Annotated in this window: 52 protein-coding genes (1 of these 52 only partly in view); 35 read left to right on the top strand and 17 right to left on the bottom strand. The window is 39.0% G+C overall.

What is annotated here, in order from left to right:
• Together dnaJ and GNP81_RS12320 are read left to right on the top strand one after the other, a co-directional pair.
• Positions 1–1,143: a molecular chaperone DnaJ gene (dnaJ, locus tag GNP81_RS12325; RefSeq protein ID WP_155673385.1), complete on the top strand. Its 1,143-nt coding sequence runs from the start codon at positions 1–3 to the stop codon at positions 1,141–1,143.
• 169 nt (positions 1,144–1,312) lie between these two features.
• Positions 1,313–2,407: a DUF3541 domain-containing protein gene (locus tag GNP81_RS12320; protein ID WP_155673352.1), complete on the top strand. Its 1,095-nt coding sequence runs from the start codon at positions 1,313–1,315 to the stop codon at positions 2,405–2,407.
• An 81-nt stretch (positions 2,408–2,488) separates the two neighbouring features.
• Here GNP81_RS12320 and GNP81_RS12315 read toward each other — a convergent pair whose 3' ends face one another.
• The 5 genes from GNP81_RS12315 to GNP81_RS12295 form a co-directional block, all read right to left on the bottom strand.
• The gene (locus tag GNP81_RS12315; protein ID WP_005420626.1) at positions 2,489–2,743 is read right to left on the bottom strand and encodes a YfhL family 4Fe-4S dicluster ferredoxin; all 255 of its coding nucleotides are present in this window, start codon (positions 2,741–2,743) and stop codon (positions 2,489–2,491) included.
• 3 nt (positions 2,744–2,746) lie between these two features.
• Entirely contained in the window at positions 2,747–4,135 is a 1,389-nt protein-coding gene (gene trhP / locus GNP81_RS12310; protein ID WP_005420624.1) for a prephenate-dependent tRNA uridine(34) hydroxylase TrhP, read from the bottom strand.
• 230 nt (positions 4,136–4,365) lie between these two features.
• Entirely contained in the window at positions 4,366–5,379 is a 1,014-nt protein-coding gene (locus GNP81_RS12305; RefSeq protein ID WP_155669833.1) for a LacI family DNA-binding transcriptional regulator, read from the bottom strand.
• Between the two features lie 241 nt (positions 5,380–5,620).
• Positions 5,621–6,637 (bottom strand): nuclear transport factor 2 family protein, encoded by a 1,017-nt coding sequence (locus GNP81_RS12300; protein ID WP_102426425.1) that lies wholly within the window; start codon positions 6,635–6,637, stop codon positions 5,621–5,623.
• 127 nt (positions 6,638–6,764) lie between these two features.
• Positions 6,765–8,060: an MFS transporter gene (locus GNP81_RS12295; RefSeq protein ID WP_155673351.1), complete on the bottom strand. Its 1,296-nt coding sequence runs from the start codon at positions 8,058–8,060 to the stop codon at positions 6,765–6,767.
• A gap of 346 nt (positions 8,061–8,406) precedes the next feature.
• Between GNP81_RS12295 and GNP81_RS12290 the strand changes: the two genes are divergently transcribed.
• Positions 8,407–9,948 (top strand): sodium:solute symporter family protein, encoded by a 1,542-nt coding sequence (locus tag GNP81_RS12290; protein WP_155673350.1) that lies wholly within the window; start codon positions 8,407–8,409, stop codon positions 9,946–9,948.
• A 94-nt stretch (positions 9,949–10,042) separates the two neighbouring features.
• Here the strand turns inward: GNP81_RS12290 and rdgC are convergent, their stop codons facing one another.
• The gene (rdgC, locus tag GNP81_RS12285; RefSeq protein WP_196587327.1) at positions 10,043–10,954 is read right to left on the bottom strand and encodes a recombination-associated protein RdgC; all 912 of its coding nucleotides are present in this window, start codon (positions 10,952–10,954) and stop codon (positions 10,043–10,045) included.
• Positions 10,955–11,168: 214 nt separating this feature from the next.
• Here rdgC and phoB point away from each other — a divergent pair, with 214 nt between their 5' ends.
• From phoB to GNP81_RS12245, 8 genes are all read left to right on the top strand, one after another.
• Positions 11,169–11,861: a phosphate regulon transcriptional regulator PhoB gene (phoB, locus tag GNP81_RS12280; protein ID WP_005420619.1), complete on the top strand. Its 693-nt coding sequence runs from the start codon at positions 11,169–11,171 to the stop codon at positions 11,859–11,861.
• Between the two features lie 25 nt (positions 11,862–11,886).
• Complete coding sequence (gene phoR, locus GNP81_RS12275) at positions 11,887–13,182, top strand: phosphate regulon sensor histidine kinase PhoR (RefSeq protein ID WP_063668452.1); 1,296 nt, start codon at positions 11,887–11,889, stop codon at positions 13,180–13,182.
• Positions 13,183–13,247: 65 nt separating this feature from the next.
• Positions 13,248–14,186, top strand: coding sequence for a PstS family phosphate ABC transporter substrate-binding protein (locus tag GNP81_RS12270; protein WP_196587321.1), 939 nt, complete (start codon positions 13,248–13,250; stop codon positions 14,184–14,186).
• Positions 14,187–14,294: 108 nt separating this feature from the next.
• On the top strand, positions 14,295–16,502 hold the full coding sequence (locus tag GNP81_RS12265) for an ABC transporter permease subunit (RefSeq protein ID WP_155669823.1): 2,208 nt from the start codon (positions 14,295–14,297) through the stop codon (positions 16,500–16,502).
• A gap of 10 nt (positions 16,503–16,512) precedes the next feature.
• Positions 16,513–18,048 (top strand): phosphate ABC transporter permease PstA, encoded by a 1,536-nt coding sequence (pstA, locus tag GNP81_RS12260; protein ID WP_155673348.1) that lies wholly within the window; start codon positions 16,513–16,515, stop codon positions 18,046–18,048.
• A gap of 4 nt (positions 18,049–18,052) precedes the next feature.
• Positions 18,053–18,871 (top strand): phosphate ABC transporter ATP-binding protein PstB, encoded by an 819-nt coding sequence (gene pstB / locus GNP81_RS12255; protein WP_005420610.1) that lies wholly within the window; start codon positions 18,053–18,055, stop codon positions 18,869–18,871.
• Positions 18,872–18,910: 39 nt separating this feature from the next.
• The gene (gene phoU / locus GNP81_RS12250) at positions 18,911–19,609 is read left to right on the top strand and encodes a phosphate signaling complex protein PhoU (RefSeq protein ID WP_011262448.1); all 699 of its coding nucleotides are present in this window, start codon (positions 18,911–18,913) and stop codon (positions 19,607–19,609) included.
• A gap of 187 nt (positions 19,610–19,796) precedes the next feature.
• On the top strand, positions 19,797–20,357 hold the full coding sequence (locus tag GNP81_RS12245) for a VC2662 family protein (RefSeq protein WP_005420608.1): 561 nt from the start codon (positions 19,797–19,799) through the stop codon (positions 20,355–20,357).
• A gap of 247 nt (positions 20,358–20,604) precedes the next feature.
• Here GNP81_RS12245 and GNP81_RS12240 read toward each other — a convergent pair whose 3' ends face one another.
• The 5 genes from GNP81_RS12240 to GNP81_RS12220 all read right to left on the bottom strand — a co-directional run bounded on the left by GNP81_RS12240 (position 20,605) and on the right by GNP81_RS12220 (position 25,706).
• Positions 20,605–21,099 carry a hypothetical protein gene (locus GNP81_RS12240; RefSeq protein ID WP_196587320.1) on the bottom strand — a complete coding sequence of 165 codons (495 nt, stop codon included), beginning with the start codon at positions 21,097–21,099 and terminating at the stop codon, positions 20,605–20,607.
• Positions 21,100–21,331: 232 nt separating this feature from the next.
• Positions 21,332–21,973, bottom strand: a complete 642-nt coding sequence (locus GNP81_RS12235) for a hypothetical protein (protein WP_155673346.1) — start codon at positions 21,971–21,973, stop codon at positions 21,332–21,334.
• Positions 21,974–22,054: 81 nt separating this feature from the next.
• Entirely contained in the window at positions 22,055–23,374 is a 1,320-nt protein-coding gene (locus GNP81_RS12230; protein WP_155673345.1) for a hypothetical protein, read from the bottom strand.
• 185 nt (positions 23,375–23,559) lie between these two features.
• Entirely contained in the window at positions 23,560–24,483 is a 924-nt protein-coding gene (locus tag GNP81_RS12225) for a LysR family transcriptional regulator (protein ID WP_155669814.1), read from the bottom strand.
• 293 nt (positions 24,484–24,776) lie between these two features.
• Complete coding sequence (locus GNP81_RS12220) at positions 24,777–25,706, bottom strand: LysR family transcriptional regulator (RefSeq protein ID WP_155673344.1); 930 nt, start codon at positions 25,704–25,706, stop codon at positions 24,777–24,779.
• Positions 25,707–25,839: 133 nt separating this feature from the next.
• Here GNP81_RS12220 and GNP81_RS12215 point away from each other — a divergent pair, with 133 nt between their 5' ends.
• The gene (locus GNP81_RS12215; RefSeq protein ID WP_155673343.1) at positions 25,840–26,475 is read left to right on the top strand and encodes an AcfA family outer membrane beta-barrel protein; all 636 of its coding nucleotides are present in this window, start codon (positions 25,840–25,842) and stop codon (positions 26,473–26,475) included.
• Positions 26,476–26,531: 56 nt separating this feature from the next.
• Complete coding sequence (locus GNP81_RS12210) at positions 26,532–26,894, top strand: YgiW/YdeI family stress tolerance OB fold protein (RefSeq protein ID WP_011262443.1); 363 nt, start codon at positions 26,532–26,534, stop codon at positions 26,892–26,894.
• Positions 26,895–26,950: 56 nt separating this feature from the next.
• On the opposite strand, the gene GNP81_RS12205 is transcribed toward GNP81_RS12210, so the two are convergent.
• The gene (locus GNP81_RS12205) at positions 26,951–27,694 is read right to left on the bottom strand and encodes a copper homeostasis protein CutC (protein ID WP_155669808.1); all 744 of its coding nucleotides are present in this window, start codon (positions 27,692–27,694) and stop codon (positions 26,951–26,953) included.
• 282 nt (positions 27,695–27,976) lie between these two features.
• A complete protein-coding gene (locus tag GNP81_RS12200) occupies positions 27,977–28,585 on the bottom strand; it encodes a peroxiredoxin C (RefSeq protein ID WP_005420579.1) in 609 nt (202 codons plus the stop codon).
• Positions 28,586–28,730: 145 nt separating this feature from the next.
• Here GNP81_RS12200 and GNP81_RS12195 point away from each other — a divergent pair, with 145 nt between their 5' ends.
• From GNP81_RS12195 to aceA, 3 genes are all read left to right on the top strand, one after another.
• On the top strand, positions 28,731–29,630 hold the full coding sequence (locus GNP81_RS12195) for a hydrogen peroxide-inducible genes activator (RefSeq protein ID WP_155653033.1): 900 nt from the start codon (positions 28,731–28,733) through the stop codon (positions 29,628–29,630).
• 574 nt (positions 29,631–30,204) lie between these two features.
• Positions 30,205–31,809, top strand: a complete 1,605-nt coding sequence (gene aceB, locus GNP81_RS12190) for a malate synthase A (protein ID WP_155673342.1) — start codon at positions 30,205–30,207, stop codon at positions 31,807–31,809.
• Positions 31,810–31,823: 14 nt separating this feature from the next.
• On the top strand, positions 31,824–33,152 hold the full coding sequence (aceA, locus tag GNP81_RS12185) for an isocitrate lyase (protein WP_155669804.1): 1,329 nt from the start codon (positions 31,824–31,826) through the stop codon (positions 33,150–33,152).
• A gap of 80 nt (positions 33,153–33,232) precedes the next feature.
• Here the strand turns inward: aceA and GNP81_RS12180 are convergent, their stop codons facing one another.
• Positions 33,233–33,676, bottom strand: a complete 444-nt coding sequence (locus tag GNP81_RS12180) for a CBS domain-containing protein (RefSeq protein WP_005420573.1) — start codon at positions 33,674–33,676, stop codon at positions 33,233–33,235.
• Positions 33,677–33,908: 232 nt separating this feature from the next.
• Between GNP81_RS12180 and queA the strand changes: the two genes are divergently transcribed.
• The 5 genes from queA (at position 33,909) to secF (ending at position 39,604) form a co-directional block, all read left to right on the top strand.
• Positions 33,909–34,961: a tRNA preQ1(34) S-adenosylmethionine ribosyltransferase-isomerase QueA gene (gene queA / locus GNP81_RS12175; RefSeq protein WP_012534037.1), complete on the top strand. Its 1,053-nt coding sequence runs from the start codon at positions 33,909–33,911 to the stop codon at positions 34,959–34,961.
• A 212-nt stretch (positions 34,962–35,173) separates the two neighbouring features.
• Positions 35,174–36,301, top strand: coding sequence for a tRNA guanosine(34) transglycosylase Tgt (gene tgt / locus GNP81_RS12170; protein WP_005420569.1), 1,128 nt, complete (start codon positions 35,174–35,176; stop codon positions 36,299–36,301).
• A gap of 94 nt (positions 36,302–36,395) precedes the next feature.
• The gene (gene yajC, locus GNP81_RS12165) at positions 36,396–36,731 is read left to right on the top strand and encodes a preprotein translocase subunit YajC (RefSeq protein ID WP_005420568.1); all 336 of its coding nucleotides are present in this window, start codon (positions 36,396–36,398) and stop codon (positions 36,729–36,731) included.
• A 53-nt stretch (positions 36,732–36,784) separates the two neighbouring features.
• Positions 36,785–38,641, top strand: coding sequence for a protein translocase subunit SecD (gene secD, locus GNP81_RS12160; protein ID WP_146866382.1), 1,857 nt, complete (start codon positions 36,785–36,787; stop codon positions 38,639–38,641).
• Positions 38,642–38,653: 12 nt separating this feature from the next.
• The gene (gene secF, locus GNP81_RS12155; protein WP_005420566.1) at positions 38,654–39,604 is read left to right on the top strand and encodes a protein translocase subunit SecF; all 951 of its coding nucleotides are present in this window, start codon (positions 38,654–38,656) and stop codon (positions 39,602–39,604) included.
• A gap of 67 nt (positions 39,605–39,671) precedes the next feature.
• Here secF and GNP81_RS12150 read toward each other — a convergent pair whose 3' ends face one another.
• The 3 genes from GNP81_RS12150 to map form a co-directional block, all read right to left on the bottom strand.
• On the bottom strand, positions 39,672–40,052 hold the full coding sequence (locus GNP81_RS12150; RefSeq protein WP_005420564.1) for a DUF3461 family protein: 381 nt from the start codon (positions 40,050–40,052) through the stop codon (positions 39,672–39,674).
• Positions 40,053–40,191: 139 nt separating this feature from the next.
• Positions 40,192–42,813: a bifunctional uridylyltransferase/uridylyl-removing protein GlnD gene (gene glnD, locus GNP81_RS12145; protein WP_155669797.1), complete on the bottom strand. Its 2,622-nt coding sequence runs from the start codon at positions 42,811–42,813 to the stop codon at positions 40,192–40,194.
• Positions 42,814–42,872: 59 nt separating this feature from the next.
• Complete coding sequence (gene map / locus GNP81_RS12140; RefSeq protein ID WP_005420560.1) at positions 42,873–43,700, bottom strand: type I methionyl aminopeptidase; 828 nt, start codon at positions 43,698–43,700, stop codon at positions 42,873–42,875.
• A gap of 359 nt (positions 43,701–44,059) precedes the next feature.
• Between map and rpsB the strand changes: the two genes are divergently transcribed.
• The 14 genes from rpsB to lpxB form a co-directional block, all read left to right on the top strand.
• Complete coding sequence (rpsB, locus tag GNP81_RS12135) at positions 44,060–44,788, top strand: 30S ribosomal protein S2 (RefSeq protein WP_005420558.1); 729 nt, start codon at positions 44,060–44,062, stop codon at positions 44,786–44,788.
• A gap of 133 nt (positions 44,789–44,921) precedes the next feature.
• Positions 44,922–45,767, top strand: coding sequence for a translation elongation factor Ts (gene tsf, locus GNP81_RS12130; RefSeq protein ID WP_005420557.1), 846 nt, complete (start codon positions 44,922–44,924; stop codon positions 45,765–45,767).
• Positions 45,768–45,919: 152 nt separating this feature from the next.
• A complete protein-coding gene (gene pyrH, locus GNP81_RS12125) occupies positions 45,920–46,651 on the top strand; it encodes a UMP kinase (RefSeq protein ID WP_005420555.1) in 732 nt (243 codons plus the stop codon).
• Positions 46,652–46,686: 35 nt separating this feature from the next.
• Positions 46,687–47,244 (top strand): ribosome recycling factor, encoded by a 558-nt coding sequence (frr, locus tag GNP81_RS12120; RefSeq protein WP_146866388.1) that lies wholly within the window; start codon positions 46,687–46,689, stop codon positions 47,242–47,244.
• A gap of 133 nt (positions 47,245–47,377) precedes the next feature.
• Positions 47,378–48,139, top strand: coding sequence for an isoprenyl transferase (locus tag GNP81_RS12115; RefSeq protein WP_373863493.1), 762 nt, complete (start codon positions 47,378–47,380; stop codon positions 48,137–48,139).
• A gap of 3 nt (positions 48,140–48,142) precedes the next feature.
• The gene (locus GNP81_RS12110; protein ID WP_005420549.1) at positions 48,143–48,982 is read left to right on the top strand and encodes a phosphatidate cytidylyltransferase; all 840 of its coding nucleotides are present in this window, start codon (positions 48,143–48,145) and stop codon (positions 48,980–48,982) included.
• 106 nt (positions 48,983–49,088) lie between these two features.
• Complete coding sequence (ispC, locus tag GNP81_RS12105; protein WP_155669794.1) at positions 49,089–50,291, top strand: 1-deoxy-D-xylulose-5-phosphate reductoisomerase; 1,203 nt, start codon at positions 49,089–49,091, stop codon at positions 50,289–50,291.
• A gap of 2 nt (positions 50,292–50,293) precedes the next feature.
• Positions 50,294–51,652 carry a sigma E protease regulator RseP gene (rseP, locus tag GNP81_RS12100; RefSeq protein ID WP_155673341.1) on the top strand — a complete coding sequence of 453 codons (1,359 nt, stop codon included), beginning with the start codon at positions 50,294–50,296 and terminating at the stop codon, positions 51,650–51,652.
• A gap of 29 nt (positions 51,653–51,681) precedes the next feature.
• Positions 51,682–54,111 (top strand): outer membrane protein assembly factor BamA, encoded by a 2,430-nt coding sequence (gene bamA, locus GNP81_RS12095; protein ID WP_155669790.1) that lies wholly within the window; start codon positions 51,682–51,684, stop codon positions 54,109–54,111.
• A 74-nt stretch (positions 54,112–54,185) separates the two neighbouring features.
• Positions 54,186–54,701, top strand: coding sequence for an OmpH family outer membrane protein (locus tag GNP81_RS12090; protein ID WP_011262427.1), 516 nt, complete (start codon positions 54,186–54,188; stop codon positions 54,699–54,701).
• Positions 54,702–54,709: 8 nt separating this feature from the next.
• Positions 54,710–55,729, top strand: a complete 1,020-nt coding sequence (lpxD, locus tag GNP81_RS12085; RefSeq protein WP_155673340.1) for a UDP-3-O-(3-hydroxymyristoyl)glucosamine N-acyltransferase — start codon at positions 54,710–54,712, stop codon at positions 55,727–55,729.
• 127 nt (positions 55,730–55,856) lie between these two features.
• Positions 55,857–56,309 (top strand): 3-hydroxyacyl-ACP dehydratase FabZ, encoded by a 453-nt coding sequence (gene fabZ, locus GNP81_RS12080; protein WP_005420541.1) that lies wholly within the window; start codon positions 55,857–55,859, stop codon positions 56,307–56,309.
• A 2-nt stretch (positions 56,310–56,311) separates the two neighbouring features.
• A complete protein-coding gene (gene lpxA, locus GNP81_RS12075; RefSeq protein WP_005420540.1) occupies positions 56,312–57,100 on the top strand; it encodes an acyl-ACP--UDP-N-acetylglucosamine O-acyltransferase in 789 nt (262 codons plus the stop codon).
• Positions 57,101–57,168: 68 nt separating this feature from the next.
• A protein-coding gene (lpxB, locus tag GNP81_RS12070; RefSeq protein ID WP_155673339.1) for a lipid-A-disaccharide synthase crosses the window boundary here: on the top strand, positions 57,169–57,671 show its 5' portion. The gene runs 649 nt beyond the window's last position; the window shows 503 of its 1,152 coding nt (coding positions 1–503); its start codon is at positions 57,169–57,171; its stop codon lies off the right edge, out of view.

The raw sequence follows: 57,671 nt of genomic DNA, 5'->3' as shown, positions 1-57,671 counted from the left end.
ATGTCTAAACGTGATTTTTATGAAGTGTTGGGCGTAAGCCGTGATGCTTCAGAGCGTGATATTAAGAAAGCCTATAAGCGCTTAGCAATGAAGTTCCATCCTGACCGCAATCAGGGTGACGATACAGCTGCTGAGAAGTTTAAAGAAGTTAAAGTTGCATATGAAATCTTAACTGATGCTCAAAAACGTTCAGCTTATGATCAATATGGCCATGCAGCCTTTGAACAAGGTGGTATGGGCGGCGGCGGCTTTGGTGGCGGCGGTGCAGATTTTGGTGATATCTTCGGTGATGTATTTGGTGATATCTTCGGTGGTGGTCGCCGTGGTGGTCAGCAACGTGCACAGCGTGGTTCTGATTTACGTTACAACATGGAACTGACTTTAGAAGAAGCGGTTCGTGGTTGTGATAAAGAAATTGAAGTACCGACTTTAGTCTCTTGTGATCCATGTGAAGGTACAGGTGCTAAGAAAGGCACATCATCAACAACAACATGTAGTACTTGTCACGGTCAAGGCCAAGTTCAGATGCGTCAAGGCTTCTTTGCTGTACAGCAAGCATGTCCAACGTGTCACGGTAAAGGTAAGATCATTAAAGACCCATGTAATTCATGTCATGGTGAAGGTCGAGTACACAAAACGAAAACACTTAACGTTAAGATCCCATCTGGCGTTGATACCGGTGATCGTATTCGTCTATCTGGCGAAGGTGAAGCGGGAGAGCACGGCGCTCCAGCAGGTGATCTATACGTACAAGTTCACGTAAAAGAGCACAATATCTTTGAACGTGATGGCAACAACTTATACTGTGAAGTACCTGTAAGCTTTACGATGGCTGCATTAGGTGGTGAAGTTGAAGTTCCTACTCTTGATGGTCGCGTAAGCTTAAAAGTGCCACTAGAAACGCAAACAGGACGTATGTTCCGTATGCGTGGTAAGGGCGTTAAAGGCGTTCGTACACACAGTGCTGGTGATTTAATTGTTAAACTTATTGTTGAAACGCCAGTTAAGTTAACTAAACGCCAAAAAGAATTACTGCAAGAGTTCCAAGAATCTTTTGATGGTAAAGATGCGAAAAAGCATAATCCAAAATCAGAAGGCTTCTTATCTGGAGTGAAAAACTTCTTTGATGATTTAACTAAATAATTTAGTTAAATACTAAAAAGAGCAATGATGCTTAGTCAGTATCATTGCTCTTTTTTATACCTGCTATTAATTAACGTCTCAATTATTTGACACCCAATTGATTATTTTTGTTCTCTTTAGCTTAATATCTAACCAGTAAGTTATGGTGGAATTGAATAAAGAGGGATATATGACGTTATTCAAAAGAACGATTTATTTATGTATGTTGGTGCTGTTGAGTTCAACATTTGTAAATGCTGAAATAATGGAAGGTGGTAAGACTGTTCCTAGTTTTGCTCAAGATGCCGCTTCAATTCGTCATACCTATGAAACACAACTCTACACATTACCAGCTTTTAAATCGGGTCATTATGGATTGCGTATGTATCGTCAAACCATGGATCCAAAGTATACCGCTGCGATTTGGTCAGATATGGCTCGTGTGGCAAGTCGTTTGAATCAATTTTCTTCAGAAGTTCATACACCAGAGCAAATCCAAGTTTATGCTCAAAAACGTTTAAATACGTATATTGATGATACGGATGAGCGAAGTGTTTTGCGTTATAACGCAACTAAAGTGATGCCGGAATATTTATACTTAGGTGTCGATTTACTGGGTTCTATGGCTAGAGCGGATGAGTATGGGTTGAAGCATAAGAATGATAAACAGCTAAGAGATATCATTCGTCGCTACGATTTTAAAAAATATGCAACGGATCCTGCGATGATTAAAGCGTGGGCGGCTCAGTTAGCTAATCAAGTATATTGGCTACGTCAACTCGGTGAGCAGGATGTGGTGAATGACTTTGTTGATGCGTTTCGATTAACTTATCCTGATGCTCAAGATGAGCAACTATCTGATCAGCAATTTGGCAATAAGATTTATGGATTAACTCATATCTTATTAGCTGATTCTCAGTATTATCAGCATCCAATTAAAGAGTCTGATCATCAATGGATATACGATTATCTGCGTAAAAATGCCGATACGATTTTAAAAAGAGCGAAAGAAGATATTATTGCTGAAGTTGGTATTACTTTTTTACTTGCAGGGTTAGAAGATGATCCTGTGGTCTATAAAACACAAAAGCACATTCAAAATGTGATTAATCGTGAAAAGAATATGGTGCCATCAACGTCGAACAGCACTAATCTTAAAGAGGGTGAGCATAGGAACGTATTAGCGATCATGTTACTGGATTGGCAAACACCTAATGCAGCTCCAACTATTCAAAATCAACCCAAAATATTCATGAGTAAGCCATACGGCCTTGTGAAAAAGTAAGCTCTGTAAGCCTGATACAAAAATGCCCAGCGATAGTGATATCGCTGGGCATTTTTATTTGGTTCAGAAGAGATGATTACTTTACGCTAGACCTTGGATCTTAACGAATTTTTCTAATAACTCTTCATCTGTTTCTACATTATCTGGATCTGAAATAACGCAGTTACTGATAGGGCAAACTGATTGGCACGTTGGCGCATCGTAGTGGCCTTTACACTCAGTACAAAGATCTGGATTAATTTCGTAAATCTCATCACCCATGCTGATTGCTTCGTTTGGACACTCAGGTTCACACATGTCACAGTTAATGCATTTTTTATTGATCAATAACGCCATTACTTACTTGCCGTGTGGGTTACGAGTATCTTCACCCGTGTGTAAGTTACGCATTAGAAGACCGTATTCTAGATCCACATTTGCAGGTACTGGAATGAAAACAAAGTGGCCATTACCTTTTGCTTCTTCAACAGCTTCACTCTTACGGTTTTCCATTACATCTAGAGTCAGTGTTAGGTTACCTTGTGGTGTCATGATCTCAACAGAGTCACCTAATAGGAATTTATTCTTAACATCAACTTCAGCTAAATCACCGCGACGTTTACCTGTGAATTCACCAACGAATTGTTGAGAATCAGAGATAGAGTAACCGTAATCGTAGTTTTGGTATGCATCGTGTGTGTGACGACGTAGGAAACCTTCTGTGTAGCCACGGTGAGCTAGGCTTTCTAGCGTACCCATTAGGCTTTCATCAAATGGTTTACCTGCAACAGCATCATCAATCGCTTTACGGTAAACTTGAGCTGTACGAGCACAGTAGTAGAAAGACTTAGTACGACCTTCAATTTTTAGAGAGTGAACACCCATTTTAGTTAGACGTTCAACGTGTTGGATTGCACGAAGATCTTTAGAGTTCATGATGTAAGTACCATGCTCATCTTCAAATGCAGCCATTTTCTCTTCAGGACGGTGAGATTCAGAAAGAAGAACTACTTCGTCTGTTGGTTTACCTAAGCCTAGAGTGTTGTCTGGACGTTCGTTTTGAACTTCAACGTCTTGGATCTCAACACCAGTTGGATTAGCTTCAACGATTTGACCATTTTCGTCTTCTTTTGCTGCTTCTGTTTTGTATTCCCAGCGACATGCATTAGTGCACGTACCTTGGTTAGGATCACGTTTGTTCATGTAACCAGATAGCAGACAACGACCTGAGTACGCCATGCATAATGCACCGTGTACGAAAATTTCTAATTCAGTATCAGGGCAGTGTTCACGGATCTCTTCAATTTCTTCTAGTGATAATTCACGAGATAAGATCACACGTTCAACACCTTGGGTAGCCCAGAACTTAACAGTAGCCCAGTTTACAGCGTTAGCTTGAACTGATAGGTGGATAACCACATCAGGGAAAGCTTCACGAACCATCATGATTAAACCAGGATCTGACATGATTAGGGCATCAGGACCCATATCTACGATTGGTTTTAAGTCACGAATGAAGGTTTTTAACTTTGAGTTATGTGGTTGGATATTACATACAACATACAGTTTTTTACCTTGCGCGTGCGCTTCGTTAATACCGATCTGTAGGTTTTCATGGTTGAATTCGTTGTTACGAACACGAAGGCTGTAACGTGGTTGGCCTGCATATACAGCATCTGCACCGTAGGCAAACGCGTAACGCATATTTTTAAGGCTGCCCGCAGGCGAAAGTAGTTCTGGTTTAAACATGATTGCTTCCCAATTTTAGTATTCTGATCTCAAGTCAGTTCATATCACTGAAGATATGAAGGAGGCCGGATTTTACATGGAAAGTGAGGGAAGTGCTAGGGTTGAGGAAGAACCTTATAAATATTTACTTATGATTCAAGTCTACTTATTTGTACATGATTAATTAACGTATGTTTTTATAGAGTCGGTTGTCTAAAATATATTGTTTTAGATTATGCTAAATTGATCTTCTATTTAATCTTTTGTGTCGTGTTACGCTCTATAAATTGAACGGGGATCATTAACTTAACTAAGCTGGTATTTCGTTCTTGAATTTGATTAACCACAATTTTTACTGACTCACGAGCAAGTCGTTTGAAATCTTGCTTGAAAGTCGTGAGCTGGTAGTTTAACCATTGGGCTTGTGGAATGTCATCAAAACCAATAACTTGAATATCTTCTGGAATACGAAGATTGAATTCTAAGCGTGCAATATCCATTACAGCCATAGCTAAATTATCTGTTGCACAGAAAATCGCTTGAGGTTGTGTCGATTCTGAAAAGAGAGCTCGAATAGTGTCGAGTGAATCAAGATAATCATAATCAGCTTCAATAACACGAGCTTGTTTGCCAGTCAGCTCTTCGAATTCTGAGCAAAAACCTGCTTCGCGTTCACCGTTGGTGTAGGTAGGCACGTTGCCCGTTAAGTAAACAGCTGATTTTGTTCCTACATGATGAAAGTGTTGAGCTGCGAGTTGGCCTGCTGCGTAATTGTCGCTAACCACATGACTACTCTTAGTGTCTTTAACTACACGTGCATATTGAACTATTGGGATATTGAATTCTTCACATTCTTCATAAAGCGACTTGTTAAATGTAGCAGATGCAGCAATGACACCATCAACACGATATTGAAAGATGTTAGGAATAGAATGGTTATCGTTATCGTCTATTTGCCAAGGAATAAGTACTGCTGAATATCCTTGTTTTTGTAACTCAGTAGAAATGAGTTGAAGAGTTTTCATATGAATTGGATAGTCAGCATCAGGGAAAACTAAGCCAATCAACTTAGATTCATTAGTCGTAAGGCTTCTTGCAAATGCGTTAGGACGATAGTTTAGTGCTTTTGCAGCTTCAAATACTTTCTGTTTAGTTTTTTCAGATACAGAACTACCCGAGATAAATACACGAGAAACGGTAGATTGAGAAACGCCAGCTAATTTAGCGACATCTTTTGAAGTTACTGTTTGTTTTGGTGAATTCATAGAGCATGCTTTTTAGCCAAGTTAACTGTTTACAGGATATCATGAATGGGTAGGTATTCAATAAAGCAATGCTTAGAATGTTATGAAAATTAAGGATATAAATATTATTTATTGAGCAGTTAATGTTGGTGGGTGTACTTGCTAGGAGAAGAAAAGATCCTCCTAGCAAGTCATACCCCAAAGTAAGATTTTACTTTGAATACTACCGCTTGTTTTTATTTTTCGGTTTAAATAATTTGTTCTACAGTGTTGGGTTCATGATAGTAGAAGTGCGTTCGAACACGTCCAGGCCTTGCTGCTTCAACCAGTAAGGAAGGTCGATCAGTACCCAGTTCTCAGATAGCTTGTCGCCGTCACGGTAGTAAACATCAACCACTTGCATGTCTGCGCGAACTTCGCCACCAGTCATGCCTAGGAAGCCACCTGTTGGCGTGTTTGATAGGTTTGGCCAACCGAAGAAGCAAGAGAAGCTGCCTTCAGCGAAGCGACAAACGTGACCATTAAACTTCTTGTCTTTCAGGTTGTTACGGAAAGGAAGTTGGTGCTGCTTCTGGTAACGAGGAATGGTGTAAGATGCACCGATACCACATGGGCCGTACCAGATCATATCTTTAGACCAGCTCTTCTCTAGCACTTCTGGTGGGCAACCCATAGCGCCGCTGTCGTTAAGTGCAGATAGGTCATCAACCATTTTGTTCACTAGAGCAAGCGTAGCTACGCCTTCTTCTGGTGCTGCATCTTCAAACAGTAGGCCGTCGTGGTTACGTGGGCCAGGGTATACGAAGTGCTTACCTGTTGATGGTGGTAGTGGGTAGCAACCCGCTTGGTCCATCATGCCTAGTAGGTCTAGGAATAGACCTGTCTTAGTTATTTTGCCGTCAACAACACAGTTAAATTCTGCGTAGCGAACGTTCATGATTTTGCCAGTAGGGCGCATGCCTAGGTATTCAGCGTCGAATAGACCCATGAAGTGACCCATGCTCATTACCCAAATTTCATCTGGGTTGATTTCGTTGTTACCGCCGATGAAGATGTCTTGACGACGCTGCATGCGAGTCATTGATTTCATCATTGGAGCCCAGAATACGTCAGCTGCAGCTTGAGCGCCTTCTTGCTCACGGAATGGGTAAACACCGCGCCACAAGTAATCTTCAGAAGTGTGTGCTTTTAGTACTTCAGCAACGTTCTCATGAGTTGCGTTTTCCATTGCATCAAAGTATTCGCGAACAATGCGTTTAGCTTCTTGATATTTAGACATAATTCATTCTCTTTTTGTTGTCGAGTCAACATTCGGAACAGGACTCGATTTGGACTTTGTTACCGGCTGACTGTTCAGCCGGAATAGTGTTTATTCGTTGTCTTGAAAGACCTTTAGCGAAAGGGAATTAAGCCTTAGCTGCTTCCGCTTTTTTGCTCTTGTCGAAGATGCCGCCTTTCAATGTTTCAGGTAGAGATAGCCACAGCAGGCCAGCCACAATCCATACAATTGGTGAGCCCCACATTGCTGTTGCAAGGTCGCTGCGTTCTTGGATGAATACCAGAACCATAGGTGCCCACATACCGATGATACGACCACCATGAAACAGAGCTGCACCGAAGCTGCGTAGATGAGCTGGGAACAATTCAGAGAAGTACCCGCCCCATACCGCTGAAGCCGATAAACCGAAGTTGTAAATAAGACCTAGGATAGCCAACATGTTTAGGCTACCGATCATCACGTCACTTGGTGCTACAAAGAATACTGAAGCCATTACACCAGCAAGGATGAAACCGAATGCGTTTACCTTACGCCCGTATTTGTCTGCGATTGCACCCCATACCCAAGCACCGAATAGAGAGCCGAATGCCGAGATAGAGAAGATGATGCCGATAGTTGCACCGTCAAATTGACGAACTTCTTTTAGGTATGTTGTCACGAAGCCAGAGAAGAATTGATAGCCATAGAAGTTAAGACCTGCCAGCAGTAGACAAGTGATGGTTAGTTTGCGGTAAGGGGCGCTAAGCATTTCGCCCCAAGAGCCTTTTTTCGCAGGTGCATTTGATGCTTCGGCTTCTGCTTGCTCTTCTTCACCGTAAGCGATCACTTTTTTGTCGCTTGGAAGAATAAAGATCATCAGTGCAGCAGCCACTAGAGGAGGAATACCGCCAACCCACATTAGGCTTTGCCAAGGAGCATCAATACTTGAGATAAACGCTGCGTAGGCACCCATTGCCATTAGGGCAACTGAGAACATAGAAGAAGCAAATGCTGTTAACTTACCGCGAACCGTTGGCGTAAATAGACCGATCATTAGGCTCACAGCTACCGTGAAGTAACCACCTAAAGAAATACCGATGATGAAACGCATAGCTGCCCACATTGCATAGTCTGTAAACATCATGTTGATGATGGTTGCGCCGCCGTTTAGTGCAGTGATGGCAATAAGAGTCGATTTTTTACCAAAGTTTGATGCCACCCATGCACAGCTTAGGGCACCAATAAGCGCACCAACTGACTGCCATGTATAGAATTGAGCGGTATCCGCTAAGTTAATACCGTCATACGCTTCAATGATGTATGGGCGTACGTAGTCAATAATTACAAAGTTGTAACAATAAAAAAAGTAGCCTACTAAAATTGCAAGATAAGCAGCTACCCTTTGAATCATAGGAACTTCACTCATGTGTTTTTTTGTATTCATGAATAATAAACCTTTGTTTTATATGGGTTGTGTTTGGTTTTCATTGCAGTGTAGTACTTGTTAGTAGTTAGCACGCCACCTTTATATCTCGAGAGATAATAGAGTTTTTGTGGTTAAAAGATCCGTGATCAAAGTCGAATTTAAAATGAATGCGTACCCATTTAGTCATTTTTAGTGATCTTGATCTCACCTGCGTAAGATTTACACTTATATAACTATTCTTAACGTTAATTATTTATCTTAGTGACAATAATCACACTTGTAGGGGGTTTTTAAAGGAAAGTATCCAATTTTAAGTAATATTAGCAGTGAATAATTTGCGTAATATAATAAACGGAATCTAAAAATGGTTACGTACTCAAGTTTTGTTGTTATTGCTCTTTATGTGCTAGCTACCTTATTTATCAGCTACTTAGTTAATAATCGTTATAGCGCTAGTGGCGATTTTTCAACAGGTGGAAAACAATTTGGCTGGTTTACGGCTGGTGTGTCGATCCTAGCCACTTACATTAGTGCTATGACGTTCGTGGGTATGCCTGGCTGGGTTTATAGCTCTGGCATGGAAGCGATGAGCGTTCATTTGAACTATCCGATAGTGATCTTCTTCGCTGTGATTTTCTTTGTCCCTGTCTTCTACAAGCTTGGTTTAACCTCAATTTATGAGTATCTAGAGTTTCGTTTTGGCGTTGTTGCTCGCACGATCAACTCTATCGTATTTATTGTTGTCCAGTGTATTTCGGCGGGGGTAATTTTGTATGCGGTGGCACTGATTTTGGTACAAGTGTTACCCATTGGTATTTCAGAGGCCATTATTTACATCACTCTATTTACCGCTCTATATACTTATGCAGGTGGCATATCAACTGTTATATGGACAGATATGCTGCAGTCGGCAGTGCTAATTATTGGTAGTATTGCGATCTTCTGTTTATTGTTAATGAAGATTGATGCTGGAGAGGTGTTGTCTCCAGATCACTTAAATATTATCGATCTAGACTTTGATTTGGGCGTAGACACTACATTGTGGGCGGGGGTGGTAGCGGTAAGCTTCTTACACTTGAGTGTATATGGTACTAACCAATTGATTATCCAAAGAACATTAGCGACTAAAAACGTTAAAACCGCTCAAAAATCCATGCTGCTTTGTGGCTATGGTGCATTCTTTATCTATCTGTTTTTTGCTGTAATGGGGGTGTTATTAAACATCTTTTATCAAGATCATAGTTTTGAAAACAGTAATGAAGTTATTCTCGATTTCGTGTTTAACCATACTAATCCAATAATTGTTGGATTGGTGATCTCTGCGCTATCGGCAGCAGCCATGTCTACATTGGATTCAACCTACAACTCAATGGCAACCGTTGCGACATTCGATTTCTACAAACGCTTTTTCCACAAATCTGCTTCTGATGCACATTATGAATCAGTGGCAAGAAAGATGAGCCTTGTTGCTGCGGCTTCGGTTGTTGTTCCTGCTTTGCTTGCTGTGTCTAATGAGTCGGTACTTAAAACCATTGCAAGTCTGACCTCAATTTTTGTTGGTATTCGTCTAGGGTCATTCCTTCTTGGTTTGTTTTTTAAGCAAGCAAATGAAAAAGGAGTGATAGTAGGTAGTATTGGTAGTGTAATCGTGGTGTTTATTGCTAAATATAGTGGTATTTCTTGGCCGTGGTTTGCTTTGATTGGTACGGTTATTTTTTTAGTTTTAGGTGTTGTTGTGAGTCGCTTCTGGGGAGAGGTGACACAGCAACAAAATGAATTTATAGATAAGCAAAAAGATTTGTTCGCTAAGCCTACCGTAAGTCACTACGGTTTGTTGGTGTTTGCTAGTGTGACGATTGTTGCTTGTATTGTTATACCTGATTGGCTTTATGCTGTTCTTTCTTAGGTGAGAATAGACTAAGTAGCTTAGCTTGTTATTTTTTCATATAGAAAAAAGTAAGTGCCAAGTAAGTGATTTACTTATTTGGCACTATCAGCTTTTACTCTTTCTCTTCAATGCCACCAAGTGCTTTGAAAAGATCAGGTAGAAGTGCATCAAGCTCAGAACTCATTAGCGAGAAATCTGCATCAAAGCGCGCTGCTTTGTCTTCAAAGCCAATATCTTCGTTTTGATCTTTAATTTCATCACTGAATTTTAAACGTTTTAGAGACAGGTCATCAGCAAGAATAAATTCTAAACGCTCTTGCCAAGTGAGAGCTAATTTTGTAACTACTTTATTTGCATCAATGTGAGCGTGGATCTCATCACATACCAGTTCTTGTTGCTTACAACGGATCACTCCGCCATCTTCTAAAATTGCTTTTAGCTCGGCTTCTTCACCCATTTCAAAACCTTGAGGGCAAGAGCCTGTTTTCACCCATTCAGTTAAGGCATTCTCAATTGGTTGAGTTGAGGTAAGAGGAACAACAGGCAAACTACCAATAGATTTACGAAGTAGTGCTAAAACGTCTTCTGCTTTTTTGTAACTGCCTGCATCTACAATGATAAATCCAGATTCAGGAAGGATTAACGCATACGTTTGTTGGTGCTTACTGAATGCACGAGGAAGCAAATCAACCACGATATCGTCTTTAATTGCGTCTTTTTCTTTTTTCTTTAGAGGGCGACCTTGTTCTGCTTCAAGCGCATCAATTTTTGCATTCATTGATTCTTTAATGACAGATGCTGGAAGCATTTTTTCTTCTTTCTTGGCACAGATAAGAATATTATTGCTTGCTACATGAGTCAGCATATCACCGTGTCGGCCCATTGCTGTCACCCAGCCAAATTTTTGCATATCTTGGCTGCCACATGGCGTGAAACGAAAATCGTTCAGTTGTTTTTCAAGTTGTTCTGGATTGAGATCAATCTCTTTAGTAAAACGATAAATTAAACAATTTTTAAACCACATCATGATGCTGAATTCCTATCTTTTTTTAGTGTGCCTATGATATGAAATTTTGAAGGATTATGCTTGTAGAGTTTTTAGGATCTTAAAGAAATCCCTACGAAGTGACTTTTCATTGCATAGAATATGAACTTTTCTTTTCAATAGTCACAAAAGTGTCATAATTAGCTTTAATAATAGCTTCACAATTTTTGTTGGTTAACTTAGGTAAAAGAGAATGGCTAGAAGGATCCTTGTTGTAGAAGATGAAGCACCAATTCGTGAAATGTTGTGTTTTGTTCTAGAGCAAAAAGGTTATGAACCTATCGAAGCAGAAGATTATGACTCTGCGCTATCCCTACTTTGTGAACCTTATCCTGATCTGATCTTGCTAGATTGGATGCTACCTGGTGGTTCAGGCATTAATTTAATAAAACATCTTAAGCGTGATGAGTTTACAAAAAAGATCCCTGTGGTCATGTTAACCGCTCGTGGTGAAGAAGAAGATAAAGTTCGAGGTCTAGAAGTGGGCGCGGATGATTACATCACAAAACCATTTTCACCAAAAGAGTTGATGGCACGTTTAAAAGCGGTAATTCGTCGTGTTTCCCCAACATCAATCGAAGAGTTGATTGATGTGCAAGGCCTTAAACTTGATCCTGTATCTCATCGTGTGACGGCAAATGATAAGCCGTTAGATATGGGGCCTACTGAGTTTAAAATGCTGCATTTCTTTATGACTCATCAAGAGCGTGTGTATAGCCGTGAGCAGTTATTGAATAACGTATGGGGCACCAATGTCTATGTGGAAGATAGAACGGTTGATGTGCACATTCGTCGTTTACGTAAAGCGTTAGAAGTAGAAGGTCATGATCGTTTAGTTCAAACGGTTCGTGGTGCTGGTTATCGCTTCTCTGTACAAGCATCGTAATTTAATTTTTGTAAGGTAAAGGGTAATGGTTGAGCGTCTTTCATGGAAAAAATTGATTGGAGAATTGGTTTTTTTCTATGTTCCTTGGGTTATCGTAGGGTATCTATTTGATGCACTATGGCCATTGCTGTTCCTTGCCTCTTTTATTTTATTAATTTGGCACTTACATAACCAAATCAAGATGTCTCGTTGGTTGCATGAAGGCCGAAAGGCAACGCCTCCATCAGCTTCTGGTAGCTGGGAGCCTATTTTTGATGAGACGTATCGTCTGCAAAAAAGGCATAAGAAGCGTCGTAAAGAACTATCTGGTTTAATCCGTCGATTCCGTCAAGGTGCAGAAGCCTTACCTGATGCGGTAGTCGTTTTTCGCCACGAAGGAAATATCGTTTGGTGTAACACGTTAGCACAATCGTTATTAGGATTTCGTTGGCCTGATGATTCTGGTCAGCCGATCACTAATTTAATTAGAACGCCTGATTTTGTGCAGTATTTAATGGATCAACATTTTGATTTTCCATTGGATATGAAATCACCAATCAATAGCGATAAAACGCTAGAAATCCGTATTGCACCATACAGCGATGGTGAATATCTAATGGTGGTACGTGATGTCTCTCAAATTAAGCAGCTTGAGGGGATGCGTCGTAACTTCTTTGCTAACGTATCTCATGAATTACGTACACCAATGACGGTTCTTCGTGGTTATTTGGAAATGTCGGAAGACCCAGACATGTTAGTTGGACCAATGTGGAACCGAGCACATGGTGTAATGACTGAGCAATTGTCTCGTATGGAAGGACTTGTTGAGCAATTATTAACCTTATCTAAAATAGAAGCGGCAGCCACATCAATGCTAGAAGATCGCGTAGATGTTCCTTCCATGCTGGATATTTTAGAGAAAGAAGCCGTTGCGCTAAGTGGTGAAAGAAACCATAAAATTACCTTTAATGTTGATCATAATCTCAAAGTAAAAGGCGATGAAGATCAATTGCGTAGCGCTATTTCAAATTTAGTGTATAACGCGGTGAAGCATACGACGGATGGCGCTGAAATTATCGTTGATTGGCAAACCAATTCAAGTGGGGCAGAGTTAAAAGTTACCGATAGTGGGCAAGGTATTGAGCCTCAACATATTCCTCGCTTGACGGAGCGTTTCTATCGTGTAGATAAAGCACGTTCTAGAGAAACGGGTGGCAGTGGATTAGGGCTAGCAATTGTTAAGCATGCGCTTAGTCATCATGATTCTCAGCTTGAAATAAAAAGTAAGTTAGGAAAAGGCAGTACTTTCTCATTTACATTACCTAAAAAACTCATTCTTTAAGTAAGTACAACATCATGATTAATACGCAAAGTAGAACAGTAAAGTGGTTTAGGGTATTTATTCCCATGGGATTACTTTGGTTGTGCTTTGTAAAAAGTGTATTAGCTTATGATGGGAAACTTGCACCTTATCAACGGGTTTCTGGTATTTCTGGCAATTTATCTTCAATTGGGTCTGATACCTTAGCTAATATGATGACATTGTGGGCTGAAGACTTTCAACGAATTTATCCCAGAGTTCATATACAAATTCAAGCGTCTGGGTCTTCAACTGCTGCACCCGCTCTCATTGAAAGTACCGCACAATTTGGTCCTATGAGCCGGAAAATGCGGCAAAGTGAAAAAGCCGCATTTGAAAGACAATTTGGTTACCCTCCAACTGAAATCCGAGTCGCAATTGATGCCCTCGGAATTTTTGTTCATCAGGACAACCCAATTAAAGGACTAAATTTCGCCCAACTTGATGCTATTTTTTCTGCTACTTTGCGTTGTGGTGCGTTAAAGTCGATTAATCGTTGGCAAGATCTTGGCGTGCACACCAGTTGGGCAAAGCATCGAATTCAATTATTTGGTCGAAATTCAGTCTCTGGTACCTACGGATACTTTAAAAATAATGCGCTATGCAATGGGGATTTTAAGGTTAATGTTAATGAACAACCGGGATCGGCATCTGTAGTTCAAGGGATCTCTGCCTCTTTAAATGGCATTGGTTATTCTGGTGTTGGTTATCAAATGTCAGGGGTAAAACTCTTACCTATCAGTAAAGCTGGAACCGATTATATTGAACCAACCACAGACAATATTATTAATGGCCAATACCCATTAGCGCGTTTCTTATATATTTATATAAATAAGCCACCAACAGCGAAGCTGCCTCCTCTTGATGCTGAATTTATTCGTTATATGCTCTCTAGAGAAGGGCAAGATAGAGTTGAACAGGATGGTTATATTGCGCTTCCTGAACGATTTGTTTTACAAGAATTATCAAAATTAAATTTACACTAACACGAAAATTAATCTACTCAGCTAGATTGGTTTTGTTTGTCATTATAGTGTCACCCCTATAATGAAAAATACCGTTTATCCATATTATAAAATTGAGGTTAACCCATCATGGCATACGCCAAACCTAATCAGAGAACTCGAGATAAACAACGTCGTGTTGTAGATCTGATTATGCGTGTCTGGGTTAAATCGAGTGGTGTTGGGATCATTGCCGCTCTTCTACTTATTTGTTTTTATTTATTGGCTGTGATTTCTCCTATTTTCACTTCTGTAAATGTAGAACCTATAAATCAATACGCAGTGAATTACACTCATTCGACTCTCGCTATTGGCTCAGATGAACAAGGCAAAATGGTTTACCGTATTGATGAATCAGGAAAGGTTCAGTTTATTGATCTGATTAATAAAAATCAGGTGAGTGAACAGCAAATAATAAGTGATCCAACGGCATTCACAACCACAATTGAGAGCCAAGATTGGTTTGCTTTTGGTGATAAGAAAGGTCGAGTTCAATTTGCTCAAATAGGCTTTCAAACAAATTATTCTAAAGGAGAGCGTCAGCTTATTCCTTATGTTGAATCATTCCTTCCTTTTCCTACGCTTCAAATGGATGATAAACAAAAAGCATTAACCCAACTGGCTTTAAGTTTGACTCCAAACGAAGGCGTTGTATTAGCTAAAACGGAAGATAATCGTCTTCTTGGTTTTGAGTTAGATGCTAGCGTTAATCAAATGACAGGTGAAACGCTTTGGGAGGCCATTCCCATTCATTTTAATGGCGTAAATGAAGTGAAAAATCTGCTTTCAATGGTGATCACACCTAATAATGATTTTCTTTATTTGCTTTACCAACATGAATTACAAGTATGGAGCTTAAGTGAGCATCAGGCTTCACTACGTGAAAGTATCCCCTTAAAAGAGTCTGCACAAAAACTCACTTTATTAGCTGGTGCCCATTCGGTACTTGTTCAGTTTGATAATGGTAGCTTTTCTCAATGGTTTGATACCATTAATAATGAAAAACGCTCACTTACTTTAATTAGAACCTTTAATTTTGATGCGCCTATTGAGCAGCTTTCTCCCGAGGTATACCGTAAAGGTGTAAGTGTGATTGATGAAAAAGGCAATTTAACCTTAATTCATACCACAACAGAAAAAGCATTATTTAAACAGCATTTATTTAATGATGTTGTTTTGGCTGCCACTCAACCACCAAATGGTGAAAAACTAATAACGCTGACAAAATCTGGATGGAAATGTTTTGATATTACGAATCCTCACCCAGAAGTGAGCATTCAGTCTGTGTTTGGAAAGGTATGGTATGAAGGTTATCCAGAGCCTGCTTATATTTGGCAATCAACAGCCGCCAATGATGATTTTGAATCAAAGTTTAGTTTAATGCCGCTAGCGTTTGGTACATTAAAAGCGGCATTTTATGCGTTGATTTTTGCAGGGCCTATCGCTATAGGTAGTGCGATTTATACCGCGTATTTTATGTCTGCAAATGTACGTCGTTATGTAAAGCCAACCATTGAAATTATGGAGGCGTTACCAACGGTTATTATTGGGTTATTAGCTGGAATTTGGTTAGCTCCAATTGTTGAAAATAATTTAATTGCCGTATTTAGCCTACTGGTATTCTTCCCGTTAAGCATGATTATTATTGCTTTCGTATGGCACATTTTGCCAGCTCATATTATGCGTAAGTTACCTCGTGGACAGCATGCAATTTTATTAATACCCGCTTTAGTTGTAATTGGTTACTTTACTTTTAAGTATGGGTATGTGATTGAAGATTGGTTGTTTGGTGGTGATTTACGAAATTATTTAGGTGACAACGGCGTTGGTTATGACCAGCGTAATGCCTTGGTCGTTGGTATTGCGATGGGAGCGGCGATCATTCCGACCATTTATACCATTGCAGAAGATGCTATTTTCTCTGTGCCAAAACATCTATCTGAAGGCTCATTAGCGTTGGGAGCAACACAGTGGCAAACGCTCACAAAGGTTGTACTATTGACTGCCAGTCCAGGTATTTTCTCTGCTGTGATGATGGGGCTAGGTCGCGCCGTTGGAGAGACAATGATTGTGTTAATGGCTACCGGAAATACGCCAATTATGGATGGTAATATTTTAGAGGGGATGAGGACTCTAGCGGCAAATATTGCTATTGAAATGCCTGAGTCGGAAATGGGTAGTACGCACTTTAGAATGTTGTTCTTGGCTGCATTTTTATTGTTTGTTTTCACTTTTTTTGTTAACTCATTGGCTGAATGGATCCGCCAAGGGTTACGTGAAAAATACCGTAGTTTGTAGGTGTATCTGAATGAAAATAAAAATGAAAACGTGGATAAAATCAGGCTCACCATGGATATGGCTTACTGCAGGATCAGTAAGTATCAGTATGATTTCGGTATTGGGTATCTTGCTGTTAATTGGTTGGAAAGGCCTCTCTTATTTTTGGCCAACGCCATTACAGCAATGGCAAACCGTTGATGGAAAGGTCATTGTTGGTCAGTTATATGATGTACAAAAAGTACATGATGCGAATGCGGATAAAAGAGAGCGACTCGTAATTAAGGTTGGAAACCGAGATATTAATGGTTTTGACTTCATTAATATCGATAAAGATAAAATTAGAACGGTAAGCAAGCCAGAAGATCTCGTGGTAGTAGATCGTGTTCAGCATGGTAAATATTTTGGCAAGATCATAGAGACATCAAATGGCCTTGAGTTAAATCGACAGCAGGTCGAAGCTTGGGTTCGTAGTGAAAAAGCAAAGATCGATTTACTTGAGCAAGAGCGATATAAACTTTATCGTTTGTTAGATGCTTTACCTAGTTCTACTCTTTCTAAAAGTGAAATCATAACGAAAGAAAAAGTACTTAATCACGAGGTAGATGCAACATCTAAGCAGTTGAGCCACAGTTATTTGATACTAGAAGATAGCCAAGGTTCACGCTATCAACTAAGCAGTGATAACGTATTGGATATTTGGTTTCCAAATGCGATGACGATGAAAGAAAAAGTGTATCATTGGCTTGAGTCTGTTTATGAGTTTGTATCAGAACCTCCGCGTGAAGCTAATTCTGAGGGGGGGGTGTTTCCTGCGATATTTGGTACTATTTTATTAGTGTTGTTAATGTCGGTTATCGTAATGCCTTTGGGGGTGATAGCTGCTATATACTTACATGAATATGCAAAACCAAATGTGTTAACTCGATTGATCCGTATCGCTGTAATTAACTTAGCAGGTGTGCCATCGATTGTTTATGGTGTATTTGGGTTAGGCTTTTTTGTTTATGTGGTAGGTGGAACACTTGATCAACTCTTTTATTCTAATGAGTTGCCAACCCCTACATTTGGGACGCCAGGTTTATTATGGTCAGCGTTAACATTAGCTATCTTAACTTTACCCGTTGTGATTGTTGCGACAGAAGAAGGTTTAAGTCGTATTCCTAATTCGGTTCGACATGGTTCATTAGCATTAGGTGCTACCCAGTTTGAAACTTTATGGAAGATCGTATTACCTATGGCAAGTCCAGCGATCATGACAGGATTAATTTTAGCGGTTGCTCGTGCTGCAGGTGAGGTAGCTCCTTTAATGTTAGTAGGGGTAGTGAAGTTAGCGCCATCGTTACCTGTTGATAGCGTTGCTCCTTACTTGCATTTAGACAGAAAATTCATGCACCTTGGTTATCATATTTATGATGTAGGTTTTCAAAGTCCTAACGTAGAAGCCGCTCGACCTATTGTATATGCAACGGCTTTTTTATTGGTCACGGTTATCATTGGATTAAACCTTGCTGCCATCGCTATTCGTAATAACTTACGAGAAAAATACCGAACTTTGGAGTTATAGTTATATGTATTCATTATCTCCTGATCTTTCTTTTTTATCGCCGATGGATGTTAATCATTTATCTGATGAAAATACCGCGATAGAAATTAATAATCTTTGTTTGAATTATGGCAAGACATCGGCGCTATCAAATATAGAAATGCGAATACCGAAGGGCCAAGTGACCGCTTTTATCGGTCCGTCTGGTTGTGGTAAATCAACGTTATTACGCTGTATTAACCGAATGAATGATTTGGTTGATAATTGCAAAATTAAAGGTTCGATTAAGTTATTTGGTGATGACATTTATCACCCTGATACGGATATTCCTTCATTGCGTCGTCGGGTTGGCATGGTGTTTCAACGCCCCAATCCGTTTCCTAAGTCAATTTATGAAAACGTAGTTTACGGTTTACGTTTACAAGGGATTAAAGAAGCGCGAGTATTAGATGAAGCGGTTGAAGAAGCTCTAAAAGCGGCGGCATTATGGGATGAAGTTAAGCATCGTTTACATGAAAATGCATTTGGCCTTTCTGGAGGTCAGCAACAACGTTTAGTTATTGCTCGAGCGATAGCCATTGAACCTGAAGTATTATTACTTGATGAACCAACATCGGCTTTGGATCCAATATCAACACTAACCATAGAAGAGCTTATTTACGAATTAAAAAGTAAATATACCGTCGTTATTGTTACACATAATATGCAACAAGCTGCGAGGGTAAGTGATTACACCGCTTTTATTAATCAAGGAAAGTTAGTGGAGTATGGTAATGCAAATACCATTTTCACTTCCCCTATACATAAACAAACAGAAGACTATATTACAGGCCGTTATGGGTAATAATCCTATGATAGGCCATTGATAAGATAAGGACATATCATGCATCTTGGTCGACATATTTCAGGCCAATTCAATTCAGAGCTTGAAGCTATTCGCACTCATGTTTTAACTATGGGTGGAATGGTGGAACAGCAGCTCACCTATGCATTAGAAGCTTTGCATAATCATGATGCAGAGCTAGCTAAACGCGTCATGCATGAAGACCATAAAGTCAATGCTATGGAAGTCGCTATTGATGAAGCGTGCACTCGTATCATTGCCAAACGTCAACCTACAGCAAGTGATTTGCGCTTAGTTATGGCGATTATAAAAACCATTACTGATTTAGAACGTATTGGTGACGTAGCCTCTCAAATAGCCAAAGTATCATTAGAAAACTTTACGAATAAGCAGCATTCGTTATTGGTATCTTTAGAGTCATTAGGGCGTCAATCTGTAAAAATGATGCATTCAGTTTTAGATGCTTATGCACGAATGGATGTAAAAGCAGCAACTGAAGCGTATAAATTTGATGATAAAATCGATGCAGAATATGAAGCGGTTGTACGTCAATTAATGACTTATATGATGGAAGACCCAAGTTCTATTCCTAGCGTGATGAAGGTAATGTGGGCCGCTCGAGCTATTGAACGAGTTGGAGATCGTTGCCAAAATATTTGTGAATACATTATTTATTTCGTAAAAGGAAAAGATGTACGGCATATTGGTGAACAAAATATAGATGATGTGATTAAGTGATGTGTTTCTGTAAGGTTATATTCGTAACCGATTGACTTAAAAATAATAATCACATACTAACTTTTTGAACTATGCTTTATTTATCACTTAATACGAGTATATTAGGAATTGTTACATTTATGGTGTAACTGATAATAAGCAAAATAATTGATTCAAAGAATCATAACTAAGTAATAAAGGAAATATTATGAAGAAGATTTTAGTTGGTACTTGCGCTGCTCTATCGATGGTTTCATCATTTGCGATGGCTGATAGCACGCCTGTGATGTTCTCATCTCTTAATGGCTTTAATGCTCCAGCAGCAAGTGAAGTAAAAGGTGTACGTCTAGCTGCACTGCATGGTAAGACTGGTGATGTTACTGGTGTTGATTTCGCAATCGGTATGTCTGAAAGTGATAACCTAACTGGTGTAAACTTCCCGCTATTTATCGGTGCTAACAAGGTTAACGGTAATATGACTGGTGCATCTTTTGGCCTGTTTAACTGGCACAAAGGTGATGACTTAGGGGCTAACCTAGGTTTTGTTAACCTTACAAATAATGTGAAAGGTGCAAACGTATCTGCTGTTAACTATTCAGAAGGTTACACAATGGTTGATGTAGGTGTTGCTAACCTTTCAAATGATTCTCATGTTCAAGTTGGTTTCTTTAACATGACTTCTGATATTAAAGGGGTTCAAGTAGGCCTTATTAACTGTGCTGAAAATGGTTTCCTACCTTGTTTCCCAATCGTAAACTTTGCGATGTAATTTGATTTGAAATCTAATTAAATAAAAATGGCGTTGTTTAAAAACAGCGCCATTTTTTTATCTAATACCAATCACAGTAAGTAAGTGATCAGAAATAGCGAAGGAAAAATGCTTGATAACAAGGCAGAATTTTTTGATAAGTAGTTATTCTACAATTAACAATTCTAACGTAGTTATCGAGCATTTTAATAAGTTAGAGCGATCAGTTATTTATTACGATTGGTATAATTAATCACGATGGTATTCATTAAAAAGTGAATGTCATACCAAGATTAAAGTTAGTTGCTAAGTCATAAGGAATATACGTATCACTCATTGGGAAGTAGTTAAGATCCACTCCTGCTCTTAATCCTAATTGGTCAGTAGCTTGAAATACATAAGAGGCGCCGATACTTGAACCTAATGTACTTTCTTTAGTCGTTTCGCCTTTACTTGTTTTCTTTCCATCGTAGTCAGCAATACCTAATTCAAGCTGTAGGCCATGTATTTTTGATGCTCCAAACATATGTTGAACACCAAAACGGTATGAGTCGATTGTTTCATCATAAGTTGAACTGCTGTAAACCGTACGACCATAACTAAGATAAGCCGCATCAAAACCTAAAGCATCAGTAACACCTGCTTGAATACCAAAGCCACCATAAGGGCCGATTTTAACTTCAGGAGATAAGTGAATATTATTAGCAAAAGTGTTTGCACTAAATAGAGTGGCGATAGCTAGAACTAGATGTGATTTTTTCATTTTGGATACTCTCATAATTGTGTTTAAAAAAAGCATCCGTGCTTGTTTATATAATGTGTTTTTGATGGGGGTATAGTAAGAAAATTGTTCATACTCCACTAATCACATGTCGTTATTTCAATGATAATCATTAGTTATTAATGGATTTTTAGATGGTAAAAAAAGCCCCTACATAAAAGTGATATGAAGGGGGAGAGTGACCAAAAGGTAATTGTGTCGAATATAGAGTTAATTAAAATCTTAGATTAAACCCAACTTCATAGCTGTTTTCTGTTCTTGTTCTATCACTTGGGCTGATTCGTGATTCACCAAAGGTGTATTTCACATAAGGCTCTACCCATTTAGGTTTTAAGGTAAGCGTAATATCTTGGCTGTTGTAATAGCTTTTTGAACCGGTTAATTCACGGTCATGAGCAAATGAATAGCTAAAGCTACTCCACTGATTAATCGTATAGCTAGCACCAAGTGTATTTTTCCATTCTCGATTTGTTTTTGTATTTAATAAATCCGAAAAAACAGATTCACGCCATTCATGAGAAGTGTTAGCAAAAATCATAATATCTCTGGTTAGTGCGGTACCTGTAAATAGGCCGACATTATAGATATCGATAAGGTCTGCTCTGCCATAACTAACGAAAGCTTCAGTATAAAACTGGCCAAGCATTAGTCCGTAGCCCGATCCAATTTCTAAATAACCCGTTGAGTCGATATCTGCGGTAAAGCTGATCTCTTCTGTTGCTTGAAGGTTGGCAGTAACGGTCCCTACCCATTCATCATTACTTTGAGACAGTTGAACGCTTAGATCGGGTTCATAATATTTTGCTGAAACCGATAAAGAGGTGAACAGAGGTAACAATAAGAATTGAAAGCGCATAATTAAGTACTCGTAGCAAAAATAAAAAAGGAGCCACTGTAGAGCGACTCCTTTGCTTTATTTATAAACTGTTAGCCAATCTTATGAGCGGGGAGCTCTGTCCTTGATAGCTTGTTTAATTTGTTGGCGTTGCTCTTGTGATAGAGACTTAGCTTTTTGACGGATTTGCTCTGCATTTAAATCTGAGCGAAGCTCAATGCGTTCAGCTATGACTTTCTTGGCCTTATCTGAGACATTAATATCAACAATTTTTCCGTCATTAATAATAAGACTTACCGCTTTATCATTAATACTGATCCATGTTGAGCCATCAGTCTTTTTTCCTGATTCGATGTCAGTAATCAGTTGATCATTTAGACTTGGTGGTAGTAACTTATCTGAATCAGGAGATACTCCCCATTCACCATCAATGGTTGATTTTTCCCAATCAATCACCCATTCACCACGATTGTCTTGTGAAATAACATAAACATCATCAGAACTCATGGCGCCTAATCGAACTTCAAATGATCCATGAGTGTCACCAGGTTCAATAATCAATACTGTTTTACCATCTTCGTTATATACATAAGCTTGTTGATGCTCTTTGCTAAATTCTACAGTGTAAGGTTTTGTTGGGTTATCCCAACCGCCATCAAATTCAGGTAGATCATTGTCTGGATTTACCCATCCCCATCCGTGATCTACATCGCCTCTGATGATGCTAATATTGTCGTTATTATCTCTGCCTATTTGCATGGTTTCACCTGTTGAGAAATCGGTAAATACAATTCGACCTTTTCCATCATATTCAGCACCACCAACCACAATACCATCAATTGTGACTAAATTGGTTGTAGTATCAATAACATAATCAATGCCATTAATTGTTACAGGTATAAATGGATTTGTGTGACCTTCATCACCATCCCATTTTGGTGGTAATTCTGGTGCAGGCTTAGTGACTTCCCAACCATGATCTCCATCCCATGAACCATCATCTTTAGGTGGAAGTTGTGGGTTTGGTTTTACTGTTTCAGAAATAATTAAACGACCATTTTCAACTTTAAGTGCGGCTTCTCCACCATTGTTACCATGAAAGATAAGCTCTGAACCTTCTTTTTGTATATGACCAATGGTCTCACCTTGAGTATTTTTTACTTCATCACCGTTGGTGACATAAGTTGTGCCGTTTAAACGAATAATGGTATTGCCATTGCTTCCTTTTAATAGGTTTGCTTGATAATTACCTTCGTCGCCAGTCACAATTGCAGCTTGAGCATTTTCACCTTCAAAGTATTGAACACCTGCAATACCATCTTGTGGATCAGGGGTCGTCGGTGAGTCATTTGATGAGCCTGAAGAGGAACAGCCTGCTAGGAACGATGCGGCAACTAAAGATGCAATTAATTTAAGTTTCATATTGGTTTCTCTCTTAATGTTATGGTTGGCGATATCGCCTAATTATTGAAAGCGTCTTTGCTTGTGTGTGGCGTTCCTAGCCGATGAGAGAAGTATATGAAATGTACAAAAAAGCCTCTAATCCCTTAAAAGAATAGAGGCTTTAACCTTAAGTTATTAATGACTCAAGTTAATTAGGGTAATAACTATTGGTTATCAATAAGCAATGATTGAAGAATGTTTTTTAACCATAGCATGGTGGGGTTATTGCGATTTTTATAGTGGTAATAAGCACAAACCTTCGGATTAATATCTTTATTATCAAAGAGTATTTGAATACTTCGTAGTTGCTTATTATTTTCAATATCTAAAAATTTAGAGGCTGGGAACATCATGTCTGAGTTATTAACCACATCGATTACAGCTGAAGGCAGTTCTGAACGAAAGCCGACATTGGCTTCCAATCCTTTAATTTTTAGGATCTTTTCTGCTAGAGATTGATGTGAGTTCCAATCAACAGCTATTACCGTTGCCAGTTCAAAATTAACCCCATCTTTAACTTCTATTTCAGTCTCTTTATATGGATGACATTGTCTTACATATGCTTTAAAGCTGTCTTGAGCGATAGGTTTTTGAATTAGCTCTTTTGGTGCATGACTAATTTCGTAATTAAGACCGAGTTGAACTTCATCATTGATGATATCGGTCATGGTAGATTTTGACCAATTTAGTAATTGTACTTGAACATTTGGTGCTTCAGTTCTAATTGCTTGAAATAGTCTATTTGCAATAGCGCTTAAAATAAAAGGAGATAAAGCAAGTTTAATGACGCCGTCCAACTCTTTGGGATTAAATTCGTTACTTTCATTTAGTGTAGAGGATAACTCATCAAGGATAGGCGAAATACTTTCAGCTAATTGATTGGCGTATTCGGTAGCTCGAAGTCCATGATGGGTTTTGACAAATAATTCATCATTAAAATGATCACGTAAGCGTTGCAAAGCTTTACTAATAGCAGGCTGAGAAACAAATAAACGTTCAGACGCTTTACGCATATTTCGTTCTTGGTGAAGAATGATGAAGGTTCTTAAGAGGTTTAAGTCTAAATTGGAAAATAAGTCTTTAGCCATAATATCAATCCATTGACGTTTTTTTTATTGAAACAAAGAAAGTGATAAGGGTAAAGAAAAAAAGCCTCTGGATGAGAGAACAGAGGCGAAGTTACCTAACGGTAAAGCGTCAAAGACGGAAAGTAGAGTTGCAATAAAACCTATTCTAAAAACTTCATCATTCCTTGATAAAGTAAATGTCGCAGTTACAGTAGTAATACGCCTGAGTATCACTCCCGTTGACTGGCCTAGATAATATAAATATTTATGAAAGGGAACCAATCACCTTTCATTATATAGGTCATAAGGGATTCTTATTTGATATTTGCTTCTAATAATAAATCGGTAATGAGTTGATTTATCCAATGATGAAGTGCATTTTTTTTGTGTCGTTGATGGAAATAACTATAAATAGGGTAGTTTAGAGGGACGTCATCAAGGCATAGATCTATTCGTCTTAAACTTGAATATTGGTAAATAGGGAAAAGTGAAGTGGAAGGGAAATACATATCTGTATGTTGAACTACATCGATCAATGCCATTGGAAGCTCTGAGCGAAATCCTATTTTATGCTCAATATCCATATTGGTTAGCACTTCACTTGCTAAACTTTTATTATCATTCCAACCAGGAATAATCAATGAAGCAAGTTCATAACCTTCGAAGTCATAAGGTGTTGCGATAATTTTATCTATTGGATGGTCTTTTCTAACGATTACACAACCTGTTATTGTGATTAGATTTTTTGAAAGTAATTCTTTTGGGATTTTGTCATATTCATAATTGATCGCAATGTCTAGCTTGCCTTTAGCAAGATCTTCGAAAGTGGATTCAGACCAATTCACAAGTTGTAGATCCACATTAGGTGCTTTTTCTTTAATTTCATGAAATAACGCACCAGATAAGCAAGTTAATACCTGAGGAGCTAAGGCTATTTTAAGTGTTCTATTTAAATTAGTAGGTTGGAATTCTTGGGATGCATTTAATACTGACGATAAACCATCTAAATAAGGTTGGATATTCTCAGCTAATTCTTCAGCAAAAGGGGTTGGTTTTAACCCATGGCGAACTTTAATGAATAACTCATCATTAAAATGATTTCGCAATTTTTGCAATGCCTGACTGATAGCAGGTTGAGAAACAAATAAGCGCTCAGAGGCTTTTCGCATATTTAATTCTTGGGAAAGAATTAAAAACGTTCTCAATAAGTTTAAATCTAATGTTGCAAACAGATCTTTTGCCATATTGAATTACTTCCTTTATAAAAAATTGAATTATTAAATAATTCTTCACGCTTCCTTCACGATCTCTTCTCTATAGTACCTACATTACGAATTAACACCAAGCTCAACATCATAACTATAGGATTGAATTACAATGAAAAAGTATTTATTTTTGCTAATGGCTGCTACTTCAACAGCAACAATTGCTGCTCCATACGTAGGTTTAGAATACGGTCTAACAAACATGAGCCATGATTATTCAACGACTTTTTCAAATGACAATGTGTCATTAACTCCAGATGACTCTAGTTCTGCTTTTGGTGGTTTTGTTGGCTACCGTTTTAATGAATTTGGTCTTGAGCTAGGTTACAAAAAATTTGAGAGTGATGATTCTCGTAGTCAAATGCTAGTGTCTGATAAACCTGGTTATACTAAAGAGCGTGAGTGGGATGCTGATTTAGATGCAACTCAATTTACCTTTAAACCTGTGTATTTTTATAACATCAATGAAAAAGTACAATTAAAAACAGGCTTAGGTTTGACTTATACTCAATATAAATTTGATTCATCTGCGAATACTGAATATGAAAATGACCTAACAGATCATGAATTTACACAAGATTATGTTGCTGGTGATTCAAAATCTGAAAGCGTATTCGGCGGTATTGCAAGCGTAGGTATTGAGTACATGGTTATCCCAAACCTAGCGCTAGGTGCATCAGCAAGCTACCAAGTAGATAGTGTTGCTAATTCTACATCGTTCATGTTGAGTTCAGCTTACTACTTTTAATATATCGTCATCGAATAGTTAAAGATTACAAATCTAAGTTAATTGGACATAATAAAATGAAAAAAATCGTATTAGTTAGTGCATTAGTTTTCGCTTCTTCAAGTGTTTTTGCTGCTCAGAACGCACCAGTTAAAGGTGGTTTTACTGGCCCTAGTTCAGTTTCTGTTAGTACGGTTCGAGCTGCACTTGATTCTGATGATGATGCAGCGGTTGTATTAACTGGCTACATTACGTCTTCTTTAGGCAATGAAGAATACCAATTTAAAGATGCGACGGGTGAAGTTAGAATCGAAATTGATAATAAAGATTGGAATGGTATTGAAGCTACACCAGAAACAAAATTGGTAATTCATGGTGAAGTAGATAAAGAGTGGACTGAGACAACAATCGACGTAAATACAGTTCAATTAGCTAAATAATTACTCGTCATTTTACTTATAAAAGCCAGAGTTTTGATACTCTGGCTTTTTTGTTTTTATTTTATGCGTTGCTTAACAGCATCAATTTTTTTAGCGTCTGTCACTGGGACAATGAAATCATCCAAATCACCGGCACCCATTTTTACGCCATCTAAAACCAGTTTCATTTTACTTGGTCGTGTGGATTTACCTGATAAATGAATCTCTTTCACACCTGTTTTTTCTATTATTTCTTTTGCATTTTCCGCACTAACACCTGCACCAGCTAATATATCAAAACGTCCATTAGCCAGTTTAACCATATCAGCTAATACATTTATCCCATCATAGGCATTCGCTGCTAACCCTGAGGTTAGAATGCGTTCACAGCCAAGCTCTGCAATATTTTCGATGGCTTTTTTATAGTTAGAACATTGGTCTATGGCTCGATGAAAAGTCACGCCTAAATCATTGTCGTTGGCTATTTTCATTAAGCGAGCAGAAAGTGGCATATCAATATCGCCATTGGCTTTTAATACGCCAAATACTACGCCTTGTAAGCCTGCTAATTTAGCAGCTTGAATATCGGAGATCATGGCTGCTATGTCATCGTTATCATATAAGAAATCACCTTGGCGAGGTCTTATCATTGCATAGACAGGAATCGGTGAGATCTCTGCTGCTTTTTTCATAAAGCCAAAGCTTGGAGTTAAACCACCAAGAGCCAAAGAAGAGCAGAGTTCAATGCGGTCAGCACCACCTGTTATTGCGTTATGTAGAGATTCTAGATTGTCGATGCAGACTTCAATTTGGATAGACATGAGTATAAAAAAATAAAGGAAGATACCCGTAGTGTAAGGGATAAATTAAGAAAGTAGTGTGAAGAGGGCGTCAGAATTGAATCTATATTAGAGTTAATAAGGGGGAAATGTGTAATTTTGCTGAAAATAAAGAAAAAGCCCTAAAGATAACTTTAGGGCTTTTAGTATTAGGCAAACTTTCTGATTTTTGGCTGTCGCATTTATATGCTTTTAATATTCTAGCCACATGCACCGTTGAGCATTAGGTGCATCGAGCTCTTTGTGGTAAGAGCTCTAATAGAATTACTTGCTTAGGTCGTCAGCGTGTTCAGATAGGAACGATGCAACACCTTTTGGAGATGCGTCCATACCTGCTTTACCTTCTTCCCATTGTGCTGGACAAACTTCACCGTTCTTCTCGTGGAAGTTTAGTGCGTCTACCATGCGTAGCATTTCGTCAATGTTACGGCCTAGTGGAAGGTCGTTAACTACTTGGTGACGAACAAGACCGTCAGCATCGATTAGGAAAGAACCACGGAAAGCAACACCAGCTTCTGGGTGCTCAACGTCGTATGCTTTACAGATTTCATGCTTAACGTCAGCAACTAGAGGGTACTTAACTTGACCGATACCGCCATCTTCGATAGCAGTGTTACGCCATGCGTTGTGAGAGAATTGAGAATCGATAGATACACCGATTACTTCAACGCCTTTCGCTTGGAAGTCTTCTAGACGGTTGTCAAAAGCGATTAGCTCTGATGGACAAACGAAAGTGAAGTCTAGTGGGTAGAAGAATACTACCGCTTTCTTACCTTTAGTGAATTCTGCGAAGTTGAAGTTATCAACGATTTCACCGTTACCTAGAACAGCTGCAGCAGTAAAGTCTGGTGCTTGACGACCTACTAGTACCATTTTTGAATCTCCTAAAAAGTTAGATATCCAAACTTCTTGTTTGGCTTTGTTTTTTCATAACAAATGTTTCGACGGGACAAACTATAGTACAAAAGGTATGATTGAAAAAAGCGAATTAAATAGATTGATGTAATCGAGAAAAGCGATGAATAAATGGCCCTCATTAAAACAGCTACACTACTTCATTACTCTGCACGAAACGCGTCATTTTGGTGAAGCTGCAGAAAAATGTTTTGTTAGCCAATCAACCCTAAGTAAAGGGATACAAAACCTTGAAGAGTTGATCGGTTGTACATTATATGAAAGAGATAAAAAAACACTTGTTTTTACCCCTGTAGGTGAAAGAGTCGTAGAGCAAGGACGAGAATTGTTGGCAAAAGGCCAAGACTTGATTGAGTTAGGCTCTTTATGTCAAGGTGATTCAATGCAAGGTCAATTGCGTGTTGGCTGCATACCTACAATTGCGCCTTTTTTATTATGTGATTTAGTGCAAGAGGTGAATGAAAAATACCCTCAACTCACTCTATTACTAAGAGAAGATACGACGACGAATCTATTAGCGGCATTAAGACAAGGGCAATTAGATGTATTGATTCTTGCTCTTCCTGTTGATATTGCAGGAATGGAAAGTCTGGTTGTTGGTCAAGACCCATTTAAAATGGTAATTAGTAAAGACCAAGTGAGTTCTATTTCTACGCCTATTCGCTATGATGATTTGCCTGATGAGTTTGTGTTCTTACTAGAGAAAGAGCACTGTTTAACAGAACACGCTGTTTCAGCGTGTAAGTTAACGAAGCGAGAAAAAATTAATCCATTCACAGCGACAAGCTTGCATACATTAGTACAGATGGTTGCCAATGGATTAGGTACTACTTTTATTCCTCAAATGGCGATTAAACATGGGTTACTCGATAATCAAAATTTAGTTGTGGTTGAGCCGCCTGGCCAAGAAGCATCACGTGATATTGGCTTAGTATGGCGTCCAAGTTCATCTCGTTTACAAGCATTTCATCAGTTAGCTGATATTGTCGAAGATATTTTATAGTGAATCTCTTTATATAAGGCGATTATTTATTTTTATAAATAGTCGTCTTTCTACTTTTGAATAATGAGCAAAAATCGTGATCGTATTCTCAGTTCTTTTAATTTAAGTATTTTCCCTTTACCTCTTTTTGTTTTACCTCTTCTTGTTGCCTGTCATCACTTCTGGCTTATTCATCTAATTACTTGCGCTGCCTTTCATTCAATTCATTTCTATCCTGCTGTTTTACTTGTGAAATTAAAACTGTGAATTTTACATGTTAAATTTTACAACTTTATTTTTTGTAATTTAATTACGTTATTTTTAGATCTTGTAAGTATTTTCATGTGTCTAAATTGTAAAAATAAAACTTTGACAAATATATCTATAGAGCATTTACTCATAATTCAATTTGCTGATTTTTATTGATGTTTTATCGGTTTTTCGAGTCTTTATTAGCCTTTAGTCGGGGTTGTAATTCACTTGGACTTTCGAGAATGTAATAAGTGTAAGCAGCAAAAATGAATCATAGGATGAAACATGAATACTAAATCGTAGTGTTTTAGTTACAAATGTAATTTTGCCGGAGGCGCAAACCATGACCGATACCATGACAATTAAAGAGCAACAGATAATCGTTACTGAACCTAACTTGCCCCAAGTTGAAGAAGTGTTAACTGCTGGAGCAGTTCGATTTCTAACTCATGTTGTCGAAAAATTTGCACACCGAGTTCCTGAGTTATTAGAAACTCGCCAGCTACGTCAGAAAAAGATAGATGCTGGGCAGTTACCTAATTTCTTAAGTGAAACACGTTCTATCCGAGAGTCTGAATGGAGTATTCAAGGTATTCCAACAGATTTACAAGATAGACGAGTTGAAATTACCGGCCCAACAGATAGAAAAATGGTGATTAATGCACTGAATGCAAATGTAAAAGTATTCATGGCAGATTTTGAAGATTCATTAGCTCCGTCATGGGAGGCGGTACTTAATGGACAGATTAATCTTAGAGATGCAATGGATGGCACGATCCAATACACCAACCCTCAAACTCAAAAGGTGTATCAATTAAAGCAAGATCCGGCGGTATTGATTTGTCGAGTTCGTGGTTTACACCTTCCTGAAAAACACGTGCTTTTTAATGGTGTTGCAATACCTGGGGCTTTGTTTGATTTTGCACTTTATTTTTATCACAACTATCAAACGTCATTAAAAAAAGGCAGTGGTCCTTATTTTTATTTACCTAAATTACAGGCATATCAAGAAGCGGCGTGGTGGAGTGATGTATTCAGTTTTGCTGAGCGTGAATTCGGATTAAAACAGGGAACAATTAAAGCCACTGTTCTAATTGAAACACTACCTGCTGTATTTGAGATGGATGAAATCCTATATAGCTTAAAAGAGCATATCGTGGGGCTGAATTGTGGGCGTTGGGATTATATTTTCAGTTACATCAAAACATTAAAAAATCATCCAGATCGCGTACTACCGGATCGCCAAGTGGTGACCATGGAAAAACCGTTTCTTAATGCATATTCACGACTATTAATTCGAACGTGCCACCGAAGAGGAGCGTTTGCGATGGGAGGAATGGCCGCCTTTATTCCATCAAAAGATCCTGAAAAAAATGATTGGGTACTAAATAAAATTCAAACCGATAAATCATTAGAAGCCAATAATGGACACGATGGTACTTGGGTCGCTCATCCCGGTTTAGCTGATACGGCAAGATCAGAGTTTGATTCAGTATTAGGTGAACGAATGAATCAACTTGATATTACACGAGATACTGATGCACCAATTACGGCAGAGGAATTACTTGCACCATGTGAAGGTGAAAGAACAGAGGAAGGAATGCGTCATAACATTCGAGTTGCAGTGCAATACATTGAAGCTTGGATATCAGGAAATGGCTGCGTGCCTATTTACGGATTAATGGAAGATGCGGCTACCGCAGAAATATCACGAACGTCTATTTGGCAATGGATACAACATGGAAAAACACTAGATAGTGGTGCAGTTGTTACAGCTGAACTATTTAGAACCATGTTATTGGAAGAGATGAAAGTAATAGAGAAAGAGTTGGGAACGGAGCGTTTTGATTCTGGCCAATTCACTCAAGCTGCAAAGCTGATGGAGCAACTGACCACCAGTGATCAACTTACGGACTTTTTAACACTACCTGGCTACCAATACCTATAAGAGAGGGAACGATTATGACGACATTTAAACCACAAACTCGCCAACAGCAAATTGATGCACTGGAAAAAGATTGGGCTGAAAACCCGCGTTGGGATGGGGTAACTCGTCCTTATACGGCTGAAGAAGTGATTAACCTTCGTGGCTCTTTTGCTCCGGAAAATACCATCGCACAAAAAGGAGCTGACAGATTGTGGGACCTAGTCAATGGTTCTTCTAAAAAAGGGTATGTGAATTGTCTTGGCGCACTCACAGGTGGGCAGGCGGTACAACAAGCAAAAGCTGGGATTGAGGCCATTTATCTATCAGGTTGGCAAGTTGCGGCGGATAATAATACCGCATCAACCATGTACCCAGACCAATCTTTGTATCCGGTAGATTCAGTGCCATCGGTAGTGAAACGAATTAATAATGCATTTCGCCGAGCGGATCAAATTCAATGGTCTACAGGTGGAAACCCAGAGGAGGGTATTGATTACTTTTTGCCTATTGTAGCGGATGCAGAAGCCGGGTTTGGCGGCGTGCTTAATGGCTATGAATTGATGCGTAATATGATTGAAGCCGGTGCTGCAGGCGTTCACTTTGAAGATCAATTAGCGTCAGTAAAAAAATGCGGTCATATGGGAGGTAAGGTGTTAGTACCAACGCAAGAAGCGGTGCAAAAACTGGTAGCAGCTCGTCTTGCTGCGGATGTAGCAGGTACGCGAACACTCGTTATTGCACGAACCGATGCTAATGCGGCTGATTTGTTGACATCAGATTGTGATCCATACGATCAAGAGTTTATTGAAGGTGAACGTACTCCGGAAGGTTTTTATAAAGTAACAGCAGGGATTGATCAAGCGATATCGAGAGGGCTGGCTTACTCTCCTTATGCAGATCTTGTGTGGTGTGAAACGGCGACACCTTGTTTAGAAGAGGCACGTAAATTTGCAGAAGCAATTCATGCAAAATATCCAAATCAGCTATTAGCTTATAACTGCTCTCCATCATTTAATTGGGAGAAGAATCTGGATTCAGAAACGATTGCGAAATTTCAACAAGAGTTGGCGGATATGGGATATAAATATCAATTCATCACGCTCGCAGGTATTCATAATATGTGGTTTAACATGTTTGAATTGGCTCACTCTTATGCTCAAGGTGAAGGTATGCGTCACTATGTTGAAATGGTTCAGCGTAAAGAATTTGAAGCAGCAGAGAAGGGCTATACTTTTGTAGCGCACCAGCAAGAAGTTGGTACAGGGTATTTCGATAAAATGACCAATACCATTCAAGGTGGTCAGTCATCAGTAACCGCACTCACAGGGTCGACAGAAGAAGAGCAATTTAAAACCAGTGCATAGGAACTAAGTAATCAATAATTAAAATAAATAGCACTAACTGGATTTGAAGGGAGAATGGAATCTCCCTTTCTTTTTGGGTGCTATTCGTCAAGCTCTAATGGATCGACTTCTTCTTGTAATTCTAATAAATTGATAGCGATAGAAACAAAATCAGAATCAGTAATAATTCCCACCAACTTGCCACGTTCCACAACAGGTAGGCAACCAACTTTGTGTTTTTGCATAAATAGCGCCGCTTCTTTTAATCCGCCATATGGAGCAATGCTCATGACGTTTTCATGCATGATGCTATTTAATGGAATATCGAGTGTTGATACTTCTTCAAAAGTGGGTTTTTCTAAGCATGACGATTGAGCTGAAAGTAAGTCTCGTTGAGTAACAAGTCCAATTAAAGCGCCGTCAGTATCGACGATAGGAATGTGTCTAATACAGTGCTCGTCCATTAACGCTTTGGCATCTTCTAAAGAGTGTGAACGAAGCAGGGTATGAGGATGTGTCGTCATCATGTCTTTTACGGTAAACATAGTATGCTCCTGCTATTTTTTTGTCCTTATCTAAATATAGAATGCTAAAGAATAAAAAAGTGCGAGCTAGCTAGATTTTTTACGACATAAAGAGACTGATGCGACTTTCTCTGTTTGAGGTCAATTTTGATATATTTTTTGAAAAAGTGAGAGGTATATAGCTTCATCCCTTGCTATTGCTCTGGGCGTGAATATACTACTCTGTCTGCCATTTTTGATGAAGAAGTAAACCATGCAAGTATCCGATTTCCATTTTGAATTACCTGATGAACTTATTGCACGTTACCCTCAACCTGAGCGTACAGCAAGCCGACTATTACAATTAAATGGTAATAGTGGAGAACTCAATGATGGGCAGTTTACTGATATTCTTGATTTAGTTCAGGCTGGTGACTTATTGGTATTCAACAATACGCGTGTAATCCCTGCTCGTATGTTTGGAATGAAAGCCTCTGGTGGTAAATTAGAAGTGTTGGTTGAACGTGTATTGGATGAACATTCAGTGTTAGCTCATGTTCGTTGTTCTAAATCTCCAAAACCAGGCACAATGCTTTTATTGGGTGAAAACCAAGAGCATGAAGCTGAAATGGTTGCTCGTCATGATACTTTGTTTGAGATCCGTTTTACTTCAGATAAAAAAGTTTTAGATATTTTGGATGAAATTGGCCACATGCCGCTTCCTCCTTATATTGATCGTCCTGATGAAGATGCGGATAAAGAGCGTTATCAGACGGTTTATAATAAAAAACCGGGTGCAGTTGCTGCTCCAACCGCAGGTTTACACTTTGATACAGAGATTTTAGAGAAAATGAAGGCAAAAGGGGTAGAATTCGCCTACGTTACCCTTCATGTTGGTGCTGGTACATTCCAACCTGTTCGTGTTGATAATATTTTAGAGCACCACATGCACTCTGAATATGCAGAAGTTTCTCAAGAAGTAATTGATGCGATTAATGCAACAAAAGCACGTGGTGGCCGAGTAGTTTCTGTTGGTACTACGTCTGTGCGTTCTTTAGAAAGTGCTGCGCAGCATGCATTAAAACAAGGTACAGAGTTAGCGCCATTTTTTGATGATACTGAAATCTTTATCTACCCTGGTTATGAATTTCAAGTGGTTGACGCTTTGGTGACAAACTTCCACTTACCTGAGTCTACACTTATCATGTTAGTGAGTGCATTTGCAGGTTATGACAATACAATGAAAGCTTATGAGCAAGCGGTAAATAATAAATATCGTTTCTTTAGCTACGGTGATGCAATGTTCATCACAAAGAAAACAGCATAGTAATGTCTATTTCAGTAATGTTCGGTTTATTATTACTGGTTAAATAACATATTCATTTCACTCACGGAGCCAGTGAAATATTTAGGAAAACAGGACGTTTTCGACCATGTTAACTGCTTTAACTGTTTTCATGGAGGTGCTGCATTAATCCATTATTAATGTAGCAAATTAAACAAGTCGTCAGATTGTTTCTCTGGCTTATTGGAGGTTTCGTGAAATACGAACTGATCAAAAAACAAGGTCGCGCACGTCGTGGTCAACTTCAATTTGACCGTGGTACGGTTGAAACTCCTGCGTTCATGCCTGTAGGTACTTACGGTACAGTGAAAGGTATGACTCCTGAAGAAGTAAAAGGTACTGGTGCTGAAATACTACTAGGTAACACGTTCCATTTATGGTTACGTCCTGGTCAAGAAATCATGAAATTACACGGTGATTTACATGACTTCATGAACTGGAAAGGCCCAATCTTAACGGATTCAGGTGGTTTCCAAGTATTTAGCCTTGGTAAAACACGTAAGATCACTGAAGAGGGTGTTCATTTCCGTAGCCCTGTAAACGGTGACAAGATCTTTATGGATGCTGAGAAATCAATGCAAATCCAATACGATCTTGGTTCTGATGTGGTGATGATTTTTGATGAATGTACTCCATACCCTGCAACTCACGATGAAGCACGTATCTCAATGGAACGTTCAATTCGTTGGGCTGAGCGTAGCCGTAACGAGTTTGATCGCCAAGAAAACCCGAATGCATTGTTTGGTATTGTTCAAGGCGGCGTGTACGAAGATTTACGTGATGTTTCTGTTGAAGCATTAACTAAGATTGGTTTTGATGGTTATGCTGTAGGTGGCCTAGCTGTTGGTGAACCAAAAGAAGACATGCACCGCATTTTAGAGCATACATGTCCACAATTACCAGAAGATAAGCCACGATACCTAATGGGTGTTGGTAAACCAGAAGATTTGGTTGAAGGCGTTCGTCGTGGTATTGATATGTTTGATTGTGTTATGCCAACGCGTAACGCTCGTAACGGTCACTTATTTGTGACTGGCGGTGTGATCAAGATCCGTAATGCGAAACATAAAACAGATACAACACCACTAGATCCTGAGTGTGATTGTTATACTTGTCAAAACTACAGCAAGTCTTACCTACATCACTTAGACCGTTGTAATGAAATTTTAGGTGCTCGTTTAAATACGATTCATAACTTACGTTACTACCAACGTATTATGGCGAGCATTCGTAAGGCGTTGGAAGAAGATCGTTTTGAACAATTCGTAGAAGAATTCTACGCACGTCGCGATCGTGAAGTTCCACCATTAAAAGACCTTTAAAAACAGAGTAATCACCCATATATCTAATGGGATATGTGTATGGTCACATTTTAGAAACTGGAAATTAGAAACTTAGATACGAGGACGTTATTAAATGAGTTTTTTCATCTCTCAAGCTCACGCAGCTGGTGAAGCAGCGCCACAAGGCGGTGGTATGCAAATGTTTATCATGCTTGGTATGTTTGCTGTTATCTTCTACTTTATGATTTATCGCCCACAAGCGAAACGTCAAAAAGAACACAAAAACCTAATGGCTTCTATGGGCAAAGGTGATGAAGTTCTTACAGCAGGTGGTTTAGTGGGTAAAATCACTAAGGTATCTGAAGAAAATGATTACATCGTAATTGAGCTTAACGCAAACAACGAAGTAACAATTAAGAAAGATTTTGTTTCAGCTGTTCTGCCAAAGGGCACTCTGAAATCACTATAAAAACTGTACCCTCTAACTTCGGTTAGGGGGTATTTTTCGTTAAGGACATCGCTGTGCTAAACCGTTTCCCTTTATGGAAGTATTTGATGGTAGTTTCTGTACTACTTATCTCAGCTCTCTATGCACTTCCAAACCTTTATGGTGAAGATCCAGCAGTTCAAATCACGGGTAGCCGTGGTACAGAGGTTCAAACCTCTACGCTGGATGTTGTCGCTGAAAATTTAAAGAACAATGACATCGATTATAAGTCAATTGCATTTGAAAATGGCTCTGTTCTTGTTCGATTTAACGATACTGATTCTCAAATCAGTGCTCGTGATATTATTAATGAGTCTTTAGGTAAAGATTACGTTGTTGCATTAAACCTTGCCCCGTTAACTCCTGACTGGCTAACCTCTATTGGTGCTGCACCAATGAAGCTTGGTCTTGATTTACGTGGTGGTGTTCACTTCTTAATGGAAGTGGATATGGATGCGGCAATGAGCAAGTTGATTGGTCAGCAAGAAGAATCATTCCGTACTGATCTTCGTGAAGCTAAGATCCGTTACCGCGCAATTCGTGACTCAGGTAAAGATTCCGTAGAAGTGGTTCTTCGCAGCGAAGAGCAATTAGCTGAAGCGAAAAAAGTATTATCTGATGCTCACCGTGATATGACATTTGTTGAGTCAGAGTCAAACGGTCAATTTAAGTTAATTGCAACGTTTACTGAGCAGCGTTTACAAGAAATTCGTAATTACGCCGTTGAACAAAACATCACGATCATTCGTAACCGTGTTAATGAATTAGGTGTTGCTGAACCATTGGTTCAACGTCAAGGCGCAAGTCGTATTGTTGTTGAGCTACCGGGTGTTCAAGATACAGCGCGTGCTAAAGAAATTCTAGGTGCGACAGCGACACTTGAGTTCCGTGAAGTGGATGATAAAGCGGATTTAGCTGCAGCAGCAAACGGTCGAGCTCCTGCTGGTAGTGAGATCAAAGAAGATCGTAATGGTCGTCCTGTTGTTCTTAAAAAACGTATTATTCTTGGTGGTGCAAGCATTACAGATGCAAGCTCAAGTGCTGATGAATATGGTCGTCCTCAAGTAAACATCTCGCTAGATAGTGAAGGTGGTAGCAAGATGACTGCGTTCTCTCGTAAAAATATCGGTAAGCTAATGGCAACGGTATTTACAGAGTACAAAGACAGTGGTCGTCGTACACCGGAAGGTCGCGTTATTCTTTCTAAGACAGAAGAAGTGATTAACCAAGCAACGATTCAATCCGCTCTTGGTCGTAGTTTCCGTATTACTGGTATTGATTCTCAAGCTGAAGCTCATAACTTAGCACTTCTACTTCGTGCTGGTGCTCTAATTGCACCTATCTCGATTGTTGAAGAACGTACGATTGGTCCATCAATGGGTCAACAGAATATCGATATGGGTATTCAAGCGTGTATTTGGGGTATGGTTGCTGTAATGATCTTTACCCTAGTTTATTATCGTGGTTTTGGTCTTGTTGCAAACTTAGCTTTAATGGCAAACTTGGTATTAATTATTGGTGTTATGTCGATGATTCCAGGCGCTACAATGACGCTTCCTGGTATTGCCGGTATCGTATTAACGGTTGGTATGGCGGTCGATGCTAACGTACTTATTTTCGAGCGTATTCGAGAAGAGTTGCGTGATGGACGTAATCCACAACAAGCAATTCACCAAGGTTATGCAAATGCCTTCAGTACGATTGCCGATGCGAACATCACAACCCTGATTACTGCTATTATCTTGTTTGCTGTTGGTACTGGTGCAATTAAAGGTTTCGCTGTTACGTTATCTATCGGTATTTTAACGTCAATGTTTACTGCGATTGTAGGTACTCGTTGTGTGATTAACTTAGTTTACGGCGGTAAGCGCGTAGACAAGCTGTCGATCTAAGGACTCATTATTATGTTTCAATTAATGAAAGCAGAGAAAACGATCGACTTCATGCGTTGGTCTAAAGCTGCCTTCTTCTTTTCAATGCTGATGATTGTTGCTTCTATCGCAACGTTATCGACAAAGTGGCTAAACTGGGGTTTAGACTTCACGGGTGGAACACTGATTGAAGTTGGCTTTGAACAGCCTGCACAATTACCAGATATTCGTAGTGCATTAGAAGCGAAAGGTTTTGGTGATGCTACGGTTCAAAACTTTGGTACTGCACGTGATGTTATCGTTCGTCTTCAACCTCGTGAAAACGTAAAAGGTGAAGAGCTAGGTAACCAAATCATCAGTGCAATTAAAGAAGGTACTGGTGAGCAAGTAGAGATGCGTCGTATTGAGTTCGTTGGTCCAAATGTGGGTGATGAACTTACCGAAGCGGGTGGTTTAGCTATCCTAGTTTCTCTGTTATGTATCTTGGCTTATGTTTCGATGCGTTTCCAATGGCGTTTAGCTGCTGGTGCGGTACTTGCTTTGGCGCACGATATCATTATTACGTTAGGTATTTTCTCTTTTTTACAAATTGAAGTCGATTTGACGATCATCGCGGCGCTATTAACGGTGGTGGGTTATTCTTTGAATGATACCATTGTTGTATTTGACCGTATTCGTGAAAACTTCTTGAAAATGCGTAAGGGTGATTCTAATGACATTATTAATGATGCGATTACTCAAACATTAAGTCGTACATTAATTACATCAGCAACGACGCTATTTGTTGTTATCGCACTATTCACTCAAGGTGGTGCAATGATCCACGGTTTTGCTCTTGCATTGCTGTTAGGTATCACTATAGGTACATATTCTTCTATCTATGTAGCATCAGCATTGGCTCTGAAATTAGGTATCACTCGTGAACACCTAATGCCAACGCCTATTGATAAAGAAGGTGAAGAAGAGTTTGAACAGATGCCTTAATGGTACTTTGTTAACTATATAATAAAAATGGACCATTAGGTCCATTTTTTTATGTCTACTAAAAGCTTTAAAGTTTCTCTAAATCTTTTTCTATTTCTTCTATTTTGCTCGCTACCACTTTTTCTAAATGCCTTAAATCTTTTAGAATTTTCTTCTTCACGTCGGTGGGAGTCTCTTTTTCTGGGCGAGTAATTTTGTTTAATTCATCAATGATAAGCGTTAAATTTCGATTGATTTCAGTGGTTTCTTTATAACGATGGCTACCACTATCTACAAGCACATTTTTAACTTGGCGAGGGTATTTGAATTTTACGCTTTTAGCAAAGAGTTCACCTTTCTGCTTAGAAAAATAGATCTTCAATATGTCTTTATGGGCTTCTTGTCGTAGAGAATAACGTTCAATTTTTTCTGGTTCAGAAATTCCAAGGCTAACAAGGTGTGGGTACATGGCTTACTCCAATATTATTATATAGTTATCAGATTCCTCTAAATGAGCATTAACGATGAGAGCCGATATCACAACTGTTGTGAATGAAAGTTGTGGGATGGATCTTATCCATCCCATTTATTGTTTTTAGTTATTCGTATTATGAGCTTAATCTCGCTACATTTTTAACTAATGCTAATTCAAGCTCTGCCTGTTTTTCATCATCAAGTCGGCCGCCAACATCAGATGTCAGGATGAACAAATCCTCTGCTCGTTCACCAATTGTTGTGATTTTAGCTGCATGTAAATTGATACCTAATTGAGCAAATGTAGCTCCAACCGTTGCTAATAACCCCGGAGTATCTAAAGCAACAAACTCCATTAACGTCCTTTTACCTGTTTTAGTTGGTAAAAACTCCATGCGAGTTTTTACATTGAAATGTTGCAGTTGGCGTGGGGGACGACGGGTTTTAATGTGTGTCGCTTGGTTATTTAATTTAACGTCGTAAAGTTGGTCAATTAACTTTTGTTGTCGCTCTTCATCAATAGGATCATCATTTTGGTCAAGTACCATAAAGGTGTCGAGTGCATAGCCATCTTTGCTGGACATGACTTGTGCATCATAAATAGTGATACTGCGTCTATCTAACTCTGCTGCTACAGTAGCAAAGAGGTGCGGCTGATCTTTACTATAAACAAAAATTTCAGTACCTCCACGAGAGGCGTTTTTACTGATGAGTATTAATGATTTTTCTTTATCTTGATGACGAAGAAGGTGGCTAGCATGCCATGCAATTTGTTTATGAGTATGACGTAAAAAATAGTCTGCTTTGAATCGACGCCACAGAGCATCGACTTCCCATTGTGTGAAACCTTCACTACGAAGCTGTGCTGAAGCCATTTGTTGATTATGACGAATGCGATCACGTAAGTCTGGCGGGTTTTCTAGACCTCTTCTAAGTGCTCGTTGAGTTGCATTGTATAAATCAGCAATAAGCGATCGTTTCCAGCTGTTCCATAAATCAGGATTAGTAGCACAAATATCAGCAACGGTTAAGCAGACTAAATAATCTAAACGTTCTTCATCTCTAACTTGTTTTGCAAACTCAGTAATAACATCAGGATCGTAAATATCACGTCGTTGTGCTGTTACGGACATTAACAGATGACTTTTTACTAACCAAGAAACTAAGTTGGCTTCCGGTTTTGATAGTCCATGGCTAATACAAAAATCATAGGCATCTACAGCACCTAATTCAGAGTGATCACCCCCACGGCCTTTTGCTATATCATGAAAAATGGCTGCTATGATAAGTAACTCTTTTTTCATGATTTTAGGAAAGATTTCACAACAAATTGGGTGTTTCTCTCGGTTTGCGGTATCTGAAAATTTATTAATATGTTTAAGCAGGCGAATGCTGTGCTCATCAACCGTATAAGCATGAAATAAATCAAACTGCATTTGCCCTACAATATGGCTCCATTGAGGTAAGTAAGCGGAAAGAACCCCTAATTTATGCATTGAGCTAAAAGCATTATTTAATGCGTTTGGATGTTGAGTTAATTGTAGAAATTTTTCTTTGGCTTCTGGTATTTCACATAAAAAACGGTTTAGGCGACGTCGAGCCGTTCGTAATTGACGCATTGTAGGTGGAGCAACTCCGTCAATGGTAGAGTCATTCGCCATTAATAAAAACATGTCTAATATAGTGTCTGGACGAGCTTGAAATAGAGCTGGTTTTCGAGCTTCAATTAATCGTCCACGGCGTTGGAAGTCATCATCTATGATAATGGCATCATCTTGCTCTCCTTGATGAAGGATCGCTTGGTCAAAAATTTTCAGCAACATGCTATTGAGCTCGGCAACACGGCGTAAAGTTCGATAGAACTCTTTCATCATACGCTCTACACCGCGATTTCCTTCACCAATAAAACCTAAATGCTCTGCGACAGAAGCTTGATGACCAAAGGTGAGTCGATTGTCGTATCGCTTCAGTTCAATATGCAACGCAAAGCGAACACGCCATAAAAACTCTTGGCATTCTAATAATTCACGATATTCCGCATCGGTTAAGAAACCAGCTTGACTCATCTCTAGTAGGGAAGTTGCTCCGAAGTGGCGTCGAGCAATCCAGCCTAGGGTATGAATGTCTCTCAGTCCCCCAGGACTTGATTTTATGTCAGGTTCTAAGTTGTATGTAGTGTCATGGTAACGGCTGTGACGTTTTTTCTGTTCGTCAATTTTAGCTTGATAAAACGACTCACTTGGCCAGAAACTGTCTGAATGTATTTTTAATTTGAGTTGGTGGGACAGTTCTTTATTACCACAAATGTAGCGCGCTTCTTGTAAGTTAGTTGCTACAGTTAAATCATTTTTTCCTATTTCTATACACTCTGATATAGAACGAACACTATGGCCAATTTCTAATTTTAAGTCCCAAAGTAGAGTGACTAACTCACTTACTTTTTGACAAAATGCATCATTGGTATTGTTCTCAGTTAAAATGAGAATATCAATATCTGAAAGAGGATGAAGTTCACTCCGTCCATAACCACCGACAGCGATCAAGGATGTATTTGCTATTTCATCAAATTTAAAAAAATGCCACAGTCGAGAGAGTAATTGATCAAAATAGTGAGATCGTTCAAGTACTAAATCTGAAACGGCTTTGTGTTGATGAAAAGCATTAATTTGATATTGAGAAAAAAGGGTAAGTTGTTGCTTTAATTCGGTAATATTAAGCTGAGTATCGGATAAGGATAGGGGAGATAGGTATTTCATAGCAATCCTTGCTGATAAAAAAACAGAAGACCGAAGCCTTCTGTTTATTTGGTGTTTTATTATTTGTTATTCATGTGACGAGGAATGGTTTCTTCAGCACGTAACGTTAACACTTCACAACCCGTTTCGGTTACTAAAATAGTGTGTTCCCATTGAGCGGTATTTTTACCGTCGCCTGTGTATACCGTCCAACCATCGTTGTCGTCTTGAAGACAGCCGAATTTACCTAAGTTGATCATTGGCTCAATAGTAAATGTCATACCTGCTTTTAATACAGTACGATCGCTGTTTTTGTAATGAACAACTTGTGGTTCTTCATGGAATTCAGAACCAATACCATGCCCACAGTAATCACGTACGATAGAACATTTTGGTGTTGTACCTTTGATGTATTTTTGGATAGCAGTACCAATTTCACCCAGTTTTACACCCGGTTTAACTTTACGCATACCAACATATAAACTTTCTTGTGCAATTAGACACAGGCGTTTATCTGTAGGACTTACATCACCAACTAAGAACATCTTAGAAGTATCACCATGGTAACCGTCTTTGATTACTGTGATATCAATATTCAGGATGTCACCGTCTTTTAATACAGCAGGTTTTACAAAACCATTGTATTGCTCATCTTGTGATGCAGGAATACCATGACAAACAATGTGGTTAATTGACGTACAGATAGATTTAGGGAAACCATGGTAATTTAACGGAGCAGGGATTGCGCCTTGAACTTCAGTAATGTGCTTGTGACAAATTTGATCAAGTTCTTCTGTTGTTACCCCTGCTTTCACATAAGGTTCAATCATTTCAAGTACTTCAGCGGCTAATTGGCCGGCTACGCGCATTTTTTCAATTTCTGCAGCGTTTTTAATCTTTACTGACATGGGCTTTTCTCTATCTAAAATTAAATCGTATTAAACGATAATGTATCTAAGTTTACCTAGGCGGCCTGTATCTTTCAATTATAAGGTGATGGGAATACCTAGATCAGTAAAATGATCCTTTAAAAATGAGTTATAAGAGAAAAATAGTGGATTTTAACAGCGTTTTTATGGTATAAAGCGCGCCGGATTGATGAACAATTTGTTGTTCTCAATACCAACTATACTTTTATTTTAAATCACACACATACCGACACGCAGTCCGGGGTGCTCATTTTTTTGATTGTCTAATCTTAAATTAGAGTCGGATTATTAGCGGGGTATGTGGAGGCTTAACCCCATTTAACAGAGGAATTCTCAAAATGGCAACTGTATCAATGCGCGATATGCTTAAAGCTGGTGTTCACTTCGGTCACCAAACTCGTTACTGGAACCCAAAAATGAAGCCATTCATCTTTGGTGCTCGTAACAAAGTTCATATCATCAACCTAGAGCAAACTGTACCAATGTTTAACGAAGCTTTAGCAGAACTTGCTAAAATCGGTAGCAAAAAAGGTAAAGTACTTTTCGTTGGTACTAAGCGCGCTGCATCTGAAGCTGTTAAAGAAGCTGCAATCAACAGCGACCAGTTCTACGTGAACAACCGTTGGTTAGGTGGCATGCTTACTAACTACAAAACTGTTCGTCAATCTATCAAGCGTCTAAAAGACTTCGAAGTTCAATCTCAAGACGGTACTTTTGAGAAACTAACTAAGAAAGAAGCGCTAATGCGTACACGTGATATGGAAAAACTAGAGAAATCTCTAGGCGGTATCAAAAACATGAACGGTCTTCCAGACGCGTTATTTGTTATCGATGCTGATCACGAACACATCGCTATTAAAGAAGCAAACAACCTAGGTATCCCAGTATTTGCTGTTGTTGATACTAACTCAAACCCAGACGGTGTTGACTACATTATCCCAGGTAACGATGACGCAATCCGCGCTATCCAACTTTACCTGAACGCTGCTGCTGACGCTGTTAAGTCTGGTCGTAACCAAGACGTTGCAGCTGTAGCTGAAAAAGACGGTTTCGTAGAAGCTGAATAATATTTTTTCGATTCGTCGAAATTATTATTTGCTCCTAGTGAGTCTTTTCGTTTCGTAGTAAACTGAAATAGTTAGCAGGGGCCCAATTTGGCCCCTGATTTTTAACTCCACCAATTAAATTGAGGAATTGAGAATGGCAACTGTAACTGCTGCTCTTGTAAAAGAACTTCGTGAGCGCACTGGCGCTGGCATGATGGAATGTAAAAAAGCGCTAGTTGAAGCGAACGCTGATATCGAACTAGCGATCGAAAACATGCGTAAATCTGGCGCTGCTAAAGCTGCTAAAAAAGCAGGTAACGTTGCTGCTGAAGGCGCAATCATCATCAAAGAAGAAAACGGCGTTGCTGCTCTTCTTGAAGTTAACTGTCAAACTGATTTCGTTGCTAAAGATGCTAACTTCACAGCATTCGCTGCAGAAGTTGCTGCTGCAGCTGTTGCTTCTCAAGCGACTGTTGAAGAACTTCAAGCACAATTCGAAGAAACTCGTGTTGCTCTAGTAGCTAAAATCGGTGAAAACATCAACATCCGTCGCGTACAATACGTTGCTGGTTCTGCACTAGCTTCTTACCGTCACGGCGAGAAAATCGGTGTTGTTGTAGCTGGTGAAGGTGATGCTGAAACTCTTAAGCACATCGCTATGCACGTTGCTGCTTCTAAGCCTGAGTACGTTAACCCATCTGACGTACCTGCTGACGTAGTAGAAAAAGAAAAAGCTGTTCAAGTTGAAATCGCTATGAACGAAGGCAAGCCTCAAGAAATCGCTGAGAAAATGGTTATCGGCCGTATGAAGAAATTCACGGGCGAAGTTTCTCTAACAGGCCAAGCTTTCATCATGGAACCTAAGAAAACTGTTGCTGAAATTCTTAAAGAGAAAGGCGCTTCAGTATCTAACTTCGTACGTCTAGAAGTTGGTGAAGGTATCGAGAAAGCTGCAGAAATGAGCTTTGCTGATGAAGTAGCTGCAGTACAAAAAGGTTAATCCCTTCTGTATTGTAACTGAAAGAGACCGTGGCTATGCTGCGGTCTTTTTGTGAATAGCTGTTACCTTTTACTATTGAATTATTAATAGAAAATAATCCAGTACTAAATGGTGACCGTTATTTTGACAACTCTAGTGAAAAGGTAAAATCCATGACGACGAACCCGAAACCAGTATATCAGCGTATTCTATTAAAACTTAGTGGTGAAGCACTTCAAGGCGAAGAGGGTTTTGGTATTGACCCTGCAACGCTTGATCGTATGGCTCAAGAAGTAAAAGAGTTGATCGAGCTTGGTGTTCAAGTTGGTGTTGTTATCGGTGGTGGTAACCTTTTCCGTGGTGCAGGTCTTGCAGAAGCAGGCATGAACCGTGTAGTAGGTGATCACATGGGTATGCTAGCTACTGTAATGAATGGCTTAGCGATGCGTGATGCACTACACCGTGCATACGTAAATGCTCGAGTAATGTCAGCTATCCCTCTTAAAGGTGTGTGTGACGATTACAACTGGGCTGATGCTATCGCTCAATTACGTCAAGGCCGTGTTGTTATTTTCTCTGCTGGTACAGGTAACCCATTCTTCACAACAGACTCTGCTGCATGTCTACGTGGTATTGAAATTGAAGCTGATGTTGTTTTAAAAGCAACAAAAGTAGATGGTGTATTTACTGCTGATCCAGTATCTAACCCTGATGCAGAATTGTATGATAAACTGTCTTACAACAGCGTTCTTGAAAAAGAATTAAAAGTGATGGACTTAGCAGCGTTTACTCTTGCTCGTGACCACAACATGCCTATTCGTGTATTTAACATGAACAAGCCTGGTGCATTACGTCGTGTAGTTATGGGTGAAACTGAAGGCACACTGATCAGCAACGCTGAATAATTCTCCTACGAATCAAAAATAATCAAGGTGATCTTGTGATTAACGAAATTAAAAAAGATGCGCAAGAGCGTATGGAAAAAAGTGTTGAAGCACTGAAAAATAACCTGTTAAAAGTTCGTACAGGTCGTGCTCACCCAAGTCTTCTATCTGGTATTTCAGTTGAATACTACGGTGCAAAAACACCTCTAAATCAAGTTGCTAACGTTGTAGCTGAAGATTCTCGTACTCTTGCAATTACGGTTTTCGATAAAGAGCTTGCTGGTCTTGTTGAAAAAGCAATCATGATGTCAGATCTTGGTCTAAATCCAATGTCAGCGGGTACAGTAATCCGTGTACCACTTCCACCGCTAACAGAAGAGCGTCGTAAAGACCTAGTTAAGATTGTTCGTGGCGAAGCTGAAAATGGCCGTGTAGCTGTTCGTAATATCCGTCGTGATGCTAATGGTGATGTGAAAGCTCTTCTTAAAGATAAAGAAATTTCTGAAGATGATGATCGTCGTGCACAAGATGAGATTCAAAAATTAACAGATGCTGCTGTTAAGAGTATTGATGAAGTACTTGCAGTAAAAGAAAAAGAGTTAATGGAAGTATAATTGCTTTCATGCTCATTGTTCTCACTGATCTTTTCATTAAATTAATGATATGATGTCGGCGACGAACACCATAAGAAGCGCTGGGTGGAGACATCAGCGCTTTTATTTTTAAGGGAGTTATATGACCAGTCAAATTAATAACGAGTTTTTATCATTAGAAGTATTACCTAAGCATATTGCGGTAATTATGGATGGTAATGGACGTTGGGCTAAGGCTCAGGGAAAACCTCGTGTATTTGGTCATAAAGCGGGTGTTGATGCGGTAAGAAAAACCATTTCAGCAGCCAGTAAGCTTGGGATCAATGCCATAACACTTTTTGCTTTTAGTAGTGAGAATTGGCGTCGACCTGAAGAAGAAGTAAGTGTTCTAATGGAGTTGTTTATCACGGTGCTTTCTCGTGAAGTAAAACGTCTTCATAAAAATAATATTCAATTGCGTATAATTGGTGAAACATCTCAGTTTAGTTCTCGCCTTCAGAAGAAAATTGTTGAAGCGGAAACATTAACTTCTGAAAATACAGGGTTAGTACTAAACGTTGCCGCAAACTATGGCGGCAAATGGGATATTACACAAGCAGTACGCCGCCTCGCATATCAAGTGGAACGAGGCAATTTACAGGCAGATGATATTGATGAGAATCTTATCGCATCTAAACTGACTATGTCAGATTTGCCTGAAGTGGATTTGATGATTAGAACTAGCGGTGAATGTCGTATCAGCAACTTTATGTTGTGGCAAATGGCTTATGCTGAGTTCTATTTCACTGACCAATATTGGCCTGATTTTAATGAACAGAGCTTAGCTGACGCTGTTGCTTGGTTTGTTAGTCGAGAAAGACGATTTGGTTGTACTGGTGAACAAATCCAAGCTCTAATGAACGAAAAGGATCAATAAAGTTTGAAACAGCGTATTATTACTGCTCTTATTTTGGCGCCCCTTGTTATTGCAGGGATCTTCATGTTGCCAATGCAAGGGTTCTTAATTGCTATCACAGCAATTACATTGGTTGGATTCTGGGAGTGGACTCAGTTTACAGAATCAAAATCTCGCTATTTAGCTATTATCCCTTCTGTTGCTGTCTTAGCAGCGTCTCTGTTTTTTCTTCCAACATCAACGTTAGAACTGACAATACCTAGTAATGAACATCAAATAATACTATTAGTTGGTTTTACATGGTGGTTAATTGCATCGGGGTTAGTACTTACTTTCCCAAACAGCAAAAAATTATGGCATAGCAACTTACCTTTAAAGCATATTTTCGGTTGGCTAACCATGATTCCTTTCCTATGGAGTATTTTATTACTTCGAGCTGATCACTATATGTTAGATAGCTATTATGGCGCTAAACTTGTATTACTCGTTTGTTTATTAGTATGGGCAGCAGATAGTGGTGCTTATTTTGCTGGTAAGTCATTTGGTAAGCGTAAAATGTCACCAGCAGTTAGCCCAAATAAAACCATTGAAGGCCTTATTGGTGGTGTGATTACCGCAATCATTATTGGTTGGGGGGCAGCAAGTGCATTCAATATTCAATTTGAAAGTACATCGTCAATGCTAGGCATTTTTATTGCAACAATTATCATCTCTGTTTTAGGTGACTTAGTAGAAAGTATGTTTAAGCGAGCATCAGGAATAAAAGACAGTGGTACGATTATTCCTGGTCATGGCGGTATTTTAGATCGCATTGACAGCTTAACAGCAGCTTTCCCTGTTTTTGCTTTTTTATATTTCTTCTAGCTGATATTAGGTATTTGACGTCAAATACTGTATCCATTTTTAAGTTATGCGGTAGATAGGATTATCTGCCGTTTTTCTATCTTTAAACCACCATGGTCATTTCATTATGCGCAAGTTAACCATTTTAGGAGCGACAGGCTCTATTGGTAGTAGCACACTATCAGTCGCAAAACAAAACTCCGATCAATTTGAAGTTGTAGCATTAGGCGCAGGTACTAATGTCGATAAAATGTTGGATTTATGCCTTGAATGGAAACCAAAATATGTAGCAATGGCAAGTCAAACTGCTGCTGATGCGTTAAAAGAGCGATTAACAGCTCATGCGATTAATGCTGAAGTATTCTCAGGTGAAGACGGTTTATGTCATATTGCGCAACTTGACGAAGTTGATACTGTAATGGCTGCAATTGTAGGGGCTGCAGGGCTTCTACCTACTATGTCGGCAGTTAAAGCTGGCAAACGTATTTTGCTTGCTAATAAAGAAGCTTTAGTGATGTCAGGGCAGTTATTTATTGATGCTGTAGAAAAGTACGGTGCTGAATTATTGCCAGTGGATAGTGAGCATAACGCTATTTTTCAGTGTTTACCGCAATCAATTCAAACCAATTTAGGGCGTTGTGATTTAGAGGAGCACGGTGTTAGCTCTATTTTATTAACTGGTTCTGGTGGTCCTTTTCGTTATACCAATGTATCAGAGCTTGAAGCAGTAACGCCTGAAATGGCAATTGCTCACCCTAATTGGTCTATGGGACCAAAGATCTCTGTCGATTCAGCGACGATGATGAACAAAGGTCTTGAATATATTGAAGCTCGTTGGTTATTCAATGCGAGTAAAGAGCAATTAAAGGTTGTTATTCATCCACAATCAGTAATTCATTCAATGGTCCAATATAAAGACGGCTCTGTGTTGGCACAAATGGGGTTACCGGATATGAGAACGCCAATCGCCTGTACCATGTCTTACCCAAAAAGAGTCAATGCCGGAGTTGAGCCTTTAGATTTTACTAAAGTTGGAGAGTTTACGTTTATAGCTCCTGACTTTTCTCGCTACCCTTGTTTGAAATTAGCGATTGATGCGTGTTATTTAGGTCAACATGCAACGACTGGACTAAATGCCGCGAACGAGCAAGCGGTTGCTGCCTTTTTAGACAATAAAATAAAATTTACAGATATCGCTCGAATTAATGAGGCTGTTTTGCATAAAGTGTGTGCAAACTTCCAAAACCTTGAGCTAGATAGCTTGGAAAGCCTGATTGACCTAGATAGAATGGCGCGTCGTTATGCCGATGAGGCAATTAATAAGGTTTAATTATGTCAGAACTTTTATGGAATTTAGCATCATTCATTATTGCACTGGGTATTCTTGTTGCAGTACATGAATTTGGCCATTTCTGGGTAGCACGCCGTTGTGGTGTTATTGTTGAGAAATTTTCAATTGGTTTTGGCAAATCTCTTTGGAGCAAAAAAGGCAAAGATGGCACTGAATATAATATTTCTATGATCCCACTTGGTGGATACGTAAAAATGTTAGATGAGCGTGTTGATGAAGTTCCAGAAGAGCAAAAAGAAAGAGCATTTAATAATCGCCCATTATGGCAGCGCAGTGCGATTGTTGCTGCTGGTCCAATAGCGAATTTCCTATTTGCTGTATTTGCATGCTGGCTTGCTTTTATGATCGGCGTAACCGCATTAAAACCAGTTGTAGGCCAAGTTGAAGATGGTTCTATTTTTTCTCAAGCAGGAATTGAAGCTGGCGTTGAACTAAAAGCCATTTCAGGAATCCAAACATCCGATTGGGAAGCCGTAAGCATGGCGATAGTGTCACACATTGGTGATGATTCTATGACTGTGACTTATAGTGATGAGAATAATATTGGTGTTGAAGTAACGAAGCGTTTGGATTTATCCCAATGGAATTTTGACCCAGAAAAAGATTCACCACTATTATCGTTAGGCTTTTTTCCTTATCGTCCAGCTTTAACTCTTGATGTTGCAAATGTTAGTAGTAACAGCGCCGCTGAAAAGTCGGGTTTATTAGTTGGTGACCGTTTAGTTTCAGTTAATGGTAATGCATTAACGAAATGGCAAGAAATGGTTGATGTTATACAAAGTAATCCGAGTAAAGCGGTTGATTTGGTTATCTCTCGTGAAGGTCAAACTGTTGATTTGGTATTAATACCAGATAGTAAAGAAATTGCAGATGGCAAAGTTATCGGATTTGCAGGTGTTTCTCCTGTATATCAAGAGTGGCCAGAAGGCTACCGTTATGAAAAACAGTATGGCCCAATTGTCGCGTTTGAAAAAGCATTAGCAAAAACAGGCGATATTATTGATTTAACCCTCACCATGACAAAGAAACTTTTTACTGGTGATGTTGCACTGAATAACTTGAGTGGTCCTATCTCTATTGCAAAAGGAGCTGGTACGACTGCTGAATATGGTTTAGTCTCATTTTTAGGATTTTTAGCGTTAATCAGTGTTAACTTAGGCATTATTAACTTATTACCTCTTCCTGTATTGGATGGCGGGCATTTACTCTTCTTTGCTATTGAAGGGATTACGCGTAAGCCAGTATCGGAACGAGTTCAAGAAATTGGTTATAAAGTAGGAACAGCAATGATCATGTCATTGATGGCGATAGCTTTATTTAACGACTTTATGCGCCTTTAAGTAGTAGCAAGGGAATTATTAGACGTATTATGGCGATGAAAAAATTGTTGATTGCCTCACTGCTGTTTGGCAGTGTTGCAGCGCACAGTGCAGAAACATTTGTTATTGATGACATACGCTTTGAGGGATTACAGCGTGTTGCATTAGGTGCTGCACTACTTAAAACACCTGTTCGTGTTGGTGATACGATGAGCCAACAAGATGTAGCTCAGGTTATTCAGGCTCTTTTTGCATCTGGCAACTTTGAAGATGTAAAAGTGTTCCGTGATGGTAATGCATTACTTATCAAGGTAACTGAACGTCCAACGATTGCAAATATCTCTTTCTCTGGTAATAAAGCGATCAAAGAAGAGCAGATGCAGCAAAATCTAGAGGCTTCTTCTATTCGAGTTGGTGAAGCGCTAGATAGAACAACCTTAAGTAATATTGAAAAAGGGCTAGAAGATTTCTATTACAGCGTGGGTAAATACAACGCGACTGTACATGCGGTTGTAACGCCACTTCCTCGTAATCGTGCAGACCTTAAATTCGTGTTCACCGAAGGTGTGTCGGCAAAGATCCAACAAATTAACTTTATTGGAAATGAAGTTTTTACTGATGAGCAACTATTAAGCCGTTTTAACTTAAATGTTGATGTTGCTTGGTGGAACTTCTTAGCTGATGAAAAGTATCAAAAACAAGTCCTTGCTGGTGATATCGAAGCATTACGTTCATATTATCTTGATCGCGGTTATTTAAAATTCCAAGTTGATTCAACTCAAGTATCTATTTCACCTGACAAAAAAGGTGTGTATATCGCTTTAACTATTGATGAAGGCGAACCTTACACTGTCAGCGGTGTTAAATTCCAAGGTGAATTAATTGGAAAAGAAGAAGAGTTTAAAAAACTGATCCCGTTTGAAAATGGTGAAGTTTACAACGGCTCTGCGGTAACGAGTTTAGAAGAAAACATAAAGCGTATTTTAGGTGAAGCGGGTTACGCTTATCCTCAAGTTCGTACCATGCCTGAATTTGATGATGAAAACCAAACGGTGTCATTAGTCATCAATGTTGAAGCAGGTAATCGTATGTACGTTCGTGATATCCGATTTGTTGGTAACACATCGACAAAAGATGAAGTATTACGTCGTGAAATGCGTCAAATGGAAGGCGCGTGGTTAAATTCTAAGTCAATTGAGACAGGTAAAAACCGTCTAAATCGTTTGGGTTTCTTTGAAACTGTTGATGTCCAAACTGTTCGTGTACCCGGCTCTGATGATGAAGTTGATTTAGTTTATTCTGTAAAAGAAGCGAACTCTGGTAGTGTTAACTTTGGTGTCGGTTATGGTACGGAGTCAGGCATAAGTTTCCAAGTGGGCTTACAACAAGATAACTTTATTGGTTCAGGTAATCGTGTTGGTATTAATGCGATGATGAACGATTATCAAAAGAACATTAGTTTAGACTACCGTGATCCATACTGGAACCTTGATGGTGTCAGTCTAGGTGGTAAGATCTTCTATAATGAGTTTGAAGCATCAGACGCTGGTATTGTTGACTACACCAACCAAAGCTATGGTGGTAGTTTAACTTGGGGTTTCCCATTTGATGAATTGAACTATTTTGAAATTGGAGTGGGTTATACTCACAATAAAATTTCAAACTTAGAGGGTTATGTACAGATTGAACAGTATCTACAATCTGTAGGTGATGCATATGATAGTGGTGATCAAACCTTAATTGTTAGTGATTTTGATGTCACCTTGTCATGGACGCGTAATAACTTAAATAAAGGGTATTTCCCAACAGCGGGTAACTACCAACGTGCGTCGTATAAAATCACAACACCAAATTCTGATTCACAGTTCTTTAAAGCACAATATGAAGTTCGACAGTACTTCCCATTAACTAAAAAGCATGAGTTTGCTTTATTAATGCGTGGTAAGGCTGGTTATGGTAATGGTTATGGTCAAACTGATGGTAATGATAACCTGTATCCATTCTATGAAAACTTCTATGCTGGTGGCTTTACTACGTTACGTGGTTTTGGCTCAAACTCTGCGGGTCCAAAAGCGGTTTATGCACAAGGTTCAAATGGTGGTATAGGTAACAATACTTCTTATGCGGCAACTGATGATTCTGTCGGCGGTAACGCAACAGCACTAGCAAGTATTGAGTTAATCGTTCCAACACCATTTGCAAGTGAAGAGACTCGAAATCAAATTCGAACTAGTGTTTTCTTTGATATGGCAAGTGTTTGGGATACTGAATTTGATTATAAAGAACCTAAGCCTGGAATGGATGGAGCTCAGTACTACTATGATTACTCTGACCCATCAAACTTCCGTTCATCATATGGTGCAGCTGTGCAATGGATGTCCCCAATGGGACCATTAGTATTCTCAATTGCGAAACCAGTGAAAATTTATGAAGGTGATGATGAAGAATTCTTCAGTTTCACCATTGGTCGAACTTTCTAAGCATTGATAGCTCTAATAGAAAAGTGTTAATGTAAACTGTATTGGTTTATATACGATAATAGTTAAGTAAGGATATGATTTTGAAAAAATTAGTGAAAGTAGCCGCTTTAGGCGCAGTTCTGGTAAGTGGTTCTTTTTTTGCTAATGCAGCAGAAGCAGCAACCAAAGTTGGTTATGTAAACATGGCTCAAATTGTTCAGCAAATGCCACAACGTGAAGCTATTTCAGAAAAGCTTCGTGCTGAATTTAAAGATCGTATTGATGAGTTACGTGGTTTAGAATCAAAAATTAAAGATAAAGTTGAAACTATCAAACGCGATGGTGAGTTATTAGGTGCATCGGGTAAAACGAAGCTTGAGCGTGAAATCGCTTCACTTCAGTCTGATTACAAACTAAAAGCACAAGCTTTAGATGAAGATAACCGTCGTCGTCAAGGTGAAGAGCGTCAAAAGTTAATTATGCAAGTACAACAAACTGTAGAGAAAGTAGCAAATAAAGAAGGCTACGATATGGTTGTTGATGCTGCAACATTGCTTTGGGCTAAACCAGAAGACAACCTATCAGAAAAAGTTATTAAAGCAATTAAATAAGGTTGAATATGTCTCGTATTACGCTTGCTGAATTGGCAGAAAAATTAGATGCAACAGTCCATGGTGATGGTAATGTTGTGGTTCACTCAATCGCTTCGATGAGCAAGGCAAAGGAAGGGGACATTACTTTCCTTTCTGATGCTAAGTATCGTAAACATTTAGGTGAGTGCCAAGCTTCTGCTGTTATTGTTAAAGAAGCAGATGTGGAATTCTGTCAATCTAATGCTCTAATAATGCGAGACCCATATTTAGGCTTTGCACTAGCAGCACAAGCATTGGACACAACACCTGCTCCTGCTAGTGATATTGCACCTTCTGCTTATATTGCTGATGATGCAATTATTGGTGAAGGTGTTGCTATTGGTCATAATGCGGTTATTGAATCAAAAGCGGTTATTGCTGATGGTGCAATAATTGGTGCTGGTTGTTTTATCGGTAAAGAAGCAAAAATCGGTAAAAATACTAAATTATGGGCAAATGTATCTGTTTATCACCGTGTTGAAATTGGTGAAGCTTGCCTTGTTCAATCTGGTACAGTTATTGGTTCTGACGGCTTTGGCTATGCTAATGATCGCGGTACTTGGGTTAAGATCCCACAGTTAGGTTCTGTAATTATTGGCGATAATGTTGAGATTGGTGCAAATACGACGATTGATCGTGGTGCTATTGATGACACCGTTATTGAAAGCAATGTTATCATCGATAACCAAATTCAAATTGCGCATAACGTACAAATCGGATCTGGTTCAGCAATGGCTGGTGGTACTATAGTTGCAGGCAGTACTAAAATTGGTAAGCACTGTATTATTGGTGGTGGCTCTGTAATTAATGGTCATATCGAAATTACTGATGGTGTTACTATCACAGGTATGGGCATGGTAATGCGAGCGATTGGTGAGAAAGGTATGTACTCATCAGGCATCCCACTGCAAACCAATAAAGAATGGCGTAAAACAGCTGCACGAGTTCATAAGATTGATGAAATGAACAAGCGATTAAAAGCAGTTGAGAAAAAGTTAGTCGATTAGTATTAACTTCACTACATTCTAATAAATAAGTATTGGTCTGCATTTTGCAGACCTTTTTCTATCTATTATTACTCTATTTGAGCTACACTATTGCTCAGATACGATATTGTTTTACAGGAATACTATTTTGACTCGTGAAAATAAAACATTAAATATTACTGAAATCCAAGAGTTACTACCTCATCGTTACCCATTTTTACTGGTTGACCGAGTAACTGATTTCGAAGAAGAGAAATACTTACACGCGATCAAGAATGTGTCTGTAAATGAACCTCAATTTACAGGTCACTTCCCACAGATGCCAATTTTCCCTGGCGTATTAATTCTTGAAGCAATGGCTCAAGCAACAGGCTTATTGGCATTTAAATCATTCGGAGCTCCTGCTGAGAATGAACTGTACTACTTTGCAAGTATCGATAAAGCAAAATTCCGTAAACCAGTAGTACCTGGTGATCAACTGGTTCTTGAAGTTGAATTTATTAAAGATCGTCGTGGTATCGCACTATTTAATGGCGTAGCTAAAGTAGATGGCGAAGTTGTATGTTCTGCTGAGCTTAAGTGTGCAAGACGAGAGTTTTAATTATGATTCATGAAACTGCTAAGATTCACCCATCAGCTGTTATTGAAGGCAACGTAACGATTGAAGCTAATGTATCTGTTGGTCCATTTACCTACATTTCTGGTAATGTAACGATTGGCGAAGGTACGGAAGTGATGTCACATGTTGTTATCAAAGGTGACACTACGATTGGTAAAGATAACCGTATTTTTGCTTTTGCAATTATCGGTGAAGAAAGTCAAGATAAGAAATATGGCGGCGAAGCAACAACGGTTGTTATTGGTGACCGTAATGTGATTCGTGAAAGTGTGCAAATTCACCGTGGTACTGTTCAAGATCGTGGTGTAACTACAGTAGGTAGTGATAATTTACTTTGTGTTAATGTACATATTGCACATGATTGTGTTGTTGGTGATAACATCATTATGGGTAACAACGCGACACTAGCGGGTCATGTAACCGTTGAAGATTTTGCTATTGTTTCTGCATTGTCACCTGTTCATCAGTTCTGTACGGTAGGTGCTCACAGCTTTATCGGCGGTGCTTCAGTTGTTGTTCAAGATGTACCACCATTTGTGATGGCACAAGGTAACCACTGTAAACCGTTTGGTATTAATATCGAAGGTCTAAAACGTCGTGGTTTTGAAAAAGCTGAAATCCATGCAATTCGTCGTGCTTATAAAGCGCTTTACCGTAACGGTAACACGCTAGAAGAAGCAAAAGTTGAAATAAACAAAGAAATTGAAGCGTTTCCTGTTCTTCAAGGCTTCTTAGATTTGTTTGAGAAATCAACGCGCGGTATTATTCGTTAATAACGGCATTAAAAACAGTTAAAGTATATAAGGCCTATTCATGTAGGCCTTTTTTATTTGGAGTAAGTATGACCAAACCATTACGAATCGGAATTGTTGCAGGTGAGTTATCTGGAGATACTCTAGGTGAAGGCTTTATTAAGTCAATTAAAGCACAATATCCAGATGCAGAGTTCGTTGGGATCGGTGGACCTAAGATGATAGCTCAGGGCTGTGATTCTTTATTTGATATGGAAGAGTTAGCCGTAATGGGATTGGTCGAAGTGCTTGGTCGCTTACCTCGTTTATTGAAGGTAAAGGCGGAATTAGTACGTTACTTCACTCAAAACCCACCGGACGTATTCATTGGTATTGATGCCCCTGATTTTAACCTTCGTCTTGAAAAAACACTAAAAGATAACGGTATTAAAACGGTTCATTACGTTAGTCCATCAGTATGGGCATGGCGACCAAAGCGTATTTTTAAAATTGATGCTGCTACGGATCTTGTATTAGCCTTTTTGCCTTTTGAAAAAGCATTTTATGATAAATACAATGTAGCTTGTGAGTTTATTGGTCATACATTAGCTGA

The organism is Aliivibrio fischeri, from assembly GCF_009727955.1.
Taxonomy (GTDB): Bacteria; Pseudomonadota; Gammaproteobacteria; order Enterobacterales; family Vibrionaceae; genus Aliivibrio; species Aliivibrio fischeri_A.
This window is presented reverse-complemented; position numbering and strand designations above follow the sequence as displayed.

Coding starts and splice junctions, on each gene's coding strand:
- dnaJ (WP_155673385.1), top strand. CDS start 1: ATGTCTAAACGTGATTTTTATGAAGTGTTGGGCGTAAGCCGTGATGCT.
- GNP81_RS12320 (WP_155673352.1), top strand. CDS start 1,313: ATGACGTTATTCAAAAGAACGATTTATTTATGTATGTTGGTGCTGTTG.
- GNP81_RS12315 (WP_005420626.1), bottom strand. CDS start 2,743: ATGGCGTTATTGATCAATAAAAAATGCATTAACTGTGACATGTGTGAA.
- trhP (WP_005420624.1), bottom strand. CDS start 4,135: ATGTTTAAACCAGAACTACTTTCGCCTGCGGGCAGCCTTAAAAATATG.
- GNP81_RS12305 (WP_155669833.1), bottom strand. CDS start 5,379: ATGAATTCACCAAAACAAACAGTAACTTCAAAAGATGTCGCTAAATTA.
- GNP81_RS12300 (WP_102426425.1), bottom strand. CDS start 6,637: ATGTCTAAATATCAAGAAGCTAAACGCATTGTTCGCGAATACTTTGAT.
- GNP81_RS12295 (WP_155673351.1), bottom strand. CDS start 8,060: ATGAATACAAAAAAACACATGAGTGAAGTTCCTATGATTCAAAGGGTA.
- GNP81_RS12290 (WP_155673350.1), top strand. CDS start 8,407: ATGGTTACGTACTCAAGTTTTGTTGTTATTGCTCTTTATGTGCTAGCT.
- rdgC (WP_196587327.1), bottom strand. CDS start 10,954: ATGTGGTTTAAAAATTGTTTAATTTATCGTTTTACTAAAGAGATTGAT.
- phoB (WP_005420619.1), top strand. CDS start 11,169: ATGGCTAGAAGGATCCTTGTTGTAGAAGATGAAGCACCAATTCGTGAA.
- phoR (WP_063668452.1), top strand. CDS start 11,887: ATGGTTGAGCGTCTTTCATGGAAAAAATTGATTGGAGAATTGGTTTTT.
- GNP81_RS12270 (WP_196587321.1), top strand. CDS start 13,248: ATGGGATTACTTTGGTTGTGCTTTGTAAAAAGTGTATTAGCTTATGAT.
- GNP81_RS12265 (WP_155669823.1), top strand. CDS start 14,295: ATGGCATACGCCAAACCTAATCAGAGAACTCGAGATAAACAACGTCGT.
- pstA (WP_155673348.1), top strand. CDS start 16,513: ATGAAAATAAAAATGAAAACGTGGATAAAATCAGGCTCACCATGGATA.
- pstB (WP_005420610.1), top strand. CDS start 18,053: ATGTATTCATTATCTCCTGATCTTTCTTTTTTATCGCCGATGGATGTT.
- phoU (WP_011262448.1), top strand. CDS start 18,911: ATGCATCTTGGTCGACATATTTCAGGCCAATTCAATTCAGAGCTTGAA.
- GNP81_RS12245 (WP_005420608.1), top strand. CDS start 19,797: ATGAAGAAGATTTTAGTTGGTACTTGCGCTGCTCTATCGATGGTTTCA.
- GNP81_RS12240 (WP_196587320.1), bottom strand. CDS start 21,099: ATGAAAAAATCACATCTAGTTCTAGCTATCGCCACTCTATTTAGTGCA.
- GNP81_RS12235 (WP_155673346.1), bottom strand. CDS start 21,973: ATGCGCTTTCAATTCTTATTGTTACCTCTGTTCACCTCTTTATCGGTT.
- GNP81_RS12230 (WP_155673345.1), bottom strand. CDS start 23,374: ATGAAACTTAAATTAATTGCATCTTTAGTTGCCGCATCGTTCCTAGCA.
- GNP81_RS12225 (WP_155669814.1), bottom strand. CDS start 24,483: ATGGCTAAAGACTTATTTTCCAATTTAGACTTAAACCTCTTAAGAACC.
- GNP81_RS12220 (WP_155673344.1), bottom strand. CDS start 25,706: ATGGCAAAAGATCTGTTTGCAACATTAGATTTAAACTTATTGAGAACG.
- GNP81_RS12215 (WP_155673343.1), top strand. CDS start 25,840: ATGAAAAAGTATTTATTTTTGCTAATGGCTGCTACTTCAACAGCAACA.
- GNP81_RS12210 (WP_011262443.1), top strand. CDS start 26,532: ATGAAAAAAATCGTATTAGTTAGTGCATTAGTTTTCGCTTCTTCAAGT.
- GNP81_RS12205 (WP_155669808.1), bottom strand. CDS start 27,694: ATGTCTATCCAAATTGAAGTCTGCATCGACAATCTAGAATCTCTACAT.
- GNP81_RS12200 (WP_005420579.1), bottom strand. CDS start 28,585: ATGGTACTAGTAGGTCGTCAAGCACCAGACTTTACTGCTGCAGCTGTT.
- GNP81_RS12195 (WP_155653033.1), top strand. CDS start 28,731: ATGAATAAATGGCCCTCATTAAAACAGCTACACTACTTCATTACTCTG.
- aceB (WP_155673342.1), top strand. CDS start 30,205: ATGACCGATACCATGACAATTAAAGAGCAACAGATAATCGTTACTGAA.
- aceA (WP_155669804.1), top strand. CDS start 31,824: ATGACGACATTTAAACCACAAACTCGCCAACAGCAAATTGATGCACTG.
- GNP81_RS12180 (WP_005420573.1), bottom strand. CDS start 33,676: ATGTTTACCGTAAAAGACATGATGACGACACATCCTCATACCCTGCTT.
- queA (WP_012534037.1), top strand. CDS start 33,909: ATGCAAGTATCCGATTTCCATTTTGAATTACCTGATGAACTTATTGCA.
- yajC (WP_005420568.1), top strand. CDS start 36,396: ATGAGTTTTTTCATCTCTCAAGCTCACGCAGCTGGTGAAGCAGCGCCA.
- secF (WP_005420566.1), top strand. CDS start 38,654: ATGTTTCAATTAATGAAAGCAGAGAAAACGATCGACTTCATGCGTTGG.
- GNP81_RS12150 (WP_005420564.1), bottom strand. CDS start 40,052: ATGTACCCACACCTTGTTAGCCTTGGAATTTCTGAACCAGAAAAAATT.
- glnD (WP_155669797.1), bottom strand. CDS start 42,813: ATGAAATACCTATCTCCCCTATCCTTATCCGATACTCAGCTTAATATT.
- map (WP_005420560.1), bottom strand. CDS start 43,700: ATGTCAGTAAAGATTAAAAACGCTGCAGAAATTGAAAAAATGCGCGTA.
- rpsB (WP_005420558.1), top strand. CDS start 44,060: ATGGCAACTGTATCAATGCGCGATATGCTTAAAGCTGGTGTTCACTTC.
- tsf (WP_005420557.1), top strand. CDS start 44,922: ATGGCAACTGTAACTGCTGCTCTTGTAAAAGAACTTCGTGAGCGCACT.
- pyrH (WP_005420555.1), top strand. CDS start 45,920: ATGACGACGAACCCGAAACCAGTATATCAGCGTATTCTATTAAAACTT.
- ispC (WP_155669794.1), top strand. CDS start 49,089: ATGCGCAAGTTAACCATTTTAGGAGCGACAGGCTCTATTGGTAGTAGC.
- rseP (WP_155673341.1), top strand. CDS start 50,294: ATGTCAGAACTTTTATGGAATTTAGCATCATTCATTATTGCACTGGGT.
- bamA (WP_155669790.1), top strand. CDS start 51,682: ATGGCGATGAAAAAATTGTTGATTGCCTCACTGCTGTTTGGCAGTGTT.
- GNP81_RS12090 (WP_011262427.1), top strand. CDS start 54,186: ATGATTTTGAAAAAATTAGTGAAAGTAGCCGCTTTAGGCGCAGTTCTG.
- lpxD (WP_155673340.1), top strand. CDS start 54,710: ATGTCTCGTATTACGCTTGCTGAATTGGCAGAAAAATTAGATGCAACA.
- lpxA (WP_005420540.1), top strand. CDS start 56,312: ATGATTCATGAAACTGCTAAGATTCACCCATCAGCTGTTATTGAAGGC.